Origin of the sequence: Microvirga arabica, assembly GCF_016811235.1 — a bacterium.
GTDB lineage: Bacteria > Pseudomonadota > Alphaproteobacteria > Rhizobiales > Beijerinckiaceae > Microvirga > Microvirga arabica.
Genome location: NZ_JAFBID010000028.1, coordinates 1 through 55,853, shown reverse-complemented (window position 1 = coordinate 55,853; position 55,853 = coordinate 1). Strand labels below are relative to the sequence as shown.

Annotated in this window: 54 protein-coding genes and 1 tRNA gene (1 of these 55 running past the window's edge); 29 read left to right on the top strand and 26 right to left on the bottom strand. The window is 63.6% G+C overall.

Annotated features, from left to right (window positions below; all coding sequences use genetic code 11):
• From dapB to JQC81_RS15580, 4 genes are all read left to right on the top strand, one after another.
• Positions 1 to 589: the 3' portion of a 4-hydroxy-tetrahydrodipicolinate reductase gene (dapB, locus tag JQC81_RS15595; RefSeq protein ID WP_203272737.1), read on the top strand. It extends 218 nt beyond the left edge of the window; only the last 589 of its 807 coding nucleotides appear in the window; its start codon lies off the left edge, out of view; it ends in the stop codon at positions 587 to 589.
• A 150-nt stretch (positions 590 to 739) separates the two neighbouring features.
• The gene (locus JQC81_RS15590; RefSeq protein WP_203272723.1) at positions 740 to 1,360 is read left to right on the top strand and encodes a 2,3-bisphosphoglycerate-dependent phosphoglycerate mutase; all 621 of its coding nucleotides are present in this window, start codon (positions 740 to 742) and stop codon (positions 1,358 to 1,360) included.
• A 71-nt stretch (positions 1,361 to 1,431) separates the two neighbouring features.
• Positions 1,432 to 2,052 (top strand): alpha-ketoglutarate-dependent dioxygenase AlkB family protein, encoded by a 621-nt coding sequence (locus JQC81_RS15585; protein ID WP_203272722.1) that lies wholly within the window; start codon positions 1,432 to 1,434, stop codon positions 2,050 to 2,052.
• Positions 2,053 to 2,097: 45 nt separating this feature from the next.
• Positions 2,098 to 3,039 (top strand): hypothetical protein, encoded by a 942-nt coding sequence (locus tag JQC81_RS15580; protein ID WP_203272721.1) that lies wholly within the window; start codon positions 2,098 to 2,100, stop codon positions 3,037 to 3,039.
• On the opposite strand, the gene JQC81_RS15575 is transcribed toward JQC81_RS15580, so the two are convergent.
• From JQC81_RS15575 to JQC81_RS15565, 3 genes are all read right to left on the bottom strand, one after another.
• A complete protein-coding gene (locus JQC81_RS15575) occupies positions 3,036 to 3,671 on the bottom strand; it encodes a trimeric intracellular cation channel family protein (protein WP_312887526.1) in 636 nt (211 codons plus the stop codon). The genes JQC81_RS15580 and JQC81_RS15575 overlap by 4 nt on opposite strands.
• 241 nt (positions 3,672 to 3,912) lie before the next feature.
• Entirely contained in the window at positions 3,913 to 4,533 is a 621-nt protein-coding gene (gene grpE, locus JQC81_RS15570; RefSeq protein ID WP_203272720.1) for a nucleotide exchange factor GrpE, read from the bottom strand.
• Between the two features lie 66 nt (positions 4,534 to 4,599).
• On the bottom strand, positions 4,600 to 7,350 hold the full coding sequence (locus tag JQC81_RS15565; RefSeq protein ID WP_203272719.1) for a [protein-PII] uridylyltransferase: 2,751 nt from the start codon (positions 7,348 to 7,350) through the stop codon (positions 4,600 to 4,602).
• 261 nt (positions 7,351 to 7,611) lie between these two features.
• Between JQC81_RS15565 and JQC81_RS15560 the strand changes: the two genes are divergently transcribed.
• From JQC81_RS15560 to JQC81_RS15545, 4 genes are read left to right on the top strand one after another with little or no spacing between them, the layout of a single operon-like run.
• Entirely contained in the window at positions 7,612 to 8,583 is a 972-nt protein-coding gene (locus JQC81_RS15560; protein WP_203272718.1) for an aliphatic sulfonate ABC transporter substrate-binding protein, read from the top strand.
• 23 nt (positions 8,584 to 8,606) lie between these two features.
• On the top strand, positions 8,607 to 9,461 hold the full coding sequence (locus JQC81_RS15555) for an ABC transporter permease (RefSeq protein WP_203272717.1): 855 nt from the start codon (positions 8,607 to 8,609) through the stop codon (positions 9,459 to 9,461).
• Positions 9,461 to 10,249, top strand: a complete 789-nt coding sequence (locus JQC81_RS15550) for an ABC transporter ATP-binding protein (protein WP_203272716.1) — start codon at positions 9,461 to 9,463, stop codon at positions 10,247 to 10,249. The genes JQC81_RS15555 and JQC81_RS15550 overlap by 1 nt, the downstream gene beginning before the upstream one ends.
• A gap of 19 nt (positions 10,250 to 10,268) precedes the next feature.
• On the top strand, positions 10,269 to 10,778 hold the full coding sequence (locus JQC81_RS15545) for an OsmC family protein (RefSeq protein ID WP_203272715.1): 510 nt from the start codon (positions 10,269 to 10,271) through the stop codon (positions 10,776 to 10,778).
• Between the two features lies 1 nt (position 10,779).
• On the opposite strand, the gene JQC81_RS15540 is transcribed toward JQC81_RS15545, so the two are convergent.
• Together JQC81_RS15540 and JQC81_RS15535 are read right to left on the bottom strand one after the other, a co-directional pair.
• Positions 10,780 to 12,069, bottom strand: coding sequence for a DUF2254 domain-containing protein (locus tag JQC81_RS15540; protein ID WP_203272714.1), 1,290 nt, complete (start codon positions 12,067 to 12,069; stop codon positions 10,780 to 10,782).
• A 72-nt stretch (positions 12,070 to 12,141) separates the two neighbouring features.
• Positions 12,142 to 13,299: a penicillin-binding protein activator gene (locus tag JQC81_RS15535; RefSeq protein WP_312887525.1), complete on the bottom strand. Its 1,158-nt coding sequence runs from the start codon at positions 13,297 to 13,299 to the stop codon at positions 12,142 to 12,144.
• 251 nt (positions 13,300 to 13,550) lie between these two features.
• Between JQC81_RS15535 and rsmI the strand changes: the two genes are divergently transcribed.
• Genes rsmI through JQC81_RS15520 form a run of 3 tightly spaced genes read left to right on the top strand, consistent with a single transcriptional unit; the run spans position 13,551 to position 15,330 of the window.
• Positions 13,551 to 14,489 carry a 16S rRNA (cytidine(1402)-2'-O)-methyltransferase gene (gene rsmI / locus JQC81_RS15530; RefSeq protein WP_203272712.1) on the top strand — a complete coding sequence of 313 codons (939 nt, stop codon included), beginning with the start codon at positions 13,551 to 13,553 and terminating at the stop codon, positions 14,487 to 14,489.
• On the top strand, positions 14,486 to 14,863 hold the full coding sequence (locus tag JQC81_RS15525; protein WP_203272711.1) for a YraN family protein: 378 nt from the start codon (positions 14,486 to 14,488) through the stop codon (positions 14,861 to 14,863). The genes rsmI and JQC81_RS15525 overlap by 4 nt, the downstream gene beginning before the upstream one ends.
• Positions 14,864 to 14,889: 26 nt before the next feature.
• Positions 14,890 to 15,330, top strand: coding sequence for a hypothetical protein (locus JQC81_RS15520; RefSeq protein ID WP_203272710.1), 441 nt, complete (start codon positions 14,890 to 14,892; stop codon positions 15,328 to 15,330).
• A gap of 50 nt (positions 15,331 to 15,380) precedes the next feature.
• Here the strand turns inward: JQC81_RS15520 and JQC81_RS15515 are convergent, their stop codons facing one another.
• Positions 15,381 to 16,259: a lipid kinase gene (locus JQC81_RS15515; RefSeq protein ID WP_203272709.1), complete on the bottom strand. Its 879-nt coding sequence runs from the start codon at positions 16,257 to 16,259 to the stop codon at positions 15,381 to 15,383.
• A 162-nt stretch (positions 16,260 to 16,421) separates the two neighbouring features.
• Here JQC81_RS15515 and gshB point away from each other — a divergent pair, with 162 nt between their 5' ends.
• On the top strand, positions 16,422 to 17,366 hold the full coding sequence (gene gshB, locus JQC81_RS15510; RefSeq protein WP_203272708.1) for a glutathione synthase: 945 nt from the start codon (positions 16,422 to 16,424) through the stop codon (positions 17,364 to 17,366).
• Between the two features lie 184 nt (positions 17,367 to 17,550).
• On the opposite strand, the gene hemW is transcribed toward gshB, so the two are convergent.
• Positions 17,551 to 18,711, bottom strand: coding sequence for a radical SAM family heme chaperone HemW (gene hemW, locus JQC81_RS15505; protein WP_203272707.1), 1,161 nt, complete (start codon positions 18,709 to 18,711; stop codon positions 17,551 to 17,553).
• Positions 18,712 to 19,007: 296 nt separating this feature from the next.
• Here hemW and JQC81_RS15500 point away from each other — a divergent pair, with 296 nt between their 5' ends.
• On the top strand, positions 19,008 to 19,664 hold the full coding sequence (locus JQC81_RS15500) for a TetR/AcrR family transcriptional regulator (protein ID WP_203272706.1): 657 nt from the start codon (positions 19,008 to 19,010) through the stop codon (positions 19,662 to 19,664).
• Between the two features lie 91 nt (positions 19,665 to 19,755).
• A complete protein-coding gene (locus tag JQC81_RS15495; RefSeq protein ID WP_203272705.1) occupies positions 19,756 to 20,232 on the top strand; it encodes a DUF2852 domain-containing protein in 477 nt (158 codons plus the stop codon).
• Between the two features lie 216 nt (positions 20,233 to 20,448).
• Here the strand turns inward: JQC81_RS15495 and rdgB are convergent, their stop codons facing one another.
• Complete coding sequence (rdgB, locus tag JQC81_RS15490) at positions 20,449 to 21,090, bottom strand: RdgB/HAM1 family non-canonical purine NTP pyrophosphatase (RefSeq protein WP_203272704.1); 642 nt, start codon at positions 21,088 to 21,090, stop codon at positions 20,449 to 20,451.
• Entirely contained in the window at positions 21,087 to 21,800 is a 714-nt protein-coding gene (rph, locus tag JQC81_RS15485) for a ribonuclease PH (protein WP_203272703.1), read from the bottom strand. Before rph ends, rdgB begins: the two co-directional genes overlap by 4 nt.
• Positions 21,801 to 21,914: 114 nt before the next feature.
• On the opposite strand from rph, the gene JQC81_RS15480 reads away from it, so the two are divergent.
• Together JQC81_RS15480 and hrcA are read left to right on the top strand one after the other, a co-directional pair.
• On the top strand, positions 21,915 to 22,499 hold the full coding sequence (locus tag JQC81_RS15480) for a DUF421 domain-containing protein (RefSeq protein ID WP_203272702.1): 585 nt from the start codon (positions 21,915 to 21,917) through the stop codon (positions 22,497 to 22,499).
• A gap of 33 nt (positions 22,500 to 22,532) precedes the next feature.
• Entirely contained in the window at positions 22,533 to 23,597 is a 1,065-nt protein-coding gene (gene hrcA, locus JQC81_RS15475; RefSeq protein ID WP_246520447.1) for a heat-inducible transcriptional repressor HrcA, read from the top strand.
• Positions 23,598 to 23,612: 15 nt separating this feature from the next.
• Here the strand turns inward: hrcA and JQC81_RS15470 are convergent, their stop codons facing one another.
• From JQC81_RS15470 to JQC81_RS15460, 3 genes are all read right to left on the bottom strand, one after another.
• Entirely contained in the window at positions 23,613 to 24,155 is a 543-nt protein-coding gene (locus tag JQC81_RS15470) for a c-type cytochrome (RefSeq protein WP_203272700.1), read from the bottom strand.
• A gap of 2 nt (positions 24,156 to 24,157) precedes the next feature.
• Positions 24,158 to 25,273, bottom strand: coding sequence for a hypothetical protein (locus JQC81_RS15465; protein WP_203272699.1), 1,116 nt, complete (start codon positions 25,271 to 25,273; stop codon positions 24,158 to 24,160).
• Positions 25,274 to 25,418: 145 nt separating this feature from the next.
• Complete coding sequence (locus tag JQC81_RS15460) at positions 25,419 to 26,792, bottom strand: APC family permease (protein WP_203272698.1); 1,374 nt, start codon at positions 26,790 to 26,792, stop codon at positions 25,419 to 25,421.
• Positions 26,793 to 27,128: 336 nt separating this feature from the next.
• On the opposite strand from JQC81_RS15460, the gene JQC81_RS15455 reads away from it, so the two are divergent.
• The 4 genes from JQC81_RS15455 to JQC81_RS15440 all read left to right on the top strand — a co-directional run bounded on the left by JQC81_RS15455 (position 27,129) and on the right by JQC81_RS15440 (position 33,535).
• Positions 27,129 to 28,607: a SulP family inorganic anion transporter gene (locus JQC81_RS15455; RefSeq protein WP_203272697.1), complete on the top strand. Its 1,479-nt coding sequence runs from the start codon at positions 27,129 to 27,131 to the stop codon at positions 28,605 to 28,607.
• A gap of 110 nt (positions 28,608 to 28,717) precedes the next feature.
• A complete protein-coding gene (gene lepA, locus JQC81_RS15450) occupies positions 28,718 to 30,523 on the top strand; it encodes a translation elongation factor 4 (protein WP_203272696.1) in 1,806 nt (601 codons plus the stop codon).
• A gap of 649 nt (positions 30,524 to 31,172) precedes the next feature.
• A complete protein-coding gene (locus JQC81_RS15445; protein ID WP_203272695.1) occupies positions 31,173 to 32,078 on the top strand; it encodes a LysR family transcriptional regulator in 906 nt (301 codons plus the stop codon).
• Between the two features lie 221 nt (positions 32,079 to 32,299).
• Entirely contained in the window at positions 32,300 to 33,535 is a 1,236-nt protein-coding gene (locus JQC81_RS15440; protein ID WP_203272694.1) for an MFS transporter, read from the top strand.
• 18 nt (positions 33,536 to 33,553) lie between these two features.
• Here JQC81_RS15440 and JQC81_RS15435 read toward each other — a convergent pair whose 3' ends face one another.
• From JQC81_RS15435 to JQC81_RS15425, 3 genes are all read right to left on the bottom strand, one after another.
• Positions 33,554 to 34,333, bottom strand: a complete 780-nt coding sequence (locus tag JQC81_RS15435; protein WP_203272693.1) for an SDR family oxidoreductase — start codon at positions 34,331 to 34,333, stop codon at positions 33,554 to 33,556.
• 67 nt (positions 34,334 to 34,400) lie between these two features.
• The gene (arsC, locus tag JQC81_RS15430; RefSeq protein WP_203272692.1) at positions 34,401 to 34,826 is read right to left on the bottom strand and encodes an arsenate reductase (glutaredoxin); all 426 of its coding nucleotides are present in this window, start codon (positions 34,824 to 34,826) and stop codon (positions 34,401 to 34,403) included.
• An 88-nt stretch (positions 34,827 to 34,914) separates the two neighbouring features.
• A complete protein-coding gene (locus JQC81_RS15425; RefSeq protein WP_203272691.1) occupies positions 34,915 to 35,535 on the bottom strand; it encodes a hypothetical protein in 621 nt (206 codons plus the stop codon).
• A 141-nt stretch (positions 35,536 to 35,676) separates the two neighbouring features.
• Between JQC81_RS15425 and JQC81_RS15420 the strand changes: the two genes are divergently transcribed.
• Positions 35,677 to 36,510 (top strand): lytic murein transglycosylase, encoded by an 834-nt coding sequence (locus tag JQC81_RS15420; RefSeq protein ID WP_203272690.1) that lies wholly within the window; start codon positions 35,677 to 35,679, stop codon positions 36,508 to 36,510.
• 47 nt (positions 36,511 to 36,557) lie between these two features.
• Here the strand turns inward: JQC81_RS15420 and JQC81_RS15415 are convergent, their stop codons facing one another.
• The 6 genes from JQC81_RS15415 to JQC81_RS15390 all read right to left on the bottom strand — a co-directional run bounded on the left by JQC81_RS15415 (position 36,558) and on the right by JQC81_RS15390 (position 41,871).
• Positions 36,558 to 37,646 carry a TRAP transporter substrate-binding protein gene (locus JQC81_RS15415; RefSeq protein ID WP_203272689.1) on the bottom strand — a complete coding sequence of 363 codons (1,089 nt, stop codon included), beginning with the start codon at positions 37,644 to 37,646 and terminating at the stop codon, positions 36,558 to 36,560.
• Between the two features lie 177 nt (positions 37,647 to 37,823).
• Positions 37,824 to 37,997 carry a DUF1328 domain-containing protein gene (locus JQC81_RS15410; RefSeq protein ID WP_203272688.1) on the bottom strand — a complete coding sequence of 58 codons (174 nt, stop codon included), beginning with the start codon at positions 37,995 to 37,997 and terminating at the stop codon, positions 37,824 to 37,826.
• Between the two features lie 95 nt (positions 37,998 to 38,092).
• A complete protein-coding gene (locus JQC81_RS15405; protein ID WP_203272687.1) occupies positions 38,093 to 39,184 on the bottom strand; it encodes an ATP-dependent DNA helicase in 1,092 nt (363 codons plus the stop codon).
• On the bottom strand, positions 39,181 to 40,113 hold the full coding sequence (locus JQC81_RS15400) for a DMT family transporter (protein WP_210347179.1): 933 nt from the start codon (positions 40,111 to 40,113) through the stop codon (positions 39,181 to 39,183). The genes JQC81_RS15405 and JQC81_RS15400 overlap by 4 nt, the downstream gene beginning before the upstream one ends.
• A gap of 384 nt (positions 40,114 to 40,497) precedes the next feature.
• Positions 40,498 to 41,280, bottom strand: a complete 783-nt coding sequence (locus JQC81_RS15395) for a hypothetical protein (protein ID WP_203272686.1) — start codon at positions 41,278 to 41,280, stop codon at positions 40,498 to 40,500.
• A gap of 180 nt (positions 41,281 to 41,460) precedes the next feature.
• Positions 41,461 to 41,871 carry a PRC-barrel domain-containing protein gene (locus tag JQC81_RS15390; RefSeq protein WP_036347536.1) on the bottom strand — a complete coding sequence of 137 codons (411 nt, stop codon included), beginning with the start codon at positions 41,869 to 41,871 and terminating at the stop codon, positions 41,461 to 41,463.
• Between the two features lie 183 nt (positions 41,872 to 42,054).
• On the opposite strand from JQC81_RS15390, the gene JQC81_RS15385 reads away from it, so the two are divergent.
• Complete coding sequence (locus tag JQC81_RS15385) at positions 42,055 to 43,215, top strand: SDR family oxidoreductase (protein ID WP_203272685.1); 1,161 nt, start codon at positions 42,055 to 42,057, stop codon at positions 43,213 to 43,215.
• Positions 43,216 to 43,322: 107 nt separating this feature from the next.
• A complete protein-coding gene (mepA, locus tag JQC81_RS15380; protein WP_203272684.1) occupies positions 43,323 to 44,243 on the top strand; it encodes a penicillin-insensitive murein endopeptidase in 921 nt (306 codons plus the stop codon).
• 72 nt (positions 44,244 to 44,315) lie between these two features.
• Here mepA and msrA read toward each other — a convergent pair whose 3' ends face one another.
• The gene (gene msrA / locus JQC81_RS15375; protein WP_203272683.1) at positions 44,316 to 44,975 is read right to left on the bottom strand and encodes a peptide-methionine (S)-S-oxide reductase MsrA; all 660 of its coding nucleotides are present in this window, start codon (positions 44,973 to 44,975) and stop codon (positions 44,316 to 44,318) included.
• Positions 44,976 to 45,061: 86 nt separating this feature from the next.
• A complete protein-coding gene (locus tag JQC81_RS15370; RefSeq protein ID WP_203272682.1) occupies positions 45,062 to 45,382 on the bottom strand; it encodes a PetM family of cytochrome b6f complex subunit 7 in 321 nt (106 codons plus the stop codon).
• Between the two features lie 204 nt (positions 45,383 to 45,586).
• Here JQC81_RS15370 and JQC81_RS15365 point away from each other — a divergent pair.
• Positions 45,587 to 45,676 (top strand) — tRNA-Ser (locus JQC81_RS15365).
• Positions 45,677 to 46,028: 352 nt separating this feature from the next.
• Complete coding sequence (gene tnpC, locus JQC81_RS15360) at positions 46,029 to 47,312, top strand: IS66 family transposase (protein WP_203272681.1); 1,284 nt, start codon at positions 46,029 to 46,031, stop codon at positions 47,310 to 47,312.
• A gap of 1,464 nt (positions 47,313 to 48,776) precedes the next feature.
• Here the strand turns inward: tnpC and JQC81_RS15355 are convergent.
• Positions 48,777 to 49,754: an ABC transporter substrate-binding protein gene (locus JQC81_RS15355; RefSeq protein WP_203272680.1), complete on the bottom strand. Its 978-nt coding sequence runs from the start codon at positions 49,752 to 49,754 to the stop codon at positions 48,777 to 48,779.
• Positions 49,755 to 50,522: 768 nt separating this feature from the next.
• Between JQC81_RS15355 and JQC81_RS34360 the strand changes: the two genes are divergently transcribed.
• Positions 50,523 to 50,636: a NepR family anti-sigma factor gene (locus JQC81_RS34360; RefSeq protein ID WP_376772412.1), complete on the top strand. Its 114-nt coding sequence runs from the start codon at positions 50,523 to 50,525 to the stop codon at positions 50,634 to 50,636.
• A 339-nt stretch (positions 50,637 to 50,975) separates the two neighbouring features.
• Here the strand turns inward: JQC81_RS34360 and JQC81_RS34355 are convergent, their stop codons facing one another.
• Complete coding sequence (locus JQC81_RS34355; RefSeq protein WP_376772411.1) at positions 50,976 to 51,764, bottom strand: lytic transglycosylase domain-containing protein; 789 nt, start codon at positions 51,762 to 51,764, stop codon at positions 50,976 to 50,978.
• A 261-nt stretch (positions 51,765 to 52,025) separates the two neighbouring features.
• Between JQC81_RS34355 and JQC81_RS15340 the strand changes: the two genes are divergently transcribed.
• Both JQC81_RS15340 and JQC81_RS15335 read left to right on the top strand, forming a co-directional pair.
• Positions 52,026 to 52,475, top strand: a complete 450-nt coding sequence (locus JQC81_RS15340) for a hypothetical protein (RefSeq protein WP_203272677.1) — start codon at positions 52,026 to 52,028, stop codon at positions 52,473 to 52,475.
• Positions 52,476 to 52,850: 375 nt separating this feature from the next.
• Positions 52,851 to 53,384 (top strand): hypothetical protein, encoded by a 534-nt coding sequence (locus tag JQC81_RS15335; protein ID WP_203272676.1) that lies wholly within the window; start codon positions 52,851 to 52,853, stop codon positions 53,382 to 53,384.
• 820 nt (positions 53,385 to 54,204) lie between these two features.
• Here the strand turns inward: JQC81_RS15335 and JQC81_RS15330 are convergent.
• Positions 54,205 to 55,038: an IS5 family transposase gene (locus JQC81_RS15330; protein WP_203272675.1), complete on the bottom strand. Its 834-nt coding sequence runs from the start codon at positions 55,036 to 55,038 to the stop codon at positions 54,205 to 54,207.
• Between the two features lie 197 nt (positions 55,039 to 55,235).
• Here JQC81_RS15330 and JQC81_RS15325 point away from each other — a divergent pair, with 197 nt between their 5' ends.
• Positions 55,236 to 55,403 (top strand): hypothetical protein, encoded by a 168-nt coding sequence (locus tag JQC81_RS15325; RefSeq protein WP_203272674.1) that lies wholly within the window; start codon positions 55,236 to 55,238, stop codon positions 55,401 to 55,403.
• The last annotated feature ends 450 nt before the right edge of the window (positions 55,404 to 55,853 follow it).

Here is a 55,853-nt window from a genome sequence, read left to right as displayed (position 1 = left end):
CTTCACGGCGCCTGCCGGAACCGTTGCCTTCGCAGCGCTCGCGGCCCAGGCGCGCATCGTCCATGTGATCGGCACCACCGGCTTGGCAGAAGCCGACTTCGCCAAGCTGGAGGCGGCCGCGCGCCATGCGCGCATCATCCAGTCCGGCAACATGTCGCTCGGCGTCAATCTGCTCGCGGGCCTCGTGCGCAAGGTGGCGGCGACCCTGGGCGAGGACTTCGACATCGAGGTGCTGGAAATGCACCACCGCATGAAGGTGGACGCGCCTTCGGGCACGGCGCTGCTCCTTGGAGAAGCGGCAGCGGAGGGACGGAAGATTTCGCTCAAAGAGCGCTCCGTACGCAGCCGCGACGGGCATACCGGCGCGCGCAATCCCGGCGATATCGGCTTCGCGACCCTGCGTGGCGGCACCGTGATCGGCGAGCATTCCGTGATCTTCGCCGGTGCCGGCGAGCGCCTGGAGCTGTCGCACCGGGCCGAGGACCGGGGCCTTTTCGCCCAAGGCGCCGTGAGGGCCGCCCTCTGGGGCTTCGACAAGAAGCCCGGCTATTACACCATGGACCATGTCCTTGGCCTTGATCGGCTTTAGAGCATCGGACCCAAAAGTGGACTTGCACTTTTGGGATCCAGCCGATGCTCAATCCATAACTTGCGCATCGTACAGTCCGGAAAACCGGATCCACTTTTCCGCACGATGCGCTAGAACACGCCACACGATATTTTCTGGAGACACGACGATATGGATCGCCTTCTTGTGCTTGCCCGCCACGGCCAGAGCGAATGGAACCTCAAGAACCTGTTCACCGGCTGGAAGGATCCGGGCCTGACCGATCTCGGCGTGCAGGAAGCGCGCACCGCCGGTCAGAGACTCAAGGAGATGGGCGTCCAGTTCGACGTCGCCTTCACGTCCGATCTCGGACGGGCGCAGCGCACCTGCAAGCTGATCCTGGAAGAGATCGGCCAGCCCGACCTCAAGACCATTGCCAATATGGCCCTGAACGAGCGCGACTACGGCGATCTCGCCGGCCTCAACAAGGATGACGCCCGCGCCCGCTGGGGCGAGGAGCAGGTGCATCTCTGGCGCCGCTCCTACGATGTGCCGCCCCCCGGTGGCGAGAGCCTGAAGGACACGGTGGCCCGCGTGCTGCCCTACTACATCCGCGAGATCCTGCCCCGCGTCATGCGCGGCGAGCGCGTACTGGTGGCCGCCCACGGCAACTCGCTGCGCGCCCTCGTGATGGTGCTCGACGGCCTGACCTCCGAGACGATCCCCGGCCTCGAGCTCGCGACCGGCATTCCGCTGGTTTACAAGCTCAACGAGGACACGACGGTGGCCGACAAGAAGGTGCTGGAGGGGTAAGGGATTTGCCACTGTCATTCCGGGCTCGACCCCCGGTCGCCCCGGAATGATAGTGGAGTGCGATGAAAGCCATGCCTGCCATCACCCTCGCGCCCGGCCTCGTCTACCACCCTGACTATCTCGACCGCCCGGCGCAGGAGCAGTTGCTCCAGTCTCTGCGCAAGATCACGAAGACCGCGCCTCTTTTCACCCCGCGCATGCCGCGCACCGGAAAAGCGTTTTCCGTGCGCATGGCCAATTGCGGGCGGCTGGGCTGGGTGTCGGATGTGCAGGGCTATCGCTATCAGCCGACGCATCCCGAGACGGGCGAGCCGTGGCCCGCCCTGCCGGAACAGGTGCTGCGGGCTTGGAAGGAGTTGAGCGGCTACCCGCACCCGCCCGATGCCTGCCTGATCAACTTCTACGAACCCACAGCCCGCATGGGCATGCACCAGGACAAGGACGAGGAAGAGTTCGACGCGCCCGTCGTCTCCCTGTCGCTCGGCGACACGGCGCTGTTCCGCTATGGCGGCCTTGAGCGCAGGGACCCGACAAAATCGATCAGGCTCCGCTCCGGTGACGCGATCGTGTTCGGCGGGCCGGCGCGGCTGATCTATCATGGCATCGACCGGCTCAACGCCGGCAGCTCGGACCTGCTGCCGCAGGGCGGGCGGCTCAATCTCACCTTGCGCAAGGTGGAAAAGGCGCTCTAGCCTCTGCTACACCACGACCTGCACGTTTCCTGGAGGGGCATACCCATGAAAGCTTTTGCAGCCGCTGCCTTGGGTTTCATCCTGTCGCTACAGGCCGCCCTCGCGGCCGAGCCCGTGTTTCCGCCCGCCTCGCGGATCGGCATCGTGCCGCCGCAGGACATGACGGTGTCGCGGCGCTTCAGCGGCTTCGAGAACGAGGAGAAGGCCGCGGCCATCAACCTCGTGGAGATGCCCGCGCAGGCCTATGAGCAGCTGGTCAAGGGCTTCACTAAGGATGCCCTGAAGCGCCAGGGCCTGAACGAAACTTTCCGCGAGAATCTGAAGCTCGGCGACAAGGCCGGGGTGCTGATCGGCGGCACCATGGAAGGCCCGGTGCAGGGGCGCAAATGGGTCATGGCGGTCAAGGGCCAGGACATGGCCGGCCTCATTATCGCGCAGGTGCGCGGCGGCAGCGACGGCTACAGCGAGGCCCAGATCCGGGAGGCTCTGAAGAGCGTCGCCCTGCGCGGACCGATCTCCATCGAGGAGCAGGTCTCCGCCCTGCCCTTCCGGCTGGGCGACCTTGCGGGCTTCAGGCCCGTGCGGTCGGTCTCCGGCAACTCGGTCCTGTTCACGGACGGCCCCAAGGACACGATCAAGGCCGTGGAGCAGCCGATCCTCATCATGGCCGCCTCGCTCAGTCCTGCGCCGTCCGCCGACGAGCAGCGCAACCAGTTCGCCCGCGCGGCCCTCAACGCCAACCAGATCCTCAAGGATGTCAGGATCGAGCGCTCGGAAGCCTTCCGCTTCAGGGGCCAGGACTGGCACGAGATCGTCGCCAAGGCCGTGGAGGCGGAATCGGGCCAGCCCATCATCGTGATGCAGACCATCCGCTTTGAGCCCAATCGCTACGTGCGCATGGTAGGCCTGACCCGGGTGGAGCAGCGGGACGAAAACCTGCGGCGCTTCCGGGCAGTGATCGACGGCGTGGAGATGAACGCCTACTAGTCCCTGGCCGGAAAGGCCGGCAGGGACCAGCCGTGCAGGAGGGCGAGCGCCCTTAAGCCGAAGGCCGCAACAAAGCCCAGCGCCGCGCTGAGGAACGGATCGAGGCCGAAGGCCTGCAGGGCCACCATGACGGCAGCACCCAGGGCCGCTGCCGTGACATAGATCTCCTTGCGCAGCACCAGGGGCGTCGTTCCGGCGAAGATGTCCCGGATGATGCCGCCGAACGTGGCCGTGACGGTGCCGAGCGCCACCGCCGACAGGGCCGGCACGCCGGCGCCGAGCGCCTTGGCCGTGCCCGAGACTGCAAAGAGTGCCAAGCCCAGGGCATCCGCCCACAGCAGCAGACGGCCCTGCCGCCCGCCCTCGATCCAGATGACGCGCTTGGGGCCGAGGGCGAAGACCAGCTCAGCCACGATCAGGCAGACGAGCACATCGCCCGGATCACCCACCCAGAAGACCGGTCGGATGCCGATGAGCAGGTCCCGCACGGTCCCGCCGCCGACGCCCGTGAGGGTCGCCAGCAACGCAAAGCCGAACGGGTCCATGCCCTTGCGGGCCGCCATCAGCGCCCCGGAGAGCGCGAAGACGGCGACGCCGATGGTCTCAAAGGGGATGGATTGGAGGAAAGTCACCTGGAGCCTGACCTTGCCCGCTGGAGCCTTAAGACGCTCTCGTATTGATCATGCAGGTCCGTTTCAGGCAATGGCTATTGGCTCAGAAGCGGCACAGCCAGCCCTCTCCCCCCTTGTGGAGGAGAGTTGGAGAGGGGGGTACAGCACAGGGCTGAAATCAGCATGGCGCCAACTCCCCCTTCCCTAGCCCTCCCCCACAAGGAGGGAGGGGACACCCACGCGACTCGGGGTATCGGCTTCGTTAAGACGCCGACGAGTTGTCCGCCGTCTCGCTGCCGGCCCCGTTGGCGGCGGCCTTCGGGCCGCCCTTGGAGACGCCGACCAGCGCGGGGCGCAGGACGCGCTCGCCGATAACGTAGCCGGACTGGACCACCTGCAGGACCGTGCCGTTCGGCACCTCCGCGTTGGGGATCTCGAACATGGCCTGGTGCAGGTTCGGGTCGAACTTCTGCCCCTGCGGGTCGAGCCGCTTCACCCCGTGGCGCTCCAGATTCTTCAACAGGTCGCGCTCGGTGAGGTCGATGCCGTCGATGAGGCCCTTGAAGGCGCCTTCGGCGGTCCTGCTCGCCTCCTCAGGCACGCTCTCGATGGCGCGGCGGATATTGTCGGCCACGTTGAGCATGTCGCGGGCGAAGTTCGCCACCGCATAGGTGCGGGCGTCGGCGATCTCGCGCTCGGTGCGGCGGCGCAGGTTCTCCATGTCGGCCATCAGGCGCAGGAGCTTGTCCTTGAGATCCGTCTTCTCGGCCTCGAGAACGGCGATCGGGTCGGCCTCGGGCGCGGAAGCAGCCTCTTGGGCAGCGTCGTTGACGGGCTCGGCCTGCGGGGCCGCGTTCTGGTTTTCCGTGTCGTTCGGATTCATGGTCGATCAACTGAAGGTGGGAGAAAGAAGGGTTCGGGGCACATATCAGGTCCCTTAAGCCACAAATCAAGCGCTGCGCCGCTGGAGGGCGGCGGTTTCCTCTGCCTTGAACACGTCCAGCAGGGCCCGGCGGATCGTGGCCTGGCGGCCCGCATGGGTGATCTTCGTGCCGGTCAGATCCGTCACGTAGAACACGTCCACGGCCTTCTCGCCGAAGGTCACGATATGGGCCGAGGCGATGTTGAGGTTGAGCTTGCCTAAAGCCGTTGTGAGGTCGTAGAGCAGGCCCGGCCGGTCGAGGCCGGAGACCTCGATCACCGTCTGGCGGTTCGACAGGGAATTGTCGATGGTCACCTCCGGGGGCACGTGGAAGGCCCGCGAAGCAGGCTTGGACGGACGCTTGCCGTCCACGAGATCGGCGATCCTCACCTCGCCCTTCAGGGCCCGCTCGATGGCCTTGGCGACCCGCTCGGCCCGGCGCAGCTCGTCCTCATCCCGGTCGAAGGCGCGGGAGAGCACGATGGTGTCGAGCGCAAGGCCGTCCGTGGTGGTGAAGATCTGCGCATCGACGATGTTGCCGCCGGACGCCGCGCAGGCTCCCGTGATAATGGCGAGCAGGCGCGGATGGTCCAGTGACAGGATGGTGAGTTCGGTCACCGCCCGGAACTGGTCCGTCTCGTAGGCGGTGGTGACGGTTCGCCCGCCCTTTTCGGCTTCCCTCAGGAGACGCGCCTGCTTCGCCCGCCTGGTCTCGTCCGTCTTCATCCAGTAGCCCGGCGTATGGCGGGCCGCGTATGCTTCGAACTCTTCGTCCGACCAGTCGGGCAGCTCGGCCCGCAACTGCTCCTGGGCGAGGCGCACGCGCTCGGAGCGGGCGAGATCCGCAACCCCGCCGCCGAGGATCACCTCCGTCTCGTGATAGAGGTTGCGCAGGAGCTGGCCCTTCCAGCCCGTCCAGGTGCCTGGGCCCACAGCCTTGATGTCGGCGATGGTGAGCACGAGCAGGAGCTTGAGGCGCTCCATGGTCTGCACCACCTCGGCGAAGCTCTTGATGGTGGCGGGATCGGACAGGTCGCGGCTCTGCGCCGTGTTCGACATGAGCAGGTGATGCTCGATGAGCCAGGCGACCGTGTCGGTTTCCGCGTCGGTGAGGCCGAAGCGCGGCCCGAGCTTGCGGGCGATCGCGGCCCCGGCAGTCGAATGATCCTCCGGCCTGCCCTTGGCGATGTCGTGCAGAAACACCGCCACATAAAGCGCCCGCCGGTTCTGGATGGTGGGGAAGATCCGGTTCGCCAGCGGATGCTCGCCCCCGAGATGCCCCGCCTCGATCTCGGTGAGCACGCCGACGGAGCGGACGAGATGCTCGTCCACCGTATAGTGATGGTACATGTTGAACTGCATCATCGCGACGATGCGGCCGAAATCCGGCACGAGGCGGCCGAGCACGCCGGCCTCGTTCATCTGACGCAGCACCACCTCCGGGGCATGCTTGGACGTGATGATCTCGAGAAACAGCCGATTGGCTTCAGGGTCGTTGCGCAGGCTCGGGCCGATGAGCTTGAGCGAGCGCGTGGCCAGGCGCTTCGCATCGGGGTGGATCGCGAGATTGTGCCGGTCGGCAAGCCAGAACAGGCGGATCAGGTTGACGGGATCGCGCTCGAAGGCCTCCTCGCAGGCGACATTGAGGCGGTTGTTGTCGATGGCGAAATCGTCCCCCACCAGCGCGCCGCCGCGCCGGCGGCGGAAGCGGCCGAGCACCCGGTCGAGCATGGGGCGCGGCTTGGTCTGGCGCGCTTCGAGCTCGGCGCAGACGATGGCGGTGAGATCGCCCACATCCTTGGCGATCAGGAAATAGGCCTTCATGAACCGCTCGACCGCCGACAAGCCGCCCCGGGGCGCATAGCCGATGCGCTCGGCAATGGTGCGCTGGAGGTCGAAGGTCAGGCGCTCCTCGGCACGGCCGGTGGCGAAATGTATGTGGCAGCGCACGCGCCACAGAAACTCCTCGCAGCGGGCGAACAGGTTGAACTCGTCCTTCGTGAACAGGCCCGCGGTCACGAGTTCTTCGGGTTCCTTCACCCGGTAGACATACTTTGCGATCCAGAAGAGCGTGTTGAGATCGCGCAATCCCCCCTTGCCGTCCTTCACGTTGGGCTCGACGAGGTAGCGCGAGGCGCCGGCCTTGGCGACGCGCGCATCGCGTTCCTTCAGCTTGGCATCGACGAAGGCCGGAGCCGAGGTCGCGATGATTTCCTTGTCGAAGCGCTTGGTCAGATCGTCGAAGAGCTCCCGGTCACCGAACAGGAAGCGCGTCTCGAGAAGCGACGTGCGGATCGTCATATCCGCGTGCGCCTCGCGCAGGCACTCCTCCACGGAGCGGGTCGCGTGCCCGACCTTCAGCTTCAGGTCCCACAGCACATAGAGCATGGCCTCGACCACGCTCTCGCTCCACGCCGTCTGCTTGTAGGGCAGGAGGAACAGGAGATCGACGTCGGAGCCCGGCGCCAGGGTGCCGCGCCCGTAGCCGCCGGTCGCCGCCACGGCAACGCGTTCTCCGGCGGACGGATTGGCACTGGGGTAGAGATGCAGGACGACCGCATCGTGGACGATGCGCACCAGCGCATCCATGCGCTCGCAGAGATACCGGGCGCAGGCGAGCCCGTCCTGGTTCTCCAGAAGCTTCGCCTCGGCCTCTGCCCTCCCCTCATCGAGGAAAGTTTTGAGCAGGGGAACAAGCCCGGCACGTAAGCCCGCGGCATCCTGGATCGTCTGGCTGCCAAGGCTTTGCAGAATGGTCTGAGGCTTCAGGGATGGCATGGAACAACCGTATACGAGGTGTCGTTTGGCTTACCACCAGAAACGACCTCTGCCCAAGGGCTGACCAAGGTTTGACTGGCCTTATCCGGAAAAGCGGATAAGATGTTCTTTATAAGAAATCTCGTTTGACATAACAAACGTTCGGTCCTATAAAAAGGACACGCGCCGATTTGAAGCATGCAGATTGCGGGCGCGAAACAAGTGCAGCTAAAGCGCCGGGCGCCTCTTACGATGCTCCCATGCGCCAAACATGGGACCAATATGATGAGCCTGACCCGCCGCCTCCTCCTCGCCGCCTCTGTCGCCACCAGCCTGACATTGCTTGCCAACGGCGCCATTGCGCAGCCCAAGGAAATCAAGATCGACTTCGCCACCTACAACCCGGTGAGCCTTGTTCTGAAAGACAAAGGCTTCCTTGAGAAGGAACTGGAGAAGGATGGCATCAAGGTGCGCTGGGTGCAGTCGCTCGGCTCCAACAAGGCGCTTGAATTCCTGAACGCTGGCTCGATCGATTTCGGCTCCACGGCCGGCGCCGCAGCCCTGATCGGCAAGATCAACGGCAACCCGATCAAGTCGATCTATGTCTATTCCCGCCCTGAATGGACGGCGCTGGTGACCCGCAAGGATACGGGCATCAGCAAGGTCGAGGACCTGAAGGGCAAGCGCGTGGCCGTGACCCGCGGCACCGATCCGCACATCTTCCTGGTGCGCGCCCTGCAGGAGGCCAAGCTCACCGAGAAGGACGTGAAGCTCGTCCTGCTCCAGCATCCGGATGGCCGCACGGCGCTCGAGCGCGGCGACGTGGATGCCTGGGCCGGCCTCGACCCGCTGATGGCCGCCGCTGAAGTGGAAACCGGCGCGCAGCTGTTCTACCGCAACGCCGGCGCCAACACCTGGGGCGTGCTCAACGTCTCGGAAGCCTTCGCCAAGGAGAACCCAGCCCTCGTGGAGCGCGTGCTCAAGGCCTATGAGGAAGCGCGCAAATATGCGCTTGCCAATAAGGACGAGCTGAAGAAGTCCCTGATCGCCTATACCAAGCTGCCTGACCCGGTGATCGAGCGCCAGCTCGAGCGCACGGAGCTCACGCACTCCTCCATCGGTCAGCCTCAGGTCGACACCATCCTGGCCGCAGGCCTCGCCCTGCAGCAGGCCGGTGTCATCACCCCTGAAACCAATGTGCGCGCCGCCGTCGACTCGCTGATCGACCGCCGCTTCGCCACTGCGTCGCGCTGATGATTTCATCACGGGAGAGCGCCGTGACAGGCCCAGCCACAAGCCAAGCCTGGTCCTCCCATGAGGGTGCCGCCGCTCTCGCGGCCCCAACCTCCACCGAGAAGCGACGCGTCTTCGACTGGCGCATCCTTCTCGGCTTTTTCCTGCCTGTCGCCATTGCGCTCCTCTGGGAGGCCGCCGTCACCTTTGGCTTCGCAGAAGGCCGCCTTGTGCCGCCGCCGAGCCGCATCATCGCGATGCTTTGGGGGCTGGCGCAAACCGGCGAGCTGTGGACCCATGCCTGGATGACGCTCTGGCGCGTTCTCGTGGGTTTCATCATCGGTGCGTTGTCGGGCATCGTGCTCGGTGCACTCTCGGGCTCCAGCCAGACCCTTCGGCAATTGCTCGACCCGACCCTGCAGGCCCTGCGCGCCATTCCCTCCATCGCCTGGGTGCCGCTGTTCATTCTGTGGCTCGGCATCTTCGAGGCGTCGAAGGTGGCGCTGATCGCGGTCGGCGTGTTCTTCCCGGTCTATCTCGGCATCGCGGGCGCGATCCTCTCCGTTGACCGCAAGCTTGTGGAAGTGGGCCACGTGTTCCGCCTCTCGCGCATCCAGCTCGCGCGGCGCATCCTGCTGCCGGCGGTTCTGCCGGAAGCCGTAATTGCGCTGCGCTCAGGCCTCGGACTCGGCTTCATGTTCGTGGTCGCGGCCGAGTTCATGGGCGCATCGGAGGGCCTCGGCTATCTGCTGGTCGACGGCCAGCAGATGGGCAAACCCGACCAGATTCTTGCGGCCATCATCGCCTTCGCGATCCTCGGAAAGCTCGCCGACAGCCTGCTCCTTGTCGCCACCAAGCCGCTCGTGCGCTGGCAGGACACCGTGCGGGAGAGATTGTGATGTTGAGCTTCGAGCACCTCTCCAAAACCTATGCCGACGGCACACGTGCGCTCTCGGATATCAATCTCACCGTACATGAAGGCGAGATCGTTGCGCTGATCGGCGGATCGGGCTGCGGAAAGACCACGCTCCTTCGCCTCATCGCGGGCCTCGATCGGGAAAGCGCCGGTCGGATCCGGCTTGATGGCGAAGTGCTCTCCGGGCCTCATCCAGCGGTGGGCATCGTGTTCCAGGAGCCGCGCCTGCTGCCGTGGCTGTCGGTGTTCGATAACATCGCATTCGGGCTCGACGGATTGAGCACCGCCGAGAAGAAGGCGCGCGTGACGCATGCGCTTGAAAAGATCGGCCTCGTCGAGCATGCCGACCGCTGGCCGCGCGATTTGTCAGGCGGCCAGCAGCAGCGTGTGTCGATTGCCCGCGCGTTTGTCACCAACCCCAAGGTGCTCCTCCTCGACGAGCCGTTCTCGGCGCTCGATGCCTTCACCCGTGCGAGTCTGCACGAGCACCTGCTCGGTCTGTGGGAGGAAACCCGCCCGACCGTGGTGCTCGTCACGCACGACGTGCAGGAGGCGGTGACGCTGGCCGACCGCGCCGTGGTCATGCAGCCGAAACCGGGACGCATCTTCGACGAGTTGCCGCTCACGCTCGCGCGTCCGCGCGACAGGACGGGGCTTCCCTTCGAGACCTCCGTGCGCCGCGTCTTGACGGCTCTCGACCATTCCCTCAAAGCTCCGCAACAGCAGCCCCAGCGCGAACGCGACCGACAGGCCGCCGCGCTGTGGTGGTAACATATCCAAGGACACCATCATGGACGCCACCGCCCTTCGCGCCCTCCAGGCGCCGCTGAAGGATCAGTACCGCAGCGACCCGAACGCCGCCGTCATCACCCTGAAGGCGCAAGGCACGCTCGACGACCAGCACATCGCCTGCAAGGTCGAGACCGGCCGCGCGCTTGCGGTTGCCGGCCTGCACCCGGCCACCGGCGGTTCCGGGGCGGAGCTGTGCTCCGGCGACATGCTGCTCGAAGCGCTCGTGGCCTGCGCGGGCGTAACGCTGAAGGCTGTGGCCACTGCGCTCGAAATCGACCTGCGCCACGGCGCCGTGAAGGCGGAAGGCGATCTGGATTTCCGGGGCACCCTCGGCGTCGATAAGGGCGCACCCGTGGGCTTCAAGAACATCCGCCTTTCCTTCGAGGTCGACACGGATGCGCCGCAGGAGAAGATCGACCAGCTGCTCAAGCTCACCGAGCGCTACTGCGTCGTCTTCCAGACCCTCAACAACAAGCCCGAGCTGAACGCGACGCTGACGCGCCGCTGATCTATCGGGCCTGCGAGCCGGGATACGCCACGCTCTTGGGGGCGATCTGCTCCGGCGGATGCGTCGGAGCGTGGCGGCGGACACGTTCGAGATCACGGTCCTCGTCGAGGCTTTTCGCGGCTCGCCTCAGGGCATCGTCTGAGTACTCTTCGGCCAGCCTGCCGAACACCTCGGGCGACAGTCTCGACAGGGACTGGAGGGCTTTCTGCAGCTTGATCCCCACCTCGACCAGACCGGCACCGTCCCGCGCGATGGGCACGAAGAAATCCTCCATCATGTCGGCGGTGGACAGGGCCGGCATCCGCACCTTGGGAAAGGCGATGTCCTCCTCCTCGGCACTCCGGCCGCCGTAGAGGGCCAAGATGCGAACGCCGGCATTGATCACGTCGATGGCGGTCCCTGGATCGTTGATGGCCGGCGACAACGCCCGCGAGGCCACCTCGCCCAGGGCGATGAGACCAAAGCGAGGATCCTGCTCGTACGTGCGTCGCCCGCCGATGAGAAAGGCACGGCGCACCCGGTCGATGTCCTCGTCCGACATCTCCTCGTCCACATAGGCGACAGGGCGCGTCGGCTCGACGAAGGCGCCGGGCAGAACATCCACGTCGATCAGCACGTCCCTGCCCTCGACGATGGAGGCCAGCTTCTCCACGTCGATGTTCTGAACGTAACCGATCTCGGCGGGATAGACGGCGCGCGCCATGCGGATCCAGTCCAGGCGAGGCGCGGCGCGAAGATGCGGATGCCTGCACCATCGACTGAGGGCCGAGGACGTGGCCTCTTCGAGCTGCTCGATGGTCTCGCGCACGGTGCCGAGCTTGGTCAGCCGGCTGATCCAGCGCAGCAGCGTCACCACGATGAAGATGATCACCAGGATGGTAACGGCGAGCAGGACCAAGCGTCCGGTGGAGCCATAGGTTCCCGTCGAGAGGGCGACGATGCCGACAATGCTGTAGAGGAAGGCACCCAGGAAGGTGGCGAGAGCATTCTGCGCCGTCGTATCCTCCATGAGGAGCTGCGTGGCCCGCGGTGTCAGGTTCGAGCTGGCCGACGCGAACGCGGAAACCATCGTGGTCAGGGAAAAGGTCGTCACCGTCAGCATGCTGGCGGCCAGGATGCCGAGAATGTTACCGACGGAATCGGCCCCGACGCTGATGGCGATATCCTCGGGAATATAGGGCTGCAGCAGCAGTGCCGCGAAGGCTGCCGCAAAGCCGCCCAGGCAGAACAGCGTGATCCTGAACCAGATCTGGCGAACCAAGCGCCTGAGGAGAAGCTTCCAATGGGCCATCTCGCGAGCGGTCCTCCCTGGCCCAGCAGCGCAGCGGGCCAGTTCCTACCGGAATGACACCCCGAGGGAGCGTTAGGTTCCCGAAGCGACCAGAGTCCGCGGCGCGCCGCTGATTGCAACGGCAGTGCCGTTGCGGATCTCCTGCACCGTGAGGGCGCGGGCGTTGGTGCCGTCAGGGTTGAAGCGGAAGACGCCATCTGCGCCCGCAAAGCCTGCCGGATTGGTGAGCACCGCATCGCTGAAACCCTGGACGCCCTGCATGCGCGCAAGCGCCGCCGCCAAGGTCACGGCGTCGTAGGAGAGGGTCGCAAGGCGGATCGGGTCGGTGTTGAAGCGTGCGCGGTAGCGTTCGGCAAAGGCCTCGAAGCCGCGGTTGTCGGGTGCTGCGAACCAGCCGCCCTGCAGGGCCGGCAGGGCGAAGATGCGCGGCTCGTTCCACACGCCGGTGCCGAGCGGTTTCACCCGTGCGGGATCGAACCCCGCCATCTGCAGTGCCTGAGCGACCGCCGGGAGACCGTCGCCGTTGTCGGGAATGAACAGGGCATCGGCCTGCGGGGCGGCTCCGCCGATCACGCGGGACAGGCGCTGCACGCCCACCTGCGGCTGACCGGCTGGATAATATTCGAGCGCGGCGATGCGCAGTCCCTGCCGGGCGGCAGCCTGCTGCAGCCGCGCTTCGGCGACGCGGCCATATTGCGTTTCCGGGATCAGGGCCGCAATCGAGCGGCGGCCCTGCGCTGCCGCAAAGGCCACGATGCGGTCGACCTCCTCCTGCACGAGGAAGCTTAGAAGGTAGACGCCACGGGTGGCGACGCTCGCATCCGACGAGAAGCCGATGACGGGTTTGCCCCGCTCGCGCGCCACCTGAGCGGCCGCCTGGACGGAGCCGGAAAAAACCGGGCCGACGATGAGCTCGGCCCCTTCCGCGAGCGCCTGCTGCGCGGCGGCCCGTGCGCCTTCAGGCGTGCCGTTGTCGTCCTTCACGAGAAGCGTGATATCCTGGCCTTGGAATTCGCTCACCGCCATATCGGCGGCATTGCGCATGCTCTGCGCTACACCGCCTCCCTGGCCGGGGGCGCTCATGGGCAGGATCAGGGCGACCTTGACGGGGCCGGTGCCGATGGTGGTGGATCCGCCGGTCTGGAGCGGAGCGCCAGGTGAGGCAACACCGGCCGCATAGGACGGCTCGACCGGAACAGCCTGAGGCCGGCTGACCTTGCGCGACGACACACGGCTCTCCGAGCCCATACACCCTGACAGGCCCAGCGACGCAGCCAGGACAAAAGCCCAGGCCGCACGACCCGGAAGGCCCCGGGCCCAACCAAACGACACGTGTGCCATCTCCACCCCCTTTGGAAACAGCTTCTGTTCTTGAGGCTAAGCGTGGCACAGAAAAGTAAACATTGTTTCTCACAAGCCGTGCGAAAGCCCTACGCGCCTGCTTTCGCGAGGGCGCCGCTTCATGCGAGAGTGCCGATCTCATGACTCAGAGAATCGATAATCGAACCAAGCGGCGCGAACCCAATGAGCGGATCGCCACCTTCACCGCCTTCGGCCTTGCCGCCGAAGCCAAGCCCCTCTCGCCAGGCCTCTTTGTGGTCGCCACCCCCATCGGCAACCTGCAGGATGTGTCCTTTCGTGCGCTCAGCGTGCTGGCGGCCGCGGACGCGGTGCTGGCGGAGGACACGCGGGTGACGAAGACGCTTCTGGCCCATTACGGCATCACCACGCCGCTGGTGGCCTATCACGAGCATTCCAACGAGGCCGTGCGCGAACGCATGGTCCACCGTATCCGCGAGGGGCAGGCTCTGGCCTTGGTGTCCGATGCCGGAACGCCGCTGGTGTCGGATCCTGGCTACAAGCTCGTGCAGGCGGCCATCGAGGAAGGGCTTCCGGTCACGCCGATCCCCGGTCCGTCCGCCGTTCTCACCGCGCTCGTGGCGTCTGGCCTGCCGACGGACCGCTTCTTCTTCGAGGGCTTCCTGCCATCGAAGAGCGGCGCGCGCCGCACGAGGCTTGCCGAAATCGGCACCATTCCCGGCACGCTCATGCTCTTCGAAGGCCCGCACCGCCTGCCCGAGATGCTGGCGGACGCCGCCGAGGTGCTGGGCGAGCGTCAGGCCGTGGTGGCGCGCGAACTCACCAAAATGTTCGAGACGATCCGGCGCGGAACGCTCCCCGAGCTCGCCCGGCAATTTGCCGAAGAAGGCCCGCCCAAGGGCGAGATCGTGGTGCTGATCGGCGAAGCCACCAAGGCCATGCATGCGGCGGAAGCCGATGCGGCACTCGACGGCAAGCTCGAAGCGGCGCTGAAGAACCACTCGATCAAGGACGCGGCAGCCATCGTGGCGGATGAACTCGATCTGCCCAAGCGCGAGGTCTATGCCCGCGCCTTGGTGCTTGCCAAGAAGGGCGAATGAAGAGCGCCCTCGACCGCCGCGAAGCGACCTTTCTCCGCGGCCACCGCGCGGAATGGATCGCGCTGCTGTTCCTGATCTCGAAAGGCTATCGCCCCCTCGCCCGCCGCTATGCGGCATCAGGTGGAGAGATCGACCTGATCGTCATGCGCGGCGACACCATCGCGTTCGTCGAGGTGAAGGCGCGCGGGCTCATGGACGACGCGCTCTCGGCCATCACAGCGCGCAAGCGCCAGCGCTTTTCGCGCGCGGTGCGGGCATGGCTCTCGCGCAACGATTGGGCCGCCGACAAGACTTGGCGTGCGGATGCGGTGTTCATCGCGCGCAAGCGATGGCCAAAGCACATTGTCTCGGCATTCGAACTCGATGTAATATAATACTGATTTGATATCAGGATGCCAGCGTGACCGCTAATTACACCCTGTTTGCTATGGACGATGGTTGGCTTACTCGCACCGCAAATCCGACATGGGAAGATGTCGAGGATGAGGTCATGTTCGACAGCATCGATCTGGATCAGTCCCAAGTCGACTGGGTTTTCGAGCGCCGTTCAGATGCGTTGCGCTACCTAACAAACGGCGAGTTCGGCCATCCGGGAGGCTTCGCAGCGTGGGATGGAACGGGTTGCTTCATGGGCTTCATCACGGTTCCGACAACGGCGGAAATCGCCAAAATCCTCTCCGAAAAGACGCCGGAGGAGCTTCTCCGGGAGGCGACTTGGATTGAAGCTGAGTTCCTCGATGACGTTTCTCGCTGCCTGAGAATCTATTATTCGGACCTGAAGCGTTTCATCGAAAATGCAGTTTTACAAGGGAATGGACTAGCCTGTTCGTTTACCAACTAAGCCTAGTCGATGAAGTTTGTCATTCCCTTGTGACTGGCACATCCTCAACCCTAGGCCTTCTTCGGCGCAAACACCGTCACGGCCGAAGGCCGGATCGAGAAATGCGCCGGCGTCTGGGTGACGATCTCGCCATCCGCATTGACGGGCCTGGGCTTGCGGGTGCGAATGTCGAACTCCTTGGCGCGCACTGCCCGCACCTCGCTCCAGGCGCCTTGCCGGCCCTGGCGGAACGAGCGCGCCATCAGGGCGAGCTTCCAGGCCTGTCTCAGTTCGAGGCTGTAGAGATCGAGGTGGTGGTCGTCGATGGCGGCATCCTGCTCGACCGCGTTGCCGCCGCCATAGAAGCGGCCATTGCCCACGGCGACCTGGAGCGTGCGCACGCGCGCCGCCTCGTTCTCGCTGTAGATCGTCGCCCGGAAGGGCTTGGCGTGCATCAGAACGTTCAGGGCTACCATGGCGTAGCCGAGACGGCCCCAGCGGCGCTTGATGTCCCGCGTCAGCTTCTGGGCCAGTTCCGCCGAGAGCCCGATGCTCGCCACGTTGAAGAAGGGCTCGCCGTTGACGAGGCCGAGATCGATCTTGCGGGTGTGGCCGTCGGCGATCACCTGGGCGGCCCCATCGAGATCGAAGGGCACATCGAGGGTGCGGGCGAGATCGTTGGCCGTGCCCAGCGGCAGGATGCCGAGCGGCAGACCGGCCTCGATGACCCCGAAGGCCGCCGCGTTGAGCGTTCCGTCTCCCCCGCCGACCACGGCGCAATCCACATCTTTCGCGTGCTTGACGATGAGAGGCGACAGATCCTCCCGGCGGCCGCAATCTACGTGAACCGGCTCGATTCCATGGTCTTTCAAGCGCTCGACGGCGATGTCACGCTGGGCGGCACCGCTGCGGCTCTTGGCATTGACGATCAGAAGGGCGCGGCGGGGCATATACTCTCACATGGAAAAGCTTGAGGGGATCTGCAAGGGGCAGCCCTCAAGCGGGGCCGTTGAATAACCCGCATCCCCGGCTTTCGTTCAAACCCGGCGGGATGAGCAGTTGCCATCCCACATTTTAGGCCCAATAACCCTGCTTCCCAGGAGGCCCGACTCATGACCCTCACCGTCGCGTTCCAGATGGACCATATCCGCAGCCTCAAGATCGCGGGCGATACCGGCTTCGCGCTGCTGCTGGAGGCCCAGCGGCGGGGGCACCGGGTCCTGCACTATACGCCCGACCGCCTGTCCCTGCGGGACGGCGCGGTGATCGCCATGGCCGAGCCTGTCGAGGTGCGCGACCAGGAGGGCGATCACTTCACGCTTGGAACCCCGGAGCGGGTCGATCTCTCCACCGTCGACGCCGTGCTCATGCGCCAGGACCCGCCCTTCGATCTGGCCTACATCACCGCCACCCACTTCCTGGAGCGCATCCACCCGAAGACTCTCGTGGTCAACGATCCGACCCATGTGCGCAACGCGCCGGAAAAGATCTTCGTCACCCATTTCCCGCACCTGATGCCCCCGACCCTGATCTCCCGCGACAAGCAAGAGATCGAAGAGTTCCGGCGCGAGCATGGCGACGTGGTGATGAAGCCGCTCTACGGCCATGGCGGCGCGAGCGTGTTCAAGGTCGGCCGGGAGGACCCGAATTTCGGATCGCTCTATGACCTCTTCGCCAACCTGTTCCGCGAGCCCTGGGTGATCCAGCGCTTCCTGCCCAAGATCACGGAAGGCGACAAGCGCATCATCCTCATCGACGGCGAGGCGGCGGGCGCCATCAACCGGGTGCCGGCGGCCAACGACATCCGCTCCAACATGGTGCGCGGCGGAGCGGCAAAACCCACGGACCTCACGCCCCGCGAGCGCGAGATCTGCGAGACCATCGGCCCCGACCTGAAGCGCATGGGCCTGATCCTCGTGGGCATCGACGTGATCGACGGCAACCTCACCGAGATCAACGTGACGGCGCCCACCGGCATCCGCGCCATCAAGCGCCTCGGCGGACCGGATCTCGCCGTGACGGTGTGGGACGTGATCGAGTCGAAGCTGAAGAGATAACCACAGCGTCATCCCGGACGCTGCAGGCGGTCCGGGATCGCATGCAGGATAGATCGCCAGAACCTCAACCCTGTCATCCCCGCGCAGGCGGGGATCCATAACCACGAGGCCGTTCCAGTCTGCACCGTGAACGTTTATGGATTCCGGGCTCGGCTGCGCCGCCCCGGAATGACAGTGGCGCGTTCTAAGCCGCCAGCTCCGCAATCACCGCGTTGAGCACCGGAAAGCCCTTCGGCGTCACGGCAAGGCGTGAGCCGTCGTGGCGGATCAGGCCCTCCTCCGCGAGGATCCGCAAGCCGCGCTGATTGAGTGTCTTGCCGGTGAAGGCCTCGAAGCGGCGCGGGTCGACGCCCTCCTTGAGCCGAAGCCCCATGAGCAGGAATTCGTCGCCCTCGGCCTCGGAGGTCAGCACCTCCTCATCAATGACGCCATGCCCCTCGCGCTCCACCAACTCCAGCCAGGTCTCCGGGTGTTTCTCGGTGGATGTGGCAAGACGCGCATTGCCTGTCACCAGGCGCCCGTGGGCGCCGGGGCCGATGCCGGCATATTCGCCGTAGCGCCAATAGAGCAGGTTGTGCTGCGATTCCGCCCCGGGCCGCGCATGGTTCGAGATCTCGTAACTGGGAAGGCCGTGCTTCTCGCACGTTTCCTGCGTAATGTCGTAGAGCGCGCGGCCGGTCTCCTCGTCCGGCACGGTGATTTTTCCCGCATCGTAGAGACGCTGGAACCAGGTGCCCGGCTCGATGGTGAGCTGGTAGAGCGACAGGTGCTCCACCGCATGGGAAATCGCCTGCTCCAGCTCCGCGGCCCAGGCCTCTGGCGTATGCCCAGGCCGGGCATAGATCAGGTCGAAGGAATAGCGCTCGAAGATGGAAGCGGCGATCTTCACCGCGCCCAAGGCCTCGTCGACGGAATGCATGCGCCCGAGGCGCTTGAGATCGGGATCGTTCAAAGCCTGAACGCCGAGCGAGACCCGGTTGATGCCAGCACTCCGATAGCCGCGAAAGCGCTCCGCCTCCACGCTGGTGGGGTTAGCCTCGAGCGTTACTTCCGCTTTCGGATCAATCCCCCAGGCGCCACCGATAGCATCGAGGATCGCGCCCACGGTCTGCGGCTTCATGAGGGAGGGCGTGCCGCCGCCGAAGAACACGCTCGTGACCGTCCTGCCCGGAATGCGCGCCGCCGTGTGGGCGATCTCGCGCCGGAAGGCCGCCAGAAACCGCTCCTGATCCACCGGCTGGTGGCGGACATGGCTGTTGAAGTCGCAATAGGGGCATTTGGAGGCGCAGAAGGGCCAATGGACATAAACGCCAAAGCCCACATCGCGCGTCGGATGATCGATCATGGGGCGTATATGGCAGGTCGGAGGCCGAACGTCACGGGTGCCGGTGTCGCGTGTGTCCTACGCACTGATGACATTCGCGCCCGGAGCGTCAGTGGAGGGGAAGGGAAGCCATAGCGGCGCTGAGTGTGAGTGGATCCCCTTCCCTCGCCTGCGGCTTGGCCTGAGGATGACACGTAGCGGGTGAAAGATTTCTGAACCTCTTCACTCACAATGATGTTCACTCTATGAGCCGTTCCATTCTGGCGTCCGCCGTATGGGGAGCCTAAGATGGCCGGCAGAGAGTTAAGGAACCCATCATGCGGCATTGGCGCGGTCCGTTCGACCGGCAGGGCTATCACCACGGCAATTTGAAGGAGGCGCTGATCGAGGCGGCGCAGCGCTTCATTGCCGAGCGGGGAATCGGTGGGTTCACGCTCGCCGATGCGGCCAAGCTCGTGGGCGTGACGCCGGCGGCGCTCTACCGCCATTTCCGGGGCCGGGATGCCCTAGTGGCCGAGGTGGCGTTCCGCGGCTACGACGAACTCGCCAAGCGCCTCGGCCGTGCCCTGCAGAGCGACGGTACGGCGCTCGAGCGCTTCACACGCATGGGAGAGGCCTATCTTGCCTTCGCCGAGCAGGAGCCCGGCTTCTACACGGCCATGTTCTCGGCGAAGGCTGCCGAGGGCGAGGCCTCCTGCGGGCCCTTCTGGGCCAAGGCTGTGGAAAGCGGGGGCAAGCCCGCCGGCAATGCGTTCGACTTCCTGGTCAAGGCGCTCGCCGATACTTTTCCGGAAGGCTTCCAGACGGTCGATGCCCGGTTCATCGCCATCGAGGTCTGGGCGCTGTCCCATGGCATCGCGACCCTCGACGCGGCGGGTCAGCTGCCGAAGGGACCTGGACTGCCGGACAAGTACGAACTCCTGCGGGCCGGCGTGCTTGCCCTCGTCCACGGCGCTCTCAAGGGCAAAGCCTAAGCTCCCTGTCGATTTTTAGAGTTTGATCCCTTGAAACCGCCCAGATCGATCCGCATGTTAATGTTGTTAGCATTAACATAGGACCCTATCGATGTCAGATTCTGCCTCCGCCGCCTGGAACGCGGGCCCGCACGCGGGGCCGTGGGAAAACCGGACCAACCGTCGCTGCGGGCGCAAGCCCGGCCGCGGTCTGGAGATCGCCGGCATCATTCTGGGCTTCATCTTCGTCTGGCCGCTCGCGCTGGCCTATCTGGTGTGGAAAATGATGGGATATCCGAAATACGACCAAGCCAAGGCCTTCCTGAACGACACGTTCGGCCGCGCCAAGGATGACCTCTTCTCGTCCCGCGGCGCTGCCGGCTTCGGCGGCTTTGCCAGCACCGGCAACGCGGCTTTCGACGAGTACCGCCGCAGCGAGCTGGAGCGCCTCGAGGAAGAGCGCCGCAAGCTCGACGAGGAGGCCTGTGACTTCCGCAACTTCGTCGAGGAGCTGAAGCGGGCCAAGGACCGCGAGGAGTTCGACGCCTACATGGCCAAGCGCCGCGGCAACGGCCCGACCAACGTCTAAATCAGCTTACTCAGCAGCGAGAGCGCCCCTCGGGGCGCTCTTTTCTTTTGCGATTACCATGCCCTTCATTGTCATTCCCGGGCGCCGCAGGCGAGCCCGGAATCCATAAACACGACGGCTCAAGAGAGGATGAGCAGCGTTGTGCCTTTTCCTGCACCGCTAGCGGTTATGGATTCCGGGCTCCGCTACGCGGCCCCGGAATGACAGTGGGTTATCTCAAGCCCTGTCCAAGCACCCGGCCGCCAGCTTTACGAAAGCGCGCGCGCGGTGGGAGAGCCCCGAGGGCTGCGGTTTCGACCAGTCGATGCCGTGCTTCTCGTCCGAGGAGATTTCGCCGAAGGTCTCGGTGAAGCCGTCCGGCTGGAACATGGGGTCGTAGCCGAAACCCTTAGTCCCGCGCGGTGGCCAGACCACCTGGCCGAAGATGCGACCCTCGAACAGCTCCTCGTGCCCGTCAGGCCAGGCGATGACCAGCGCCGAAACGAAATGCGCGCGCCGGTCCGTCGCGTCGCGCTTCTTCAGCTCGCGCATCACCCGCTCCATGGCGGCATAAAAATCCTTGTTCGGCCCGGCCCAATCGGCCGTGAACAGGCCGGGCGCGCCGTCGAGCGCGTCCACGCAGAGTCCCGAATCGTCGGAGAGCGCCGGCAGGCCCGTGGCCTTGGCGGCCGCATGGGCCTTGATCGCGGCGTTCTCGGCGAACATATGGCCCGTCTCGTCGGGCACGGGCAGGCCGAGCTCGCCCGCAGAGACGGCCTCGATCCCGAAGGGCGCGAGCAGCTCCTGCATCTCGCGCAGCTTGCCCGCGTTGTGGGTGGCGATGACGACCTTGCCGGTGAGAGCGCGATGCAGACTCATGCCACGGCCTTCTTCTGCAGGTCCACGAGCTGCGCCACGCCAGCCTTGGCGAGGTGGAGCAGGTTCAGGAACTCCTCCTCGGAGAAGGGCTTGCCCTCGGCCGTGCCCTGGACCTCGACGATGCCGCCGGAGCCCGTGATCACGAAATTGGAATCCGTCTCGGCGGCCGAGTCCTCGGCGTAGTCGAGATCGAGCACCGGAGTGCCCTTGTAGATGCCGCAGGAGATGGCGGCGACGGGCTCGCGTAGGGGATTGATCGAGATGATGGAGCGGCTCTGCATCCAGGCGAAGCAATCGTGCAGGGCCACCCAGGCGCCGGTGATGGAGGCGGTGCGGGTGCCGCCGTCGGCCTGGATCACGTCGCAATCGACCACGATCTGCCGCTCGCCCATGGCCGGTAGGTTGACCACGGCGCGCAAGGAGCGGCCGATGAGGCGCTGGATCTCCTGGGTGCGTCCCGAGGGCTTGCCGGAATTGACCTCGCGTCGGGTGCGCTCATGGGTGGCGCGGGGCAGCATGGAGTATTCCGCCGTCACCCAGCCCTTGCCTGTGCCGCGCAGCCACGGCGGGCCCTTCTCCTCCAGCGAGGCGGTGCAGATCACCTTCGTGTTGCCGAAGGAGACGAGGCAGGAGCCTTCCGCATAGCGCGCGACCCCGCGCTCCAGGGTGACGGGCCGCAGTTCGTCGGGGGCACGGTTGGACGGGCGCATGTCGTTGTCTCCTAAGGTTTTCATGCTCATAGAGGCCTGGAGCCGCAACGGCAAGGCAGGCGGGGCCCGAACCATCGCGCTCCCCCGGCATTAGCGACCCGGGAGGAAGCCGACATGTTCTTTCAGGGCTGGTCCGGACTGTGGCGCGTTCTTGTCGTCGGCACACTCGCCTATATCACCCTCATCATCCTGCTGCGGATCTCGGGCAAGCGGACGCTTGCCAAGCTCAACGCCTTCGACTTCGTGGTCACGGTGGCGCTCGGCTCCACCCTGGCCACCATCCTGCTCAACAATTCCATTGCCCTGGCCGAGGGGGTCCTGGCCCTCGCGCTCCTGATCGGCCTGCAATATTCGATTTCCTGGCTGTCGGTCCGCTCCGAAGGGTTCCAGGAGCTCATCAAGTCCGAGCCCACCCTGCTCGTCCACCGCGGCCGGTTCCTGGAGAGCGCGCTCCGGTCCCAGCGCCTCTCCCGGGAGGAGGTTCTGGCGGCCGTGCGCTCCGACGGGCATGCGCGGCTTGAGGATGTGGGAGCGGTCGTGCTGGAGACCGACGGCACGATCAGCATCATCACCGGATCCGACCTGCAGCCCTCCGACACGGCCCTTAAGACGGTGAACGGATTCGAGCGCACTTGCCTTCACGCTCAAGCACCGTCACATAATGACGATGCCACAGGACGATCCATTGACGCTCCATGACCTCCGATGCACGTGCCCGGTTATTCTGCCCTCATGAATGATCCTCGCGCCATCGCGGAGCTGAACGACCGTTCCCGCGAGATCTTCCGCCAGATCGTCGAGAGCTATCTCATCACGGGCGAGCCCGTGGGCTCGCGCCACCTGTCGCGCATCCTGTCGATGCCCCTCTCGCCGGCTTCGATCCGCAACGTGATGGCGGACCTGGAGGCGGCGGGCCTGATCTTCGCCCCTCATACCAGCGCCGGACGCCTGCCGACGGAAACGGGCCTGCGCTTCTTCGTCGATGCCATGATGGAGATCGGCGACGTCACCTCCGACGAGCGGGCGCGCATCGAGGCGCAGATGCGGGCGGCCGCCTCGGGCCACACCATGGAAACCGCGCTCGCCGAGGCCTCGGCGCTGCTCTCCGGTGTCTCGCGCGGCGCCGGCGTGGTGGTGACCTCCAAGTCGAATGCGCGCCTCAAGCACATCGAGTTCGTGCGCCTCGATCCGGCCCGTGCCCTGGTGGTGCTGGTCTCCGAGGACGGCTCGGTGGAAAACCGCCTTCTCGACCTGCCCGCGGGCCTGCCCGCAGGGGCTCTCGTGGAGGCCGGCAATTTTCTCAATGCCCGCATCCAGGGCAAGACGCTGGGCGATCTCAAGAGCGAGATCCAGGCCCGCCGCGGCGACATGGAGCGGGAACTCGACGCACTCACCGCCCGGCTGGTGGAGGCGGGGCTCGCCACCACGGTGGGGCCTGCCGAATCCCGCCAGCTCATCGTGCGCGGCCAGGCCAATCTGCTGGACGACCTGAAGGCGGCGGAAGACCTGGAGCGCATCCGCCTACTCTTCTCGGACCTTGAGACGCAGACCGACGTGATCGACCTGCTGAGCCGCGCCGAGGGCGGCGAAGGGGTGCGCATCTTCATCGGCTCGGAGAACAAGCTGTTCTCCCTCTCCGGCTCATCGATGATCGCGGCCCCGTTCCGGGACGGCAGCCAGAAGATCGTCGGCGTTCTGGGCGTCATCGGCCCGACGCGGCTGAACTACGCCCGCATCGTGCCGATGGTGGACTACACCGCCAAAGTGATCTCGCGCATCCTGGAAAAGGGGCGGTAGAGCCTCGCCTGGCTGTCACTGCTTCGGCGGCAGCGGATCGGGCACCATGTTCTTCACGGGAGGAACTTGGCGCAGATAGGCAAAGACCGCTTTCAGATCATCGTCTGTCATATTTGCATAAGCCGGCCACGGCATCGGCGGCAGGATCGGCCTGCCCTGCCCCTGGTGCCGACCCGTGCGGATGGTCTGGATGAACTGCTGCTCGGTGAAATCCCGCAGCACGCCGGTTTCCGGATCGGATGTGAGGTTGGCGGAGAAGCTTACCCCCCAGGAGCCTGACCAAGCTGTCGAGGTTGGATTCATGGCTCCGCTCCAGGGCTGGGAGAGAGTGGCCGGCGCGGAAATCGTCAGATCCTGCGGGTGGCCGGACAAGGCCCGCTTCATGTCGGGCTCCGGACCGGCGGAGCCCGAGGTCCAAGGCGTGTGGCAATCGTGACAGCCTGCAATGGAGACCAGGTATTCGCCGCGCTTCACCTGCGCGCCGGCGCTGTCCTGTGCAGGCACGGCACTGGGCACCAGCAAGGCAATCGTCACCATCAACGGTAAGGCGCGGTGCATGGTCATCTCCCTTCGTTTGCAGAGGCTTGCTGAATGGAAGCACCTCTCTCGGCGATCCAGCGATTGAGCAGACGCACGGCCTCATCGTCGATCAGCTCGGTTCCGAGCGGCGGCATCTGCAAGGCCGGGGAGCGGGAGGAGATCCGCTGCATGACGCCGCTGCGGTCCGGATGACCCGGCTCGACCCGCAGCACCGCGTCCGGCGATTGCCCGGGAGCCTGCTTCTTCACGGGCTGCCCGATGGTGCTCGCGATGGCCGGCTCGCCTGCATTCGTGACGCTGTGGCGCAGGAAGAGCCCGATGTTCTGCAGCGAACCCCGCTCGTTGTGGCAATGGCCGCAATTGCCATGCATGTAGCCGAGCGCCGCTCGCTCCGTTGCCGTTGCCGCCACGGTCCGAGGCGGCGCCTCAAGCAGGGCCTTGGGCAGGCCGACAAGCAGGCCTCTGTCGACAAGATATCTGAGGTCCACATGCGGCTCGGGCTGAAGCTCCGCATGCGGTGCACCGGGATCCCGCTCCGGCGACAGCTGCAGGGTGCCGAAACCCAACACTTCGGACGGGCCGCCTTGGTGGCATGCCTTGCAGTCGGCGACGCCCGGAATCGTATGCGAGCGCCCGCCTGCGAGCGGATAGGCGCCGCGCTTGCCGCGGGCTGAGACCAGTTGCGTCTCGCGGCCATCGGCGCTCCAGGCATAGGCGGCGTAGAGCCATTGGCCATCGGGTTTGCGCTCAAGATAGCGCGTCTCGACCCGCTGGCCGTTGAAGGAGAACTCCTTCCAGAAGCGTGTGCCGACCGGGAAGATCCACGCCTCCGGATTTGACCCGTCGATGGCCGTGCCCGGCGGCAGCGAGATCCATCGGCGCTTGGCGGCGCCGTCGCTCCACAAAGGATATTGGGGCGCAAAGGCGAGATGCGCGGGATCGACATCCAGGGTGCCGAAATTGGCATAGAGGCCGGTCTCCCGCAGCGTCGATGGCGGGGTCATCATTGCGGGCTGCGGGATTGCCGGCACGTGCGTGAGCACGCCGAAGGTCAAGACCAGCGTCGCCCTCATGGCCACCAAGCGATGGCTCCGACCGGATCTCAACCGCTGCGCGGTGACAATCACCTTGGCCATGCACGTCGTCCTTCTTGCAGGATGAACGCATTGCCGATCGATACGCCTGTTCGTCTTATGCCGCGGTGATCCTACGCACTTGAGCGTCGTGCGCCTAAAACTCTTCTGGAGTGGCCCTTCGGACGATCCTCACCCCCAAAAGGGATCAGGCGTTCGCGCTCAGGCGGTCCGCCTTGGGCCGGAACAACGCATAGAGCAGGAGAATTCCCGCCAGCATTCCGCCCGCGAGAGCCGGCGCGCGCCAGTCGCCTGTGGTGACGCGCACGATCACGAGACCGGCGCAGACGAGGCTTCCGAGAATTGGCAGGACAAGCGGAATTTCGAATCGTCCGTGCGGCTCCCCGGGCCGGTTCTTCAGCAGCACCAGGGCTCCGTTCATGAGGGCGAAGACGAGGAGCAGAAGCAGCACGGTGGCGGCCGCGAGCTGGCCGATGGTGCCGATGAGGGCGAGCGGGGTCACGACGACGAACAGCGCGACGATCGCCAGATGCGGCGTGCGCCGGGTGGCATGGACCCGGCCGAGCCAGCCCGGCAGCAGGCCCTGATGCGACATGCCGTAGGCCAGGCGCGAGGCCGTCACGTAGTTGACCAGAGCGGTGTTGGCCACGGCAAAGAGCGTGATGGCCGTATAAACGATGGGCGGCAGCCAGGGCGCTGCCCGCTCCATCACGGCCGTCAGGGGCCCTGGCGCCGCTGCAAGCTCGCGCCACGGCAGCACGGACACGGCCGTGATTGCCACGGCCACGTAGATCACGGCGGCCATCGCCATGGCGGCGATCAATCCGACGGGGATGGTGCGCTGCGGATCGCGGCATTCCTCGGCCACGTTGAGCGTATCCTCGAAGCCGATGAAGGCGAAGAAGGTGAGCACCGATCCCTGAAGCACGAGCAGCATCATCACGTCGCTGGCCGCTTCTCCGGCCGGCGGCGTCTCGAACAGGTCGACGCTGCCCCAGTAGCTGATGCCCACCGCCACCACGAGCAGAAGGCCGGCCGCCTCGATGCAGGTGCACAGCACATTGACCCACATGGATTCCCGAATGCCGCGCAGCACCAGCCCGGTCAGAAGCAGCAGGAACCCGAGCGCCAGCCACGTGACGATGGCCTCGCCGCCTCCGGTGAGCGTCGCGAGATTGGCCGCGAAGACGCGCGACTGGGTGGCAACCGAGGTGAGCGACGAACAGGCCACCGCCAGGCCCACCACGAAGCCGATGAGCGGCGAACGGTAGGCCCGCTCCGAGATGTAGGCCGCTCCTCCTGCCCGCGGATAGCGCGAACCGAGCGAGGCGTAGGAGAGCGCCGTCAGCAGAGCCGCCACGAGGGCCACCAGGAAGGCGAGCCAGACCGCGTTGCCCACTTGGCCCGCCGCCTGACCCATAAGTCCGTAGACGCCCGAGCCCAGCATGCTGCCGAGGCCATAAAGCGCCATCTGGAAGGGGCCGATGGTCCGGTGAAGCGCGGGGCGGCTGCCGGCGCCGGCATCCTGCGGAGCATCTGAGAGTGCCGAACGTCCTGTCATCGCCGCCTCGGGAGCCTGAATGCGTTCTGCAAGGATAGGGCGCGAAGACGGGATTGCTAATCCAATCGGGCTCACATCATGCGCCGAACACATGTCCTGATCCCAGTGCTGCCGGTTGCAATGCTGGATCATGCTGTTATGGAGGGGCATGGTTCACGACAGCTTCCCTGCGAAGTCCTTCACGATGACCCCGCCGTAGCGCGGCGCGTCGGCGCCTTGCCGCGCCTTCAAACCTGTTTCCCATTTTTAGTGCCCACGGCCGCCCCTGCCCTATGGCAAGGATTTTTGCCCGCGGCCCAGCATGCCCTCGCCAGCAGGGCTCACGAGACTTTTCACATGACCCATCTCTCCCGCCTCAAGGCCGAGTGGTTTCCCAACGTGCCCCGCGATCTGCTCGCCGGCACCGTGGTGGCGCTTGCCCTGATCCCCGAAGCCATTGCTTTCTCGATCATCGCCGGCGTCGACCCGAAGGTCGGCCTCTATGCCTCCTTCTGCATCGCGGTCGTCACCGCCATCGCGGGGGGCCGTCCCGGCATGATCTCCGCCGCCACCGGGGCCATGGCCCTCGTCATGGTCACGCTCGTGAAGGAGCACGGCCTGCAATATTTGCTCGCCGCCACGCTGCTCACCGGCTTGCTCCAGATCGTCGCTGGCCTCCTGCGGCTCGGCGACTTGATGTGCTTCGTCTCCCGCTCGGTGGTGACAGGCTTCGTGAACGCCCTAGCCATCCTGATCTTCATGGCGCAGCTGCCCGAGTTCGTGGGCCAGGGGCCGCTCATGTACGGCATGGTCGCGGTGGGCCTCGCCATCATCTACCTTCTGCCCCTGGTGACGAAGGTGGTTCCCTCCGCGCTGGTGACCATCGTGCTGCTGACGGCGGTCTCGATCTGGTTCGGCTTCGACCTGCGCACGGTCGGCGACATGGGCCAGCTGCCGAGCGACCTGCCGGTCTTCGCGCTCCCCGACGTGCCGCTCACCCTGGAAACCCTGCAGATCATCCTGCCCTACTCGCTCACGCTCGCCATGGTGGGGCTGCTCGAATCCCTCATGACGGCCGCCATCGTGGACGAGATGACGGATACGGACAGCTCCAAGAACCGGGAATGCGGCGGTCAGGGCCTTGCCAACATCGTGGCCGGCCTGTTCGGCGGCATGGCGGGCTGCGCCATGATCGGCCAGTCGGTGATCAACGTTTCGTCCGGCGGGCGCGGGCGGCTCTCGACCCTCTGGGCCGGCGCCTTCCTGCTCTTCCTCATCCTGGTGCTCGACGACTGGGTGCGCCAAATCCCCATGGCAGCGCTCGTCGCCGTGATGATCATGGTGTCGATCAACACCTTCCAGTGGGGTTCGATCCTGGCCATGCGCCTTTACCCGAAGAGCTCCAGCATCGTCATGGTGGCGACCGTCGCCGTGGTGGTCTTCACCCATGACCTCGCCAAGGGCGTGCTGGTGGGTGTGATCCTGAGCGGCATCTTCTTTGCCCGTAAAGTGGCCAAGTTCTTTACCGTCGCCTCGGAACGCGACGGCAACGTCCGGACCTACCGGGTGAACGGCGAGATCTTCTTTGCCACGGCCGAGGCCTTCCACAGCGCCTTCGATTTCCGCGAAGAGGATTTGGAAAAGGTGGTGATCGACGTGACGGCCTCCCATTTCTGGGACATCACCGGCATCAACGCCCTGGACCGGGTGGTCTTGAAGTTCCGCCACCACGATATTCCGGTGGAGATCGTGGGCCTCAACGAGGCGAGCGCCACCCTGGTCGAGAAGCTGGGCACCCACCAGAAGGAGGGTGCCAGCCTCGCGGCCGGGCACTGAGGCGCCGGAAAGCCCGGAAAGCGCCCACGCGACACCGCCTTCCCTTGGCATGAGGGGGCCGGGCTGCTATTGCCCGGCCAACAGGGTTTCACACCCGCCAGAGTTTACTGATGACCGCGCGCACTTTCGACAATATCCGCAACTTCTCCATCGTGGCCCATATCGACCACGGCAAGTCCACGCTCGCCGACCGCCTGATCCAGACCACCGGGGCGCTCACCGCCCGCGAGATGACGGAGCAGGTGCTCGACAACATGGATATCGAGCGCGAGCGCGGCATCACCATCAAGGCGCAGACCGTGCGCCTGGAATACAAGGCGCAGGACGGCAAGACCTATATCCTGAACCTCATGGACACCCCCGGCCACGTGGACTTCGCCTACGAGGTCTCGCGCTCGCTTGCCGCCTGCGAGGGCTCGCTGCTGGTGGTCGACGCAAGCCAAGGCGTGGAAGCCCAGACGCTGGCCAACGTCTATCAGGCCATCGACGCCAACCACGAGATCGTGCCGGTCCTCAACAAGATCGACCTGCCCGCCGCCGATCCGGACCGGATCAAGGAGCAGATCGAGGAGGTGATCGGCATCGACGCCTCGGAGGCCGTGCCGATCTCGGCCAAGACCGGCCTCAACATCGAGGGCGTGCTGGAGGCCATCGTCCAGAAGCTGCCGCCGCCCAAGGGCGACCCGGATGCGCCGCTCAAGGCGCTCCTGGTCGATTCCTGGTACGACGCCTATCTGGGCGTCGTGGTTCTGGTGCGCATCATCGACGGGTCCATGAAAAAGGGCTCGACCATCAGGATGATGGGCACGGGCGCCACCTACAGCCTCGACCGCGTCGGCGTCTTCTCGCCGAAGATGCAAGAAATGGCCGTGCTCGGGCCGGGCGAGGTCGGCTTCTTCACCGCCTCGATCAAGGAAGTGGCCGATACCCGCGTCGGCGACACTATCACCGACGAGCGCAAGCCCACCGCCGAGGCGCTGCCGGGCTTCAAGCCCGTACAACCGGTGGTGTTCTGCGGGCTCTTCCCGGTGGATGCAGCCGAGTTCGAGAACCTGCGCGCTGCCATGGGCAAGCTGCGCCTGAACGACGCCAGCTTCTCCTACGAGATGGAGACATCGGCCGCGCTCGGCTTCGGCTTCCGCTGCGGCTTCCTCGGCCTCTTGCACCTCGAGATCATCCAGGAGCGCCTGGAGCGCGAGTTCAATCTCGACCTGATCTCCACCGCACCAAGCGTGGTCTATCACCTGAAACTGCGCGACGGCTCGACCATCGAGCTGCACAATCCGGCCGACATGCCGGACGTGATGAAGATCGAGACCATCGAGGAGCCGTGGATCCGCGCCACGATCCTCACGCCCGACGATTATCTCGGCTCGGTGCTCAAGCTGTGCCAGGAGCGGCGCGGCATCCAGATCGACCTGAACTATGTCGGCAAGCGCGCCATGGTGGTCTACGACCTGCCGCTCAACGAGGTGGTGTTCGACTTCTACGACCGCCTGAAGTCGATCTCGAAAGGCTACGCCTCCTTCGACTACCACATCTCCGACTACCGCGAGGGCGACCTCGTGAAGATGTCGGTACTGGTCAATGCGGAGCCGGTGGACGCCCTCTCCATGCTGGTCCACCGGGACCGGGCCGAAGGCCGGGGACGTGCCATGTGCGAGAAGCTGAAAGAGCTGATCCCGCCGCACATGTTCCAGATCCCGGTCCAGGCCGCCATCGGCGGCAAGATCATTGCCCGCGAAACCATCCGGGCCCTGCGCAAGGACGTGACCGCAAAGTGTTACGGCGGCGACGCCTCGCGCAAGCGCAAGCTCCTCGACAAGCAGAAGGAAGGCAAGAAGCGGATGCGCCAATTCGGCAAGGTCGACATCCCGCAGGAAGCCTTCATCGCCGCGCTGAAGATGGATACGTAAAAGAAGAGGGCCTCAAGGGCCCTCTTTCTCATTCAGCAGCCGTCGCGGGAGCCTCGGATCGGGCGCGCCCACGCTCCTACTAGCCCTGGCTGGCACTGATGACCTTCACCACCGAGAGCAACACCAGCGCCCCCGGTCAGGTCCTCCTCCACAAGGGTGAGCGCCGCGCCTGAATGGAAGCCAAGGCGGCTGACGGCGGCAGGCTTACAGAAGCGTTGTGGGATGCTCGGTTAAACAAGCAGAAAAAATCTTGCCCGGCGGGCCTGTCACTGTTTCACAAAGTCGAAGCAACGAGAGGTGTTTTATCCTTGCCTGAAACAAACCTGGAATAAGATCCTCTCTGGTTCAGAACGAATCTGACAAAGTTGATAAAGTGGTTTTGCTTCCGTCGACACACAGGTTCAGACGGAGGAAGGGCTTTCAACACCTCACGCCAATTCGGCAAATGTCCTCCCTCAGCAGCGCGCCGAGATGAATTTGATACAAACTTACTTTTCATTATTGTTTCTCAGCACCGCTTAATCACAAGCCTACCGAACAAGATGCTTTTCTGCCCCGGCACCACCAAAGCTACCCTAGGAAGCCTGGAATGAGAATTGTGCTCCCGGTAAATTCATTCCACACTGTCAGTAAATAATCGGGGGCAGATATGAATACCCTGGACAGCATGCGTGCCTATGTGCGCGTCGTGGAGTTCGGAAGCTTTGCCGCGGCAGCCCGGAACTTGGACCTGTCGCCGGCCATGGTGACGAAGCATGTGGCTCACCTTGAGAAGAGAATCGGGGCACTGCTGCTCCACCGCACGACACGCCAGGTCAGGCCAACCGAGGTCGGGCAGGCCTACTTCGAGCGCTGCCTTGCACTCCTGAGCGACTTTGAGGCGGCGGAGAGCGAAGCAAGCGCAGGCGTGACGACCCCCCGGGGGCCCCTCAGGGTCACGGCTCCAAACGAGTTCAGCCCCTATCTTGGGCAGATGACGGCCGAGTTCCTCAGGCTTTATCCCGAAGTCGATCTTACCTTTGATTTTTCGAACCGCTTCGTGAACATCGTCGAGGAAGGATATGATGTCGCCATCCGCATCTCGGCCTCTCTCGACTCCAGCCTTGTCGGTCGCCGCATTGCGCTTTCACGGGCTCACATCGTCGCAAGCCCTCGCTACATCGAACAGCATGGTCGTCCGGAGAGTCCTGAGATGCTTGCCGATCATCCGTGCCTTTCGTACGGCATGCCGTCTCCATCGGACGAGTGGATCTTCCAGAAAGACAACGAAACGAAGAAGATCCGGATCAGGAACAAGCTTGTCTCAACGCGAGCCGAGCCCCTGATCCTCGCCGCCCGGGCCGGAGCAGGCGTCAGTTGGCTTCCGACTTTCGTCTGCGGTCAGGATTTGCGTGAAGGCAGGCTTGTCTCGCTCTTTCCGGATCATCATGTCGGGTCACTGGAAGTGTACATCCTTCACCCCCATCGGCGGTTTGTTCCGACGAAGGTCAAGGCTTTCATCAATGTCTTGACCACAAGCTTGAATCCCGGCGAGGTTGATGATCCCTGGGAATGATGCCGCAGTGCCTCCCGACGGGCTTGAACTCAATTGCAGTGTAACGGAACTACAGCCCTGTCCCAGAGTTCAACCCACGCATAAGGCTTGATGTCCTCTCCTGTCTGATCCTGGTGGCACGGTGTCTGTTGACGCCGCGATTTGGCGTGGCGGCAGGTTGAGGCAGAGCTCGTGCGAACCGCACGTCCGAGCCACAGGAACTCATCAACTCAGGAGAGTTCATGCCAACATCCATGCGCTCTGTGCTGCCGACCCTCTTCGCCCTTCTCCTCGGCTATGCCCTCATTCAGGTCGGCAACACCCTGCAGGGCACGCTGCTCAGCGTGCGAGGGAGCCTTGAGCAGTTCACGCCCACGGAGATCGGCACCGTAGCTGCGGCCTTCTGGGTCGGCATCGTCCTGGGTTCCCTTTGGGCCGGCCGCGTGATCCATCAGGTGGGGCACACCCGCACCTTCGCGGCCTTGGCCGCGGTGGCTTCCTCGGCCGCGCTGCTGCATCTGCTCGTGATCAGCCCGGCCGTGTGGGTTGCCGCGCGGGCCGTCACCGGCTTCTGCTTTGCGGGATTGTTCATCGTGGTCGAGAGCTGGCTCAACGCCTCCGTGACGGCGCAGACCCGCGGACAGACCTTGAGCCTCTACAGCATGACGGGTCTGGTGGCCGGCATCGGCGGGCAGATGCTCCTGCCGGCAGGCGATCCGCAGGGTTTCCGGCTGTTCTGCTTCGTGGCGATCCTCATCACCCTGTCCCTCGTGCCCACGGCCCTGTCGCGGGCGACCGCTCCGGCCCATGCGGTGAGCGACACGAGGATCAGCCTGATGCAGCTCTACCGGCAATCGCCTTTCGGCGTGGTGGCGGCCGTTCTGTGCGGTATCACCACCAGCTCGTTCTTCGCGCTTGGCCCGATCTGGGCGCAGGAGCGCGGCCTGGACACCACGGAGATCGCGCTCTTCATGACCTGCGGCACCCTCGGCGGCTTTGTCACAACATGGCCCCTCGGCTGGCTTTCCGACCGCATGGACCGGCGCCATGTGATCATGGGAACGGCCGCCATGGCAGCATCGATCCTGCTCGTGCTCATCCACGCCGTGCCGCTCACCGTGCCGGCTTGGCTGCTCTTCATCTATGTGGCGATTTTCGGCGGCAGCGTGATCCCGACCTACAGCATCGTCACGGCGCATGTGAACGACATGGTGAAGCCCGGCGAGTTCGTGGCGGCCGCCGGCGGCCTCCTGATCCTTCTCGGCGCAGGCGCGGCCGTCGGGCCCGTGATTGCGGGTGTGGCGATGACGGAGTTCGGACGCCTGGGGCTGGTCTATGTCTTCGTCACCGCCCAGCTGCTCATGGCGATCTGGGGCGCCTATCGCAGCATCCAGCGCGCCGCGCCGCCTACGGGGGAGAAGGAGAGTTTCGTGCCGGAGCCCACCGTTCCCGTGGGAACGCGGCTGGAGGCGCACTAGCGCCTCCAGCTCGCTGACTTACACAAGAAGCGACTGCGCGCCGTCGATCCAGACCGGCGTGCCGGTGATATGGCGGGCGCGATCGGATGCGAGAAAGAGCACGAGTTCCGCCACCTCTTCGCTCGTGCCGGGCTCGTTGCCGGTGAGCGGGATCCGTCCTGCAGGAAACTCGGCCGGGACCTCCGCCTCCTCCGTGTTGCGCTTGTCCGTGTTCTCCGTGATCTCCGTATCGATCTTGCCGGGGCAGACCACATTCACACGGATCTTGTGCTTGGCGAGTTCTACCGCCAGCATCTGGGCCATCGCCACCTGGGCGGCTTTGGTGGCGGAGTAAGCCGTGGCACCCGCGCTTGTGAAGGTGCGCGTGCCGTTGATGGACGCGGTGATGACGATGGAGCCGCCCGCCTGCTTCAGGTGCGGCACCGCGTAGTGGATCGTCAGATAGGTTCCGCGCAGATTCGTGTTGATGGTGCGGTCCCATTCCTTGGGCTGCAGTTCGTCGATGGGCGCCCAGACACCATTGATTCCGGCGTTGGCGAAGACAATGTCGAGCCGTCCATAGGCCTGGACGAGATCGTCGACAGCCTTCTTCATCTGAGCTTCATCGCCCACGTCCGCGACGAGCGGGATGGCCTTGCCTCCGGCCTGCTCGATTTCCTGCGCGGTTTTGCGGATCTCGTCGTCCGTATGGCTGAGCGCGCCCACCATGGCGCCTTCACGCGCAAGGCGCAGAGCCGCCGCCTTGCCGATGCCGGACCCTGCGCCCGTGATGAGCGCGACCTTGCCTTGAAGTTCCATGGGCTGTTCCTCCGGAAATGGTATGTCCTGTTCCTGAACCGGAGGAGTGCGCGCTTGTTCCGCAGTGTCAGGCGATGCCGACGCGCCGCCCCGCGGCATCGACCACCGGCTCGCCGTCTTCCTTGACGAACTCGCCCTGCTGCGGCGGCAGGATGTCGAGCACCGCTTCCGACGGACGGCACAGCCTGACGCCCAGCGGCGTGACCACGATGGGCCGGTTGATCAGGACCGGGTGCTCCATCATGGCATCGAGCAAAAGTTCGTCGGCGATGGACGGATCGTCGAGTCCGAGTTCCTGGAACGGTGTCCCCTTCTCGCGGATCACCTCGCGGACGCTCACACCCATACGGTCGATGAGCTGGCGCAGGAGCAGGCGCGTGGGAGGGCTCTTGAGGTACTCGACGATGTGCGGCTCGATCCCCGCGTTGCGGATCATCGCAAGCGTGTTGCGGGAGGTGCCGCATTGGGGATTGTGGTAGATGATCACGTCCATGGCTCAGTCCTTGCGCGACGCCGGCTTCGGGCCGATCACCATGGCAGGCGAGCGGGCCGATGAAAAGCGTTCAAGGTCTCTGTTGACCTCAGCCCTGGCAGGCTGCCCTGCCCTGCACCTGCAATCGGGTCAGCAGGCGCTCAGCGAGCGCATCCTGAGCCGCCTGGCTTTCAACGCCGGTGAGCGAGAGTTCGAGCACCCATTCGCCGGAGAGCGGCACGATGAGTGTCTCGACTGTCATGCTCTGCGAGGCGCTCGGCAGGTTGGCGTCGATCCAGGTTGCGGACCAGCGCGCGGCCTTCCCGTGCGATGACAGGGAAACCGATTGCGCCGGACGTCCGAGCAACTCCTCGTAATCCTTCTGCAGGAAGGCCGCGTCGCGGCTCGCGAGATCGGGCTGCGGCATGTCGCGAAGCTCGCCTGCGGAGCGAAGGCCAATGCCGATCTCGACGTCAGAGCGGGCAGCCTTCAGCCCCTGAGCGGTCGAGTGCCATTCCTCCGGCAGCAAGAAGGAGAAGCAGAGGCCGGACGGGGCGGCACCCTTCACCGAAGTCTGGCGAATCATAGGATCGAAGCGCACCTGCACAGGCTCGCTGCTCACCGGCCGGTCGAGAGGCCCGTTGGCAGCCTGCGTGCTGGAAGCGGCGAAGATCAGAACCAGGGCTGCGGCTTGGAATGCCCCTGCTCGCCAGGAGTTGACGCTACGCACTCGATCCTCCCACTGGGACGGCCCCTCATCGTCATAGCAACGCGCCGGCACTGCTCCGGTTGCCTCAAGGGCCTGTGATCTTGAGTTACAGGAGATTGGCCCTACCTCGCTGAGGAACGAAAATGAACCTGGAGAGACTTCATGCAGGCCTTCATACGCGCCTCGCTCATCGCCGCCACCCTGCTCGCGGCAGGCCAAGCGACCGCTGCCACCTGCCGGGATCCCGCCGGTTTCGAGAAGTGGCTCGACGACATTGGGCAGGAAGCCGTGGCGCAGGGTATCTCGCCCCAAGCTGTCAGACAGGGACTGTCCGGCGTTACCTTCGATCAGAGCGTGATCAAGAAGGATCGCGGTCAGGGCGTGTTCAAGCAGAGCTTCGAGCAATTCGCCGGCCGCATGGTTTCCGCCGGCCGCCTCAAGGGCGGCGCCAACATGCTGCAGCGGCATGCGGGCACCCTCCAGCGCATCGAGCAGCGCTTCGGCGTACCGGGTCCGGTTCTGGTGGCGATCTGGGGGCTGGAGACCGATTTCGGCGCCGTGCGCGGCAACCTGCCGGTGATCCGCTCGGTTGCGACGCTCGCCTACGATTGCCGTCGCTCCGACTTCTTCAAGGCTCACCTGTTCGATGCGCTCAGGATCGTCGACAGGGGCGATTTGTCTCCGGCCGAAATGCGCGGGGCCTGGGCGGGCGAGATGGGGCAGACCCAGTTCATGCCGTCGTCCTACGTCAAGTACGCCACCGATTTCGACGGCGATGGCCGCGCCGATCTCCTGCGCAGTCCTGCGGACGTGCTCGCCTCGACGGCGAATTATCTGAAAGGTCATGGCTGGGTGAAGGGTGCAGACTGGGAGCCCGGCACGCCGAACTTCGAAGCGATCCGGGCCTGGAACAAGTCGCAGGTCTACGCGAAGACGATCGCTTATTACGCGAAGAAGCTCGCGGGCGAGGATACGTCGGCTTTTGCCAGCCAGTGACATCCGGAGAAAGGCGGGCTCTAAACCCGCCTTTCTCGTATGCTTGATCAGCCGCGGGCGCGGGCGCGGATCATAAAGGTGTCGAAGGCGTATTCCGCCACCTGAAACCAGAGATATTCCTCGCTGCGGAAAGCCTTGTAGCTGTCATAGAGCTTCTTGAAGTCAGCGTTCTTGGCCGAGGTCTCATCGTAGACCTCATTGGCCGCCTTGTAGGCCGCATCCATGATCTCCTGCGAGAACGGACGCAACTGCGCCCCGGCGCCGATGAGGCTGCGGAGCGCCGCTGGGTTCTTTGCGTCGTACTTGGCCTGCGTGTCCACGTTGACATAGCCGGCAGCAGCCTGGAGGGCCGCCTGATAGGCCTTCGGCAGCTCGTTCCACTTCTGCAGGTTGATGTAGAAGTGGATCGCGGGACCGCCCTCCCAGAAGCCCGGATAGTAGTAGTACGGCGCCACCTTGTTCAGGCCGAGCTTCTCGTCGTCGTAAGGAGCCACCCACTCGGCGGCATCGATGGTGCCACGCTCGAGCGACGGATAGAGGTCGCCGCCGGCGATCTGCTGCGGCACAACCCCGAGCTTGCCCATGATCTGGCCTGCAAGGCCGGCGATGCGCATCTTCAGGCCCTGAAGATCCTGGACGGTCTTGATCTCCTTGCGGAACCAGCCGCCCATCTGCACGCCGGTGTTGCCCGCGGGCAGAGCGTAGACGTTGTGCTTGGCATAGAACTCGTTCAGCAGTGCATTGCCGCCGCCATGGTAGAGCCACGCATTGGTCTGGCGCGAGTTGAGGCCGAAGGGCAAGGTTGTGCCGATGGCGAAGGTCGGATCCTTGCCGACATAATAGTACGAGCAGGTGTGGCCCATCTCCACCGTTCCGCCCGCGATGGCATCAAGGGCCTGAGGTGCGCCGACGATCTCGCCGGGCGCGAAGGGCTGGATCTGGAACTTGCCGTCCGTGGCCTCGGAGACGAGCTTGGCGAGCGTCTCGCCGCCGCCGAACAGGGTGTCCAGGGACTTCGGGAAGGCTGACGTCAGCCGCCAGCGGATCTCCGGGTTCGACTGGGCGATGGCCGGAGCGGCAATGGCGCTCGATGCGGCGCCGACGGTTGCAGCCTGGAGGAATGTACGACGTTTCATGGGGCGTCCCTTTCGTTCGTTTACGCTTCAAGGCGCACGCGAGACAGAAAGTTTCCCTCAAGCACGCCCAAACGTAAAAAGTTGAACAGCCCCTATAGCGAGCCTCGGGAAAGAAGGCAGAGCTTTCGAAGCAGGGACTTCATGCACCCGGCGCATGCATAATCAGCAGAAGCAGTTCTAGAAGATCAGCTCGCCCGCGCCCCAGGCCAGCAGGATGAAGAGGATGAAGATCAGCAGGAAAATGCCGAACAGGACCTTGGCGATGCTGCGGGCCCCGGAGGCGATGCCTGAAAAGCCCAAGGCACCAGCCACGAGAGATACGACGAGGAAGATCAGGGCCCATTTGAGCATGCCGGCAACTCCTGCTGCTTATTGTTCAGCTGCAGGCATAAGCGCTCAAGCTTGATCGGGTTCCCGGAAGGCGCCGAGAGGGTGGAGCCCGTCTTCTAGACCACGACGGTGATCTTCTCAGCCGCCCGGGTCAGGGCCGTGTAGAGCCAGCGGCTGCGATGTTCGCGGAAGGCGTAAGACTCGTCGAAGAGCACGAGGTCGTCCCATTGCGAGCCTTGGGCCTTGTGCACGGTCAGGGCATAGCCATAGGTGAACTCGTCCGACTCCTTGCGCAGGACGAACGGCACCTCCTCCTCCGTGCCCTCGAAGAAGGCCTTGTGTACGGCCACCTCCACGGACCGGCGACGGGTGTCGTCGTCGGGCAGCACGTCCATGCGGATGAAGTCGTTGCGGATGCCGCGCAGGGCCTGGATGCTCCAGGTGCCGCCGTTGAGCAGGCCCTTGGTCTTGTCGTTGCGCAGGCAGACGAGCTTCTCGCCCGCGGCCGGCATGGGATCGCGGTAGCCGTTCAGTTCGCGCAGGCGGATGTTGTAGAGGCGCCGCGTCTTGTTGAGGCCGACCAGCACCTGATCGGCCGCCATGACGGCGGCGGCATCGATCTCGCGACGGCGAATGATGCGGCTGTCGCCATAGACCCCCGGCTCGAGGCGCCCGCCTTCCCGGACCTGCATCGAGAGATGAATGATCGGGTTGTCCTTGGCCTGGCGGTGCACCTCCGTGAGCATCACGTCGGGCTCGCCTTCCGTGAAGAAGCCGCCGCCTTTGACCGGCGGCAGCTGCGCCGGGTCGCCCAGCACGAGCACCGGCTGACCGAAGGACAGGAGATCCCGCCCCAGTTCCTCGTCCACCATGGAGCATTCGTCGATGATGATGAGGTCAGCCTTGGAGGCTGGGCTCTGGCGGTTGAGGACGAATTGCGGACCGTTTTCGTCGGACTCCCGCGAGCGGTAGATCATGGAATGAATCGTGGAGGCATCCGCGCAGCCCTTCGTGCGCAGCACGAGCGCCGCCTTGCCCGTATAGGCGCCGAAGGCCACCTCTCCATCCACATGCTCGGCGATGTGCTTGGCGAGCGTCGTCTTGCCGGTGCCGGCATAACCGAAGAGGCGAAACACCGGACGATCACCGCGGCGCAGCCAATCGGCGACGGCTTTCAGGGCGGCATCCTGCTGCGGCGACCAGGTCATGCGGTTCGTGCCTCGCGGTGAAGGGAGTAAAGGAGGCCAATGATGATGCAGAAGCTTCCAAGGAAGACAAAGGGATCGAGCGGCTCGCCATAGAACTGCCAACCGACGAAGGCGATCAGCGGGATGCGCATGAAGTCCAGGGGCACGACCATCGTGGCATCGCCCTGCCGGTAGGCGTTGGTCAGGCAGTAATGGGCGAGCAGGCCGCCGAGTGAGATGCCGATCAGGGGCAACGCGTGGGACGACTGCACTTCAAGCCAGAAGGCCCGGCTCACGCCCGCGAGGTTCATGGGCAGTTGCAGCAGGTTCATGAAGAACAGGATCGAGAAGGTGCTCTCGGTCATCGTGAGGCGCTTGGTCATGATCGCCACGAGCGCAAAGCTGAAGGCCACGCCGAGCATCAGGAAACTGGCCGGCTGCAAGGATTCCAGACCTGGCCGCAGGATCACGAGAATGCCGATGAAGCCAAGAACCACAGCCACGAGACGACCGCGCGTCATCGTCTCTTTCAGCAGCGGAATCGCCAGCAGCGCCACCCAGGCCGGCGTGGTGAATTCGAGCGCGAAGACGGTGGCTAACGGCAGAAGCGTAAGGCCGAAAGCCCACCCATCCGTGCCGGCGAAATGCAGGACGTTGCGCGTGAGATGGAGCCCGAAGCGCCGCGGCCTCAAGCCTGGTCTGAGCTCCGGCCTGACAAGTGCAAGGGCGAGCAGGATCAGGACGCCGGCACCGTTGCGGACCGCCAGCATCTCGAAGATCGAGAAGGCAGGCGCAAGCGCGCGCACGGCGATCGCGGTTGCCGAGAAGGAGAGGAGCGCGCCGCTCATCCAGAGGACGACGGCAAGGATGCTGCGTTGGGGCACGATGGACCAGACGATGTGAATGCCCCTTCCGCTTACCCCGCCGCTTCCGTGGCGTGAAGCCTTCATCGACACGAGACCTCCAGCGACCAAGGCGCGCACGAGTGATCGCCTTCAAGTCGGCAGACAACACCCCGCGCGATAAGTCATCGAACATGATTCTCGACTCAAACCGTCGCTTCCATCTCGAACGTCATGCCGAAGAGACGATTTTTTCGCGTTGCGTCGGAGCATGGCATCGGGCTCGTGAAAGGCCCTGATCTTCCCTCTCCAGGTGAGGAGGATTGCACCGCGATGTTGAACGTTCTTGAAGATGTTCGAATACTCGCATGGTGTATAAGATCAACTTTTGGCATCATATAAGCGTCTGATGATAAATGGATTTTTCGACAGTATGCGACGGCCATCCGGGTTGATTGACCATGCCGCGTCCTCTCTGCAAGCGACTCTAACTCACTCATCCTGCACCCGATATTGAGTCTTGCATCGGCAAGTGAAGAGAGCATCGTTGAGCAACATATCCACAGAAAAAGTGCGCGTTCTACTGTCTACACTTTCCGTTATTCGGAACCGCCTTGGTATAACGACGTTGCCTTGCAAGCGTGACGGTTGCACGCGAAGGCCCTTGAAGGAGGCGGCAATGCCGACAGATACCAAGAACCCGCTGACGATGCTGTTCACGGGTGACACCGGTGCGACCAGCACCAAGAAGTCCACGAAGAAGAGCAGCTCGCGCAGCGGCTCGTCCAGCACCAAGAAGTCGGGCTCGAAGAGCTCGGGCGCCAAGAAGACGACGGCCAAGAAGACGGCTGCGAAGTCGACCTCGAAGTCGGCCTCGAAGTCCTCGGCCAAGTCCGGCGCCAAGAAGTCCACGGCGAAGAAGACGGCTGCTAAGAAGACCACCGCGAAGAAGACCTCGGCAAAGTCTTCCGCCAAGTCGGCGGCCAAGAAGACCACCGCCAAGAAGACGGCTGCTAAGAAGACCACTGCCAAGAAGACGACCGCCAAGAAGGCTTCGGCCAAGTCGAGCTCGTCGGCTTCCCGCAAGTCCTCGTCGGCTCGTTCGGGCGCATCGCGTTCTTCGGCCAAGAAGACAGCTTCGCGCAGCTCCAGCCGCGGTGCGGTGAAGTCCTCGTCCCGCAGCTCGGCGTCCAAGTCGCGCAGCAGCTCCAAGTCGGCGCCCAAGCGCGCTGCCGCTGCTTCGAGCCGCACTTCTTCCACGAAGAAGTCGGGCAAGGTCGCCAAGCGCTCGTCCAGCTCCCGCTCGTCGAGCTCCCGCAAGAGCCCGTCGAAGTCCAGGCGCTAAGACGCCCATGCGGCACGCGCCGGGATAGGTTTCCCTATCGTCCGGCGCGTGCGCATAAAAAATCGCCCGGTGAAAACCGGGCGATTTCTTTTGTCCGGGTTGGAGACTGATTACCGGCCCGTGCTCATCGGGTCGCTGGCACCCCAATAAGGAGTAGCATTGTAGTAGCGGTGGACGTGCTCCTCCCATTCCCGGTCGTAGGAGGCATCGTGCCCTTCCGCACTGCGCCGGGGAGCACCGCGCAGCTGATCCTCGTTGAGGTTCAGCTCGTAAGCATCGAGCTCCGTGTTGTACTTCAGGACGCCCCAGGGAAGCGTGTAGTACTCCTCGCCGAGACCCATGAAGCCGCCGAAGCTCATAACCGCATAGGCCACCTTGCCGGACCGCTTCTCGATCATCACGCGCTCGATCGTCCCGATCTTCTCACCGTCCGAGCGGCGGACGGGCGTTCCCTCGACCTTGTCGCTGGCGATCAGGCTCTGGGTTTCGCGAACGTCACCGCTCTGTGCCGTCGTCTGCATCATCTCGCTCCTTCGTGTGTGAGATCCTAAGGCAACGCTCGGGTTGAAAACCCGGTTCCGTGCGGCTCTTCTCCAGGCTTTCCAAGGCTTTGCTCCTGAGCGAAGCGCTGCCGTAGGAACCCCCTCACCGCCCTCACGTTGATCAACGTTTCCGGAAACGTTGAGGATATGAGGGAGATTGCCATGGCGGTTCGCCAGAAGCCGGTTGAGGAGCAGGTCATCGTCATCACCGGCGCATCCAGCGGCATCGGACTTGCAACAGCGCATCTGTTCGCCGAGCGCGGCGCCAGGGGCCTCGTTCTTGTGGCCCGCAACGAGGAGGCTCTGCGCAAGATCGCCGATGAGCTCAGCCATGGGCGCACCCGTGCCATTGCGGTGGCGGCGGATGTCAGCAAGCGGGAGGATCTGGAGCGCGTGGCGCGCACGGCTATCGACACCTTCGGCGGCTTCGACACCTGGGTGAACGACGCGGCGGTTGCGCTGTACGGTAACCTCAATGAGATCCCCATGGAGGACCAGCGCCAGCTCTTCGACGTGAACTATTGGGGTGTCGTCAACGGCTCCATGATCGCTGCCGACCACATGCGCCGCCGCGGCGGCACCATCATCAATGTGGGCAGCGTCCTGTCCGAGCGGACCATGATCCTGCAGACGCAGTATTCCGCCTCTAAGCATGCGGTGAAGGCCTTTACCGACGGCCTGCGCATGGAATTGGAAAACCAGGGCGCCCCGATCGCCGTGACCCTGATCAAGCCGTCTTCCATCGACACGCCCTATGTCGAACATGCCCGCAACTACCTCGACCACAACAACGCCGTTCCTCCGCCGGCCTACGATCCGCATCTTGTGGGCAAGGCGATCATGTTCGCGGCCGAGCATCAGCGGCGTGAGATCACAGTCGGGTTCGGCGGCTGGGTGATCGGCGCCATGGGCAAGGTGGCGCCGCGCCTCGTCGACAAGGCGATGGAATGGACGGGCTACGGATCCCAAACGACGGATCAGCCGGAACGCTCCGGCATGCGCGACAATCTCTATGAGGCCCGTGAGGATGGCGACATGTACTCGTCCCTGCCCGGCGAGCCGCGCAAGACGAGCTTCCTCCTCGAGGCGCAGCTTCATCCGTTCGTGACGGCGGCCGTTCTGGCCGGTGTCGCCGCCGGCATCGCGGCGCTGTTCATCCCGTCCCTAAGCGGCGGACAGCGCCGGCGCCAGGCCAAGCGCCCGACGCCGCGCTACCAGCCCACCATGCGGCGCACCGGCAACGGTCACGACAAGCGCACGCTCGGCCCCGGCCATGTGAGCCAGCGCGGTCCCTACGAGGGCCGCCCGCAGCCGCGGCACTGACCGCACAAAGGGGCCGGATCTCGCATCCGGCCCTTCCTTTTGAAGAGCGACAAGATGGCCGCCGTCGGCACGTTCCGAAGTCGTGGGATGCGGGTTAGCCTTCCTGCATGAACCCGATTCGCTTCTCCGCCATCACGCTTGCCCTCGTCATCGGCGGCTCCGCCGCCGCGCAGGACAAGGGCACCCTGAACCCGAAGCCCTTAGCCCCGCTGGCCAACCCGGATGACCCTAGGCTCGCCGCCAAAGAGCTCTTCGGCCGCCGCACCACGCCGGCCGATCTTCGGCCGCGCTCCATCGGCGGCTATGCCCGTGGCTGCGTTGCAGGCGCTGAGGCGATCCCGGTGGATGGCGAGAACTGGCAGGTCATGCGCCTGTCCCGCAACCGCAATTGGGGCCATCCGCAGCTGATCGATTTCCTGAAGAGGTTCGCCACGCGGCTTCCCTCCGTCAATGGATGGCCGGGGATTCTCGTCGGCGATATCTCGCAGCCGCGCGGCGGGCCCATGATCACGGGCCACGCCTCGCACCAGATCGGCCTCGATGCGGATATCTGGCTTACCCCCATGCCCAACCGCCGCCTGAGCCGGATTGAGCGCGAGGAGATGTCGGCCACCAACGTGGTGCGCGACGACTGGCTCGACGTGGATCCGAACCGCTGGACACCCCAGCACACCGCTCTCATTCGCGCCGCCGCGCAGGAAAGAAGCGTTGCCCGGATCTTCGTGAACCCCGCCATCAAGAAAGCCCTCTGCCGCGAGGCGGGCGCGGACCGCGGCTGGCTGACCAAGGTGCGGCCCATGTGGGGCCACAACTATCATTTCCATATCCGCCTTGCCTGCCCAGCCGGCAGCGCAGGATGCTCGGATCAGGACCCGCCCCCCGGCGGCGACGGCTGCGGCACGGAGCTTGCGGGCTGGTTCACGCCCCAGATGCTGAACCCGAAGCCGGGCAAGCCACGCCCGCCCCTGACCATGGCGCAGTTGCCCAACGAGTGCCGGAGCGTTCTCGCGGCGCCCGACGGGCCCTGAATTGAAAAAGAGAGCGGCTCGCCCCTGCCGGAAGCGAACCGCTCTCTTGTGTCTTGACGAGGATAAAGCGGCTTACTCGGCCGCGACACCCACGCCGATGGGGCATGACACGCCGGTGCCGCCCAGGCCGCAATAGCCGTTCGGATTCTTGGCCAGGTATTGCTGGTGATAGTCCTCGGCAAAGTAGAACGGGCCTGTCTCCAAGATCTCGGTCGTGACCGGGCCATAGCCCTTGGCGGCGAGCGCCTGGGCATAGGCGGCCTTGGAGGCCTCGGCGGCGTTTCGCTGATCCTCGTTGAACACATAGATCCCGGAGCGGTACTGGGTGCCGACGTCATTGCCCTGGCGCATGCCCTGGGTCGGATCATGGTTCTCCCAGAAGGTCTTCAGCAGGGCGTCGTAGGAGATCACCTTCGGGTCGAACACCACCAGCACCACCTCGTTGTGGCCGGTGAGGCCTGAACAGACCTCCTCGTAGGTCGGGTTCGGCGTGATGCCGGCGGCGTATCCCGCAGCCGTGATCCATATGCCGTCGCCCATCTGCCAGAACTTGCGCTCCGCGCCCCAGAAGCAGCCGAGACCAAAAACAGCCTTCTCCATGCCATCCGGATAGGGCGGCAGCAGCGGACGGCCATTGATGAAATGCCGCTCGGCGGTTGGAATGGGGCTGGACCGGCCCGGCAGGGCCTCGGCGGCTTGCGGCAGGTCGGTGCGTTTGCGGAAGCTGAACATGGGGGATCCCTCGCGTGACCCCGCTTATGTAATCATCGCCCTCTTCTGATGGGAGGGGCCGCCTGCCTCACCTTGCCGTGAGAGGTTTAGCGCTCAGCCAGATAGCCGATGGGCTCCAAGGGTTTTTGTCCCAACCACAGCAGAAGTGCGCCGATGACGAAGCCCGTGACCGAGGCGGGTAACTGGAGACCGTAGGTGGCGATTGGCTCCCACAGCCAAGGATAGGCGCGCTGCGTCACGCCTCCCTCCAGACCGGCCATGCTCCCAGGGAAGATGACCCCGGCCACTTTGCCAAGGGAGGCGAACGATACAGCATTGTTGACGATGGACCGTGTTCCATCGATCACCAACCCAACAAATCCTGCTGCAATCAGCAGAAGGCCAAGGCTACGCGCTAAGAACTTCAAGGGAGGATACCTCTCCAAACAGAGGGGAGATTATCTAGTCTGTTTTGTCGCAATGGCAAAGGCGATTCCGGATGATTTGCCACAAGTTCGGTCTTGCCTTTTGCCCCGGTTTAGCGATACACGGGCGCTCCGCAGATGAAGCGGAGAACCTGACCTGCCTGCCGGATGGCGGGCAAGGGTTCCTGAGCCGAGCAGGCTCACGCTGGAGGGGTGGCCGAGTGGTTGAAGGCGCACGCCTGGAAAGTGTGTATACGGGAAACCGTATCGCGGGTTCGAATCCCGCTCCCTCCGCCACTATTCACCCATAAGCCATTGATATTTAAGTGATTTGGCCGCTACTGCGGACACTCGCCCCTCACCTCACCCCACATCTTGTACTGGGCTGTAGCGGCTGCTGCTGGTCCTCTTTGGACCTATAGAACCTGTAAGCCGCAGGTTGGATTGTCCGCCTAGCGCCAATCCAAATTGTTGATGTGCCTGACAGGCGTCCACACTCATATCATGGTGGAAACCCTACCTCTCGCAATCTAGGACGCCTACAGCTGAAGCCCTAGCATATGTTAGGCAATCCGGAGGCTAGGTGATGACGAGCAAGGTAATTACCCAGGCCCTTGCGCGAAGCGGGATTCGCTGATTCCCTGCTGGTATGGGCCGCAGCGATCTTGAGCGTCTGAGCAAGGAAGAGCTGATTGAGCTGGTGCTGCGGCTGCAGCGGCCGCAAAAGACCTCGCGCACATCCTCAAAGCCGCCCTCGACCGATCGCAAGCAGCGTCGGGATCAGGCCAAGCCGGGTGGCGCCAAGCCGGGCCATGACGGGCACAGCCGCGCCATGAGCCCAGATGTGGATCGCCTCATCGACCATCAGCCGGACCACTGCCCATGCTGCCGGACCAGGCTGGCGACCGATCTTCCGACCGCGACCGTGAGCGAACACGACACGATCGAACTGCCCGCGATCAAGCCGTGGATCGAGCGCCATCGGCGTCTGGCGGTGCGCTGTCCGACCTGTGGAATGCGGGTCGTTGCGCCCGTGCCAGAGGCGGCCAAGGGGACACCGTTCGGGCCGCGCATCCATGCCGTGGCGACCTATCTCAAGACCTTCCAGGCTCTGTCGTACGAGCGGTTGCAAAGCGCATTCGCCGACCTGTTCGGCCTGACGCTCAGCCAGGGTGGCCTGATGAACCTGCTGCGCCGGGCGCAGGGCGCCTTTGCGGCCGAGCGCGACAGGGCCATCGCGGCGTTGCGCCAAGCCAAGGCCATCGCTTCTGATGAGACCGGCGTCCGGATCGAAGGCTCCAACGCCTACCATTGGGTGTTTCGCTGCTCGGAGGCGGTGGTCCATCATGCCTCTGTGCCCCGGGGTGCCGTCGTGGTCCGGACGATGATGGACGGGCACCGGCCTGCTGTCTGGTGCTCCGACCGCTACAGCGCCCAACAGGGCCATGCCGATGCCCATCAGACCTGCCTGGCCCATCTGGCCCGCGACGTTGCTTATGCCGATGAGGCGAGCGAGGATGTCCTGCCCTCCCGCCTCAAGCTGTGGCTGCACCGGGCCTTTGCCCTGGCGGAGGAGGTCGCAACGCTGGCCGCCTCGACCCTGGCCCGCAAGCGCCGAGCCCTGGAGCGCAGTCTCGACGCGATCCTGGCCGCGCCGACCTCTTGTGATCTCGCCCGCGACCTTCAGAGCAAGGTCCGGCGCGCCCGTGATCAGCTTCTGACCTTCGCCCACTGGCCCGGCATGGTGGAGGCGACCAACAATGCCTGCGAACGCGCGCTCAGACCCGCCGTCATTCAGCGCAAGGTGACCAACGGCTACCGGGCCATGTGGGCGGCCGAGGGCGAAGCGGACATTCGAACGGTCGTTGACACGGCTCGTCTCGGTCTGGGAACCAACGCGTTCAAGACAATCCTGCAGACCGTGTCCGCCTGAACCTCAGCTCAAAATGGGGCCTGGGTAATTACGTTGGTCCTGGTTTGCCTCACCTCGCCCAGTTCGGGCCAATCCCCTTTGCCTCCGACAAACGATCCCGAAGTCGGTTGGAGTGGCAAGCTCAACGGCACTTGGCATTGGAGGCTCCCCAGCACACCCAACGGGCTTCAGCCCACGCAGAGTTGGCACGCCACCGGTTCATCGCCTGACGGTGACATTTACGTGGGCGGCATGGACCATGTAACGAACTCGGCCTTATACCGCCTCAGATCACAAGAGGGCACGCTTCAGTTCGTGGGTGATGCTCGCTCTGCTTCTGAGGCGGTCCAGAACTGGATGCCAGGCGAGACAGCACAGAAATTCCATACCCGTCCCCTTTGGCATCGGGGTAAAGTCTACGTAGCAACGATGGATCGCTCCCGCTTGAATGACGAATATCTCACCCGACGGGGGTTCCACTGGTACGCTTACGATCCCCGCCTTAACAGCTTCACAGACCTGAGTGCCTCCGAACCTGGGGGCATCGCGGTGGCGCATGGGAATGTTGTGACGCTGGCGTCCGACCCTGCACGCAACGTCATCTACGGCGCTGGTGTCCCAACGGGCGAGATCTATCGCTATGACGTGGCTCGTGGCCGAACGGAAGTTCTCGGTAGACCAAACTCGTATGAGCAATCTTACGTCTATACGGGCCGTGTGATGTGGGTCGACCCGCGCGGACGTCTGTACTTTACGGCGAGGAACCCAAGAACCCCCTCAGTGCACGGGCACATTCATTACTACGATCCAGAGACTGGATTTGGCGAGCGAACGGACTGGCCTTTGCAGGAGGGGCGAGCCCTTGAGGTCGGCCAGTGTCTGGCCGGAGGCAGGCAATGCTTCTTCTCAGACGATAGAGGCCATGTCTACCACTTCGATGATAACGGTCCGTCTTGGTCCTACCTGGGTCAGATTGAGACTGGTCAGACCGGCATTTACATTTGGCTCTTTGCGGTCACTCCTGACGGGACCAAGGCCTACACTGCCACGAGCACATCACCGCAACCAAGCGAGTTTACATCCCTGTATGAGTTCGATTTAGGGACGGGGAATACACAAAAGCTGTGCACCCTCGCTGAGTTAGACCCGGCTTTGAAGCACTTGCACGTCCACACGGGCTACGATTCCTGGGACGACAAGGGACGGTTCTATTTCGCAAGTTCCAATGGGCATCAGCCGGTTATCGTAACCCGAGTTGATCCCGTTCACTTGAAGGCAGCTTTAAGGAAGCCTTAATGCAAGGGTTAGAGTCGAGCGCGCTAAGTGCGTGGGGCTTGCGCGATTTCGCATAAGGCGCAGTATGGAACTGGGTAGCGTATCTTTGCAGCGTATTTGGAGATAATCTTTGGCTGCTAGATCCGAACCCGAGTTGAGCCTCAGTCCGCCGCCCCCGCTATGGCGCTTCGCCTACCTGTCCTCGGCCCATCATTCAATTACCTCATCAGCGCGAAAGAGGAGCGGTGAAACGTCGACGCCCAAAGCGCGGGCAGTCTTCAGATTTATAACAAGGTTGTACTTGGATGGCTGTTCCACCGGCAAGTCACCAGGATTTGCGCCATGAAGGATCCTAGCAACGTAGCTCGCAGCGCGACGCCAACAATCTTCGCGACTTGGGCCATAACTTAACAGAGCACCCGCCAAGGCAATCTCACGATATTCTGAGATTGCGGGGATCCGATGAGACATTGCACGCTCAACTATTTCAGTGCGCCGGTTCATCTGTATGCTGTCGCTCGTTATGATAATCGCATCAGCGTGCGCACTTGCAGCAGTGGATACTGCGGACTCCAATTCGCGAGCGTGTTGCACAGGGATCGATTGCAGTTCTAATCCTAACATGCGCGCCGCCGCCACAGTTTCCGCAAGCTGTACATTGAGGCTCTCATTGGACGGATTCGACAACATCGCCACCCGCTTTAACCGGGGCATGGTTTCCTTTACTATTTCCAATCGCTTGTGACTTAAATCCGAAGCTAAGAGGCTTAAGCCTGTGATGTTACCACCCGGTTTTCTGAGGCTTTGGACCAAGCCAGCGCCTACGGGGTCACCAATCGTTGCAAAAACAATCGGGAGGCTTTCAGCAGCTTTCTTCACTGCTTCAACTGCGGGCGTGCCGTGGGTCACTATCAACTCAACCCCAGCCTGCACAAGTTCGGCAGCAAAGGCACTAATCTGAGCGGGTACACCAGAATGTCGTATTTCAATCTGCAGGTTACGGGGTACTGTAAATCCGTGCTCCTGGAGACCATCTCGGAGAGCTTTTAAAAGAATTGCTCCGTCTGGATCTGTTGCACCAAAAGTGGCGATCACTCCAATGTGCCGAACCCGATTCGGCTGAGCCTGGGTGGCCCTCGGGTGGATGAGTGCCGCAGTCCACAGAAACACGAGATCCCGCCGCCGCATGGGTCATCTCCTCGTCGCTAAAGAGGCCATATAGCACACTTACGCGCTTAACGTTACCGTAACGGCCCAAGGTGCGCTTCCATATTAGTATCATTTTCGCGATTCCCGTTAGCTTGGCCATTACCTTGACCAAAAATCTATTGAGGTTCTAAATGCCCCACCCAGGCGGCTGCTCAATCGCTGAACCATCCTGTTGGCGACAAAGAGGAGCGTCTGAGGAGAGAAGGGTTTCGCGATGAAGCTGGCACCCTCAGGTAAATCACTTGGCTTCGGTGCCACCCGACCTGACACCACGATCAGACGAACCTCCGGTCGCTCCCTCGCCATGCGACGAGCCAGCATGAAGCCATTAGTTGTTCCTGAGGTTTCAACATCGGTGACGATTGAGCTTATGTCCAACCGACGGGCGAGAATAGCTGGCGCTCCAAGCGGCCCGATTCAGACGCTTTGTCCCAAGCCCTCCAGGTCGTCGCTCACGCCAAGGAGGTCTCGCATCCAGACCTAGTTGTGACATAAATTGTCCCCCTACACACTCGCCATGCGGAACACGCTCCTGCGCAATAGCCCTTTTGGTACATGACGATCTACAAAGGTTTCCCCTAGTTTCACCTGTCCGAGATTTGGACGTGAGGCCAGGTCATGCATGAGGACAACCCAGACACCCTAGGGACCCTTGCTTTGGCGACAGCTGCTGGTGGGAGCGGTGGAGGCAGGACGCCCCAGGACCCAAAGCTTGACCGTTTAATACAGTAACATCTCGGCAATGGGCTGCGAAAAATGTACGACGACTGCATGGGAGGCCCCGTCCCGGAACGCTTGCTGGCGCTGCTGGAACGAATGCCAACTTCAAGCAGGAGCATCGGGGAAGATAAATCGCGCTGAGCAGAGGGGTTGTTCCCCTGACGGGGAGCATGTAACGAGCGCCTCGTCTCTCAAGCCGGTCGGTCCAAGCAGACCATATCCGTGCCAGCCCTGCCACCTCTCTGTTGAGGAGCTACGAGCACAGGACCGGGCTTCGTTTGCAAGCGACAGCTGAGCGCAGTCCCCTCAGGAAAAGCTCCACGGATGCTCCAAGGGCTAACCGATGGTGAGGCCAGAACTTAGAGCGCCTCCTTGGTATCCTGCAGGCGAGTATCTTGGCTTGTCGTCTATGACTCTTGGAACTGCTCATCCGCTGCGCCCAAGCCTCAATTGTCTCACGCCTACTGACACCAGTAATGTTCAGATTCCGGTAGAGATACGAAGACTCTCAGGCTTCAACCTCGCGGAAATGGCCTGCAGGCGTGCGTCATGGGCAGCCCACATCTGCTGAATCTTCGCCTTTCTCTTCGCCTTCGCCTGCACGATGGTGAGGGAGCGCGTCTCGGCAGAAGCCACCTTCATCCGCCTTACGGCAGCGATTCTGAATCCGGTGATCGGTCGCTGTGGGGGACGAACCCGCATGGTCTTCGCCGAAGTGCTTTTTGCCTGGCGAACCGCGCTGGCCGTGTCGGATTCGGCTTCCTTGTCAGCAACAGCCTTGGGTGCGGTTTTAGATGCGCTGGATGCGATGAAAGTCGAAGAGGCCGTGGGCGAAACGCTCACTGCATCGCCCCCTGCACCAATGGAAGATCCAACGGCTGCCAAGTGGGTCCGAACCCGTCGGCAATACTCCACCGAGAGCGGCGTCATGCGCTCCTCACCGTGTCCTGCCCTGTATTTCATGAGCGCACGGCACAGGTTACCGTCAGCAAGCTGCCACGCGCGACCAAGATATGCGACGCCATAACGAATGTTCGTCTCGGGCTCAAACAATCCAGCCAACGTGCCTCTGTAGCCCAGCATGGCGGCGGTTGTAGGACGGATTTGCATGAGGCCGACCTCACCAACTCCTCCAACTGAACCAGGGTTATAACTACTCTCGACCTGCGCTACCGCGTCCGCAACATCAGGAGGAAGCCCCACCTGCTCGGCCTCACGCCTGATTGTCGCAAGATGAGCCTTACGCCCTGAGGTATAGGCTTGGGGCAACCCAATCAGCCCCTCGATGACGGGAGGCAGGGGGATGTCTGGGAAGTCGATGGAAGGTGCTTGTGCTAACGCGGCAGGAGCGAGGAGCAGAAGTCCGGACACGAGGCAGGCTCTGGCATGGTGTGGATTGCGCAATGAGTGCCCCTTCGCTGTCGTTCGCGGTCACTTAGATCCTCAGTTGAGGAGAATAACTTGTGCCGCACAACGCCAGAAAGGAGCAACATGGGTAATCAAAGCAGCCAGTGATCTCTGGAGGAGCAAATGGACATCATACTGTTCCCTGCCAAAGCCGCCTCATCAGCCGCGAAAATGGCTCCCATAGCCTCTGTGCTTTTCAACCGGCTGGACTGGTCATTTCACTACCGTAAGAGAGGTGTTGAGGAGCAACGGTGCTTTGCTAAAGGTAGCTCTTCTGGAGGCAATCGAGGGGCAGGCATCATGGAGCTAGAACCAAGCTTTGGGATGCACGACGTTTTACCTCCACCCTTCGCACAGTTCACTGCAGGGGAAAGACCGATATGGCTTTCTGGATGGCACCCCGAAGCACCTGGCCTGGTTGTTGAAGGTAGGGCATCTTCAAAGATTATCCTGGGTCACGATGCCAGCTTCGCCGTTAACTTGACCATAAACGTGGCCTTTACCTTGACCATAAGGCATAAACCCTTGACAAGAGCTTATTTTCCTAGTAGGGTGATAATGCTTCGGCCCTGATGGTCACCTTCCCAGGCTTGACCGTACAGCTTTGCTATGCGGTGGGGCACCTGCTGCCGAGCTTTACCTCAAACATCATTGGTCACGGCGTTCCCTGACCGCTCAACCCTACCCTCACGGGAGCCTTCCGGGCTCCCTTTGCATTTGAGGAGCCCTTGCTATGCCTTATGCTGCTCAGAACACCATCCTACGTTGCCCCGCGCTGATTGTTGCTTCCACCGGACAGGTTCAGATCCCGCCTCTTACTTCCGGCCAGTTTCGGAGCCCTTGTATCCCTCGCATCAGGATCCAATCAGGTTCAACCTTTCAAGAGCCTGTAGACGTGGGATCGTCGCCCCCTTCGCAACCACCCTCGCCTGCCCCGACTAGGAGCTGATGCGTAAGCGCAGGCGCGCTTACCGGCAGGGCGACCTCGACGGATTGTGTGGCGTCTACGCCATCGTGAACGCCCTTCGGTACGTCCTGCGGCTGCGGGATGAGCAGTGCAAGCAGCTGTTTGCGAAGCTGATCAAAGCCCTGGAGCAAGACAGCCCCTGCCTCCACAAATCCCTGCTCCGGGGCCTGTATTGGTGCCAGCTGAAGCGGTTGGTGGCGGTTGCGGGCAAGGGACGCTGCGGGGATCGGGATCTCACCTTCCAAGCACATCCCCTGCGGCTGAAGCAGGACCAGCACACCCTGCCCGACCTGTGGGCAGCCTTGGAGCAGGAATTGGGGCCAGCGTGCGTCGCTATCGTCGGGATCACGGGGGCCACTGACCACTGGTGTGTGGTGTACCAGGTCACACCCAAAACCCTCTGGCTCCTGGATTCCGATGGCGGGACCTACATGAGGCGGTCTCGGTGCACCGTTCGGCCCGCCCGCACTCGCTACTGCCTTGAACTCGGCGAAATCCTGCTGATTGAGCGTTAGCGAACAGTCACCTCAACAACTCCGGCAAAGTCCCTCTGCGCGAACGGCGGGGCTTTGCCTCCACTTGGGATGATAGCGACCGTGGCAGTCGCTTGTGCCTAATGTCAAAGCTTGACGGATGCCCTTCACGGCTGTTGATACCGGAGTGAAACTCCCCAGACCTGCCGATTGAATTTTCCCCAGGTGAGCGCGGCAGCCGAGCGTTTCGGCCGCTGCCGGGAAGACCGGCAGGCTCTCTTCGCCGATGCTGCTCCTGATGGTCAGGAGGACAGGCGGTGATCCAGCTTGGGGAGGTAGTCATGATCTTGGAATGGCACCGGCAAGGCATGTCGGTCTCGGCCATCGCCCGCCAGAGCGGCCTCGGCCCAAGCAGCCCAGCGGCAGGAGAGCGCCCGATACACTGTCGTTCCGTCAGGCTTGGCAGACCTTGGCTATTGGTATGACCGCCCCTCTCAACGCGTCTCTCCCAGGCAGCCTGTCCGGCGTGTACTCCGTACAGCGCCACGGTCAGCATCGCGCAGCAAGCCACAGGTAACTCAAGCACATTCAAAGGCAGTTGAGCGGTGCCAAACCTCCCTTGCGGCAAGATCGCGTCGGCTTGGATCTGTTGCGGTGAACGTGACGGGTGCTGGGCCCCAAGCGAGAACCCGTGATGGCCTGGTGGATCTTCCTGTTCTTGCCCGCATAGAGTACGCCCGCAAGGGCAAGAAGCAGGTCAGGCAGGCGCGCGTGACCTGTAGGCTCAATCCCGAAGGGCAGGTCGTCGCCTTCCGGTAACGATGCGTTGGCGGCAATAACAAGCTTAGAGGCTGGTGAGCAATTATCTTTCGTTCTTGCGGGTGAGGCGGCGCAGCAGGATGCGGCTCATGGCGAGATAGAGCAGCATCTCGCCGGTCTCGATCAGGCGTTCGTAGTCCTTGGCCAGCCGCCGGTTGGTGGTCAACCAGGCGATGGTTCGTTCAACAACCCACCTGCGCGCGAGCACCTGAAAGCCGCTTGGGCGCGTCGGCGGCTCTGCGTCAGCCCGCATCCAGACGCCGCCGCTCCACCAGTGTTGCGGAATCGACAGCTGCCAGCCCAGCGCTCGGCGCAGCCAATCCTTCAATCCGCGATAAGCAGTGTCGGCCCACATTCGCTCAATGGCCGGAAACAGATGCTGCAGACCCTCCAACAGGAGCTCGGCCCCGGTGCGATCATGGAGGTCGGCGGGCTGCACCTTGTTCTTCAGCAGCGTGCCTTGCGTGTCGACGAGCAGATGACGCTTGCGGCCTTTCACCTTCTTGCCGCCGTCATAGCCGCGCGGCCCTCCCATCTCGCTGGTCTTGACCGACTGGCTGTCGAGGATCGCCGCACTCGGTTGAGGAGACCGGCCGATCGCACGGCGATAGCTCTCGCGCAGAACCTGGGTCACGTGCTCCCAGGTGCTATCCTTGCGCCACTGGGCATAGTGGTAAAAGACGGCACCACGCGGCGGGTACTCGTGCGGCAGTAGCCGCCACTGCGCGCCGGTGCGCAGCAGATAGAAGATGGCATCGACGATGCGCCGGAGCGGATAGGTCTGTCGCCGTCCTGCTGGATGGCTGCGGGGGACGAGGGGCTCGAGCAGCGCCCATTCGGCATCAGTGAGATCGCTGGCGTAGACACAAGCATCCATGGCTGACCCTCCAAGCTATCGCAACAGCCCGCTTCCGCATCGGCAGTCCAGCCAAACCTATTCTGAATCAATGACTTACATTGCGCAATAAAATTGCTCACCAGCCTCTCATACCAAGTCCCTGAAGAGCTGACTCGTTCGTGATTTCCCGGATTGTGGCAGGTGTGATTCAGTTTGGTGAACCAGGGAGGTTTACCATGCCGATCCCCCTCCGCTCTGACTTCAACGCGTCTGAGCTGCGTGCGCTTGCTCGCAAGACCAAGGATGGTCCGCAGGCCCGCCGACTGCTTGCGCTGGCGGCGATCTACGGACCCGTTGACATGATCGGCATTAACTTCGACGCTGAAGAACTCGCGATCCTGTGAGCGCCCATAAAAGTCCGAGTGCATCGTCAGTCGCTTCCATGCTCCGGCGTGAGAGAAGTTATAGAGTATGGATTGAGGGAATCCGCGCATTCCTGAGAAGCTGAAGAAGAGGCTGAGCAGGGTCACGGTCTGAAGCCCGCTGTCACGAGGTATCCCGCACAACGCCTGACACCGCTCGATGGGGATCGTGGACACAACACGGCCTGCGGCGAAGCGTTGGCGGAACTCTCTGTGATCCGACGGACTGGATGCCTCTGCCCTTGCCTCCACTGGCGCACATCGCCGGTGAGGGCACAGCGGCCTAACCGCAGACGCTCGAAGAACAACGATTGTATCTTGTGAGTTACTCTAGCTTACATTGAAGAAGGCGTTCTCGAAGCCTGAGCTGTTATCTTTCAGTTGGAACGATTTCCAACCTCCTCCTCTGAGATCGGTGCCTAGCACCAGACC

Excerpts from the sequence above, each read along its gene's own strand:
- JQC81_RS15590 (WP_203272723.1), top strand. The coding sequence starts at position 740 with ATGGATCGCCTTCTTGTGCTTGCCCGCCACGGCCAGAGCGAATGGAAC.
- JQC81_RS15585 (WP_203272722.1), top strand. The coding sequence starts at position 1,432 with ATGCCTGCCATCACCCTCGCGCCCGGCCTCGTCTACCACCCTGACTAT.
- JQC81_RS15580 (WP_203272721.1), top strand. The coding sequence starts at position 2,098 with ATGAAAGCTTTTGCAGCCGCTGCCTTGGGTTTCATCCTGTCGCTACAG.
- grpE (WP_203272720.1), bottom strand. The coding sequence starts at position 4,533 with ATGAATCCGAACGACACGGAAAACCAGAACGCGGCCCCGCAGGCCGAG.
- JQC81_RS15565 (WP_203272719.1), bottom strand. The coding sequence starts at position 7,350 with ATGCCATCCCTGAAGCCTCAGACCATTCTGCAAAGCCTTGGCAGCCAG.
- JQC81_RS15560 (WP_203272718.1), top strand. The coding sequence starts at position 7,612 with ATGATGAGCCTGACCCGCCGCCTCCTCCTCGCCGCCTCTGTCGCCACC.
- JQC81_RS15550 (WP_203272716.1), top strand. The coding sequence starts at position 9,461 with ATGTTGAGCTTCGAGCACCTCTCCAAAACCTATGCCGACGGCACACGT.
- JQC81_RS15545 (WP_203272715.1), top strand. The coding sequence starts at position 10,269 with ATGGACGCCACCGCCCTTCGCGCCCTCCAGGCGCCGCTGAAGGATCAG.
- JQC81_RS15540 (WP_203272714.1), bottom strand. The coding sequence starts at position 12,069 with ATGGCCCATTGGAAGCTTCTCCTCAGGCGCTTGGTTCGCCAGATCTGG.
- rsmI (WP_203272712.1), top strand. The coding sequence starts at position 13,551 with ATGACTCAGAGAATCGATAATCGAACCAAGCGGCGCGAACCCAATGAG.
- JQC81_RS15525 (WP_203272711.1), top strand. The coding sequence starts at position 14,486 with ATGAAGAGCGCCCTCGACCGCCGCGAAGCGACCTTTCTCCGCGGCCAC.
- JQC81_RS15515 (WP_203272709.1), bottom strand. The coding sequence starts at position 16,259 with ATGCCCCGCCGCGCCCTTCTGATCGTCAATGCCAAGAGCCGCAGCGGT.
- gshB (WP_203272708.1), top strand. The coding sequence starts at position 16,422 with ATGACCCTCACCGTCGCGTTCCAGATGGACCATATCCGCAGCCTCAAG.
- hemW (WP_203272707.1), bottom strand. The coding sequence starts at position 18,711 with ATGATCGATCATCCGACGCGCGATGTGGGCTTTGGCGTTTATGTCCAT.
- JQC81_RS15500 (WP_203272706.1), top strand. The coding sequence starts at position 19,008 with ATGCGGCATTGGCGCGGTCCGTTCGACCGGCAGGGCTATCACCACGGC.
- JQC81_RS15495 (WP_203272705.1), top strand. The coding sequence starts at position 19,756 with ATGTCAGATTCTGCCTCCGCCGCCTGGAACGCGGGCCCGCACGCGGGG.
- rdgB (WP_203272704.1), bottom strand. The coding sequence starts at position 21,090 with ATGAGTCTGCATCGCGCTCTCACCGGCAAGGTCGTCATCGCCACCCAC.
- rph (WP_203272703.1), bottom strand. The coding sequence starts at position 21,800 with ATGCGCCCGTCCAACCGTGCCCCCGACGAACTGCGGCCCGTCACCCTG.
- JQC81_RS15480 (WP_203272702.1), top strand. The coding sequence starts at position 21,915 with ATGTTCTTTCAGGGCTGGTCCGGACTGTGGCGCGTTCTTGTCGTCGGC.
- hrcA (WP_246520447.1), top strand. The coding sequence starts at position 22,533 with ATGAATGATCCTCGCGCCATCGCGGAGCTGAACGACCGTTCCCGCGAG.
- JQC81_RS15470 (WP_203272700.1), bottom strand. The coding sequence starts at position 24,155 with ATGCACCGCGCCTTACCGTTGATGGTGACGATTGCCTTGCTGGTGCCC.
- JQC81_RS15465 (WP_203272699.1), bottom strand. The coding sequence starts at position 25,273 with ATGGCCAAGGTGATTGTCACCGCGCAGCGGTTGAGATCCGGTCGGAGC.
- JQC81_RS15460 (WP_203272698.1), bottom strand. The coding sequence starts at position 26,792 with ATGACAGGACGTTCGGCACTCTCAGATGCTCCGCAGGATGCCGGCGCC.
- JQC81_RS15455 (WP_203272697.1), top strand. The coding sequence starts at position 27,129 with ATGACCCATCTCTCCCGCCTCAAGGCCGAGTGGTTTCCCAACGTGCCC.
- lepA (WP_203272696.1), top strand. The coding sequence starts at position 28,718 with ATGACCGCGCGCACTTTCGACAATATCCGCAACTTCTCCATCGTGGCC.
- JQC81_RS15445 (WP_203272695.1), top strand. The coding sequence starts at position 31,173 with ATGAATACCCTGGACAGCATGCGTGCCTATGTGCGCGTCGTGGAGTTC.
- JQC81_RS15440 (WP_203272694.1), top strand. The coding sequence starts at position 32,300 with ATGCCAACATCCATGCGCTCTGTGCTGCCGACCCTCTTCGCCCTTCTC.
- JQC81_RS15435 (WP_203272693.1), bottom strand. The coding sequence starts at position 34,333 with ATGGAACTTCAAGGCAAGGTCGCGCTCATCACGGGCGCAGGGTCCGGC.
- arsC (WP_203272692.1), bottom strand. The coding sequence starts at position 34,826 with ATGGACGTGATCATCTACCACAATCCCCAATGCGGCACCTCCCGCAAC.
- JQC81_RS15420 (WP_203272690.1), top strand. The coding sequence starts at position 35,677 with ATGCAGGCCTTCATACGCGCCTCGCTCATCGCCGCCACCCTGCTCGCG.
- JQC81_RS15415 (WP_203272689.1), bottom strand. The coding sequence starts at position 37,646 with ATGAAACGTCGTACATTCCTCCAGGCTGCAACCGTCGGCGCCGCATCG.
- JQC81_RS15410 (WP_203272688.1), bottom strand. The coding sequence starts at position 37,997 with ATGCTCAAATGGGCCCTGATCTTCCTCGTCGTATCTCTCGTGGCTGGT.
- JQC81_RS15405 (WP_203272687.1), bottom strand. The coding sequence starts at position 39,184 with ATGACCTGGTCGCCGCAGCAGGATGCCGCCCTGAAAGCCGTCGCCGAT.
- JQC81_RS15400 (WP_210347179.1), bottom strand. The coding sequence starts at position 40,113 with ATGAAGGCTTCACGCCACGGAAGCGGCGGGGTAAGCGGAAGGGGCATT.
- JQC81_RS15390 (WP_036347536.1), bottom strand. The coding sequence starts at position 41,871 with ATGCAGACGACGGCACAGAGCGGTGACGTTCGCGAAACCCAGAGCCTG.
- JQC81_RS15385 (WP_203272685.1), top strand. The coding sequence starts at position 42,055 with ATGGCGGTTCGCCAGAAGCCGGTTGAGGAGCAGGTCATCGTCATCACC.
- mepA (WP_203272684.1), top strand. The coding sequence starts at position 43,323 with ATGAACCCGATTCGCTTCTCCGCCATCACGCTTGCCCTCGTCATCGGC.
- msrA (WP_203272683.1), bottom strand. The coding sequence starts at position 44,975 with ATGTTCAGCTTCCGCAAACGCACCGACCTGCCGCAAGCCGCCGAGGCC.
- tnpC (WP_203272681.1), top strand. The coding sequence starts at position 46,029 with ATGGGCCGCAGCGATCTTGAGCGTCTGAGCAAGGAAGAGCTGATTGAG.
- JQC81_RS15355 (WP_203272680.1), bottom strand. The coding sequence starts at position 49,754 with ATGCGGCGGCGGGATCTCGTGTTTCTGTGGACTGCGGCACTCATCCAC.
- JQC81_RS15340 (WP_203272677.1), top strand. The coding sequence starts at position 52,026 with ATGGACATCATACTGTTCCCTGCCAAAGCCGCCTCATCAGCCGCGAAA.
- JQC81_RS15335 (WP_203272676.1), top strand. The coding sequence starts at position 52,851 with ATGCGTAAGCGCAGGCGCGCTTACCGGCAGGGCGACCTCGACGGATTG.
- JQC81_RS15330 (WP_203272675.1), bottom strand. The coding sequence starts at position 55,038 with ATGGATGCTTGTGTCTACGCCAGCGATCTCACTGATGCCGAATGGGCG.
- JQC81_RS15325 (WP_203272674.1), top strand. The coding sequence starts at position 55,236 with ATGCCGATCCCCCTCCGCTCTGACTTCAACGCGTCTGAGCTGCGTGCG.